Raw genomic sequence first — 55,339 nt, forward strand, 5'->3', positions numbered from 1 at the left:
GTTCATTGCCGAGGAAGATGTTCTCGGCGATGGACAGATACGGGACAAGCGCCAGCTCCTGATGAATGATCACGATGCCGTGCTTCTCGCTGGCACGGATGTCCTTGAAGGCCATCCGCTCGCCCTCGAAGTGGATCTCACCGTCGTAACTGCCGTGCTCGTGAACGCCGCTGAGGACCTTCATCAGCGTCGACTTGCCCGCGCCGTTCTCGCCGCAGATCGCGTGGATCTCCCCGGCGCCCACGGTCAGGTTCACGTCGGAGAGCGCCTTGACGCCGGGGAACGTCTTGGTGATGCCGCGCATCTCCAGTACGGGCGCGCTCACTTGAGCTGTCCAGCCTTGAAGTAACCCTCGTCCACAAGGAGGTGGGTGTTGGACTTGTCGATGCTGACCGGGTCGAGGAGGAAGGACGGCACGGTCTTCTTGCCGTTGTTGTAGTCCTTGGTGTTGTTGACCTTCGGCTTCTTGTCGTTCAGGACCGCGTCGCCCATGGACACCGTCTGCGCCGCCAGCTTGCGGGTGTCCTTGAACACCGTCTGCGTCTGCTCGCCGCGGATGATGGACTTCACCGACGCCAGCTCCGCGTCCTGTCCGGTGATCACCGGCAGGGGCTGGCTCTTGGAGCCGTACCCCGCGCTCTTCAGGGCGGAGATGATGCCGATCGAGATCCCGTCGTACGGCGAAAGAACCGCGTCGACCTTCGCGGAGCCGTAGTTCTTGCTGATCAGGTCGTCCATGCGCTTCTGCGCGGTGCCGCCGTCCCAGCGCAGCGTCGTGGCCTGGTTCATCTCCGTCTGCTTGCTGCGGACGACGAGCTGGCCGCTCTTGAAGTACGGCTGGAGCACCTTCATGGCGCCGTTCCAGAAGTACTTGGTGTTGTTGTCGTCCGGCGAGCCCGCGAACAGCTCGATGTTCTTCGGGTCGCCGCCCTTCTCGGGCTTGCCCAGCTTCAGCTTCTTGACGATGTACTGGGCTTCCAGGCGGCCGACGCGTTCGTTGTCGAACGACGCGTAGTAGTCGACGTGCTCCGTGCCGAGGATGAGACGGTCGTACGAGATCACGGGGATGCCCGCGTCGTTCGCGCGCTGCAGGACCTCGGTGAGCGCGGAGCCGTCGATGGCGGCGACCACCAGGAGGCTGCGCCCCTTGGTGATCATGTTCTCCAGCTGGGCGATCTGGTTCTCGACCTTGTCGTCGCCGTACTGGAGGTCAGTCTTGTACCCGGCCTTCTGGAACTGCTTGGCCATGTTGTTGCCGTCGGCGATCCACCGCTCGGAAGCCTTGGTCGGCATCGCGAGTCCGATCGTGCTGCCCTTGCCCTCGTCCGGCTGGTAGCGGCTGCCGCCCCGGGCCTCCTGGCCGCAGGCGGTCAGCGAGCCCAGGAGCACGGCGGTGGCCACGGCGGCGGTGAGACGCGCTTTTCTGGATATGGATACGCGGGTGCTCATGGATCAGTTCCCTTCCGGGACGGGGAAACGCTGGAGCTCTCCGGGCAGGCGTGAGCCGAGCGGAGACATGCCGCCGTCCGCGCCGTGCCGGGCGAGCAGGTCGAGGGCGAGACGGCCACGACGGACCCGCTCGCGGGCGGTGTCCAGGGTGCGGTCGCGCAGGTGGGCACCGTAGGGGTAGATGCCGGGGGACTTGCTCAGGCCGAACTTGAGGTAGAGCGGTGCGCCGCGCCGGATCAGCTCGGCGGCCTCGTACATCCGGACGTAGCCGCCGAGGTCGTCGGGCGCCTCGACGTACAGGTCCATCGGGGCGCGGCTGGCCCGGCGGATCTCCGTGAAGTGGTCCAGGGTGAGGTCGGAGGGGACGTTGAGGGAGTCGGCGCCGAGCCGCTCGTAGACCGCGTACGAGGCCGGGTTGACCGGGCCGATCAGGGCCGAGACCTTGAACGTCGTGTCAGCGGGGAGCACGCCGGCCACCCGCAGCCGGTGCAGCGTCCACAGCACGCCCTCGTCGGCGACGAGCAGGCAGCGCACCCCCAGCTCCGTCGCCCGCACGGCGTCCTCGACGCACCCGGCCAGCGCGTCGTGGCCGCGCGAGCGAAGCCCCGGGCCGCCGGAGTCGGTACGGGTCGCGGCGCCGATGTCCCAGGTGCCGCGCGGTCCGGTGAACAGGCAGAGCTCGATGTCCCGTCCGGCGCAGGCCTCAACCATCTCGGTGATCTCGTCGTCGGAGAGCATCCAGATGCCGCTGCCCTGGCTGATCCGGTGGATCGGCACATCGAGCCGCGAGCTCTCCTTGAGGACGACGGCCAGCGCCTCGGGCCCCTCCACGGAGGGGATCTCGGTGCGCCAGGTGCCACCGTCGGGGAAGGCGTGCGGGGACGCGTCGGCCGGGTCGATGGCGGGTACGGGGTGCCCGATGCGGGCGAGGGCGTCGACGCCGGGGCGGCGAGGTGCTGACGGGCTGGTCACGGGGCTCCCATAGGCAGTGAATGCTGCTGTGTTCGATATTTCGTACGTCGGTCGGTTCGCTGGGTGTACGGCGGTACGAGGGGGTGTGCGGGGCGCGCGTCACCGCGTACCGCCGTACGTCTCAGGGGGTGCCTCAAGGGCGTCTCAGGGGCGCAGGAGCACCTTCCCGGTCTTCGGGTCGCCGCCGCCGACCAGTGCCACCGCATCGCCGAACTGCTCGAGCGGGAACTCGTGCGTGATGAGCGGCGCCGGGTCGAGCAGGCCGAGCCCGAAGGCGCGGACCGCTTCCGACCAGGCCGAGGACGGCGCGCCGAAGACGCTGCGCACCTCCAGCTGGCTCAGCGAGAGGTGCACCGGATCGATGCCCACGGCGCCGGGCGTGAACATCCCGGTCAGCACCACCCGGCCGCCCCTGCGCGCGAGGAGACAGGACGACGCGGCGGTGCCCGGCGCCCCCGCGGTCTCCACCACCAGGTCGAAGCGGCCGTCGTACGCCTCGGCTTCGGCGGGCGTGAGACTCTCGCTCGCCCCGAAGTCCAACGCCTGGCGGCCGCGCTCGGCCCGCGGGTCGATCACGACGAGCTCGCCGGGCGACGAGGCGGCGAGCAACTGCACCGCCAGCATGCCGAGGGTGCCCGCGCCGACCACCGCGATCCGCTCGCCGGGCCTCGGCCGTCCCGCCCGCACCGCGCCGGCGATCACCGCGGCGGGTTCGAGCAGGGCGGCGGCTGCCAGGTCGGCGTCCGCGTGCAGGAGGTGCAACAGCCGGGCGGGGACGGCCACGTGGTCGGCGAAGGCGCCGGGTTCGGTGAAGCCGGTCTCCGCGTACCCGCCGCCGCACAGGCTCGTCTCGCCCTCGCGGCAGCGCTCGCAGGTGCCGCAGGCCCGGAACCCCTCGGCGACGACCTTCCGCCCGGTGAGCGCCGGGTCGACGCCCTCGCCGGTGGCCTCGACGGTGCCGGACCACTCGTGCCCGGGGATCACGGGATAGCGCACATAGGCGGGGTCCCGGTGACCGTCGAACACCTCGCGGTCGCTCATGCAGATCCCGGCGGCGGCCACCCGGACCAGCACCTCGCCGGGTCCCGGCTCGGGCCGCGCGCCGACCGTGAGCCGGTGCGAGCCCGGCCGGTCGACGACGATCGCGCGCGAGGACGCGGCGGGTGCCGTGCTCACTCCCCGGCCGCCTTGGGGGCGCGCTTCTCCCAGCCCTCGGCCCACAGGTCGAACCGCGCCTGCTGCTGCGGGAACTCGGCCGCCGCGTCCGTGTCGAGCTCGACGCCGAGGCCCGGCTCGTGCGACACCTCGAAGTAGCCGTCGACCACCTGGGGCGCGCCCTTGACCACCTTCTTGATCTCCGCGTCCGCGAAGTCGTTGAAGTGCTCCAGGATCTTGAAGTTGGGCGTACAGGCGGCGACTTGGAGCGATGCCGCCGTCAGGACCGAGCCGCCGACGTTGTGCGGAGCGACCAGCATGTAGTGCGTCTCCGCGGTCGCCGCCAGCTTGCGGGTCTCCAGGATGCCTCCGATGTGGCCGACGTCCGGCTGGATGATGTCGGCGGCCTGCGACTCGAAGAGCTCGCGGAACTCGATCCGGTCATGGATGCGTTCACCGGTGGCGATCGGCATGTCCACCTTGGCGGCGACCTTCTCCAGTGCCTTGAGGTTCTCCGGCGGCACCGGCTCCTCCAGCCAGGCGGGCTTGAACGGCGCGAGGTCCTTGGCGAGGCGCACCGCCGTTGACGGGCTGAAGCGGCCGTGCATCTCCAGCATCAGCTCGGCGTCCGGGCCGATCGCGTCGCGCACCGCCTCGATCAGTGAGACCGCGTAGGACGTGCCCGCCTGGTCCAGCTCGAAGTGCCCGGTCCCGAACGGGTCGATCTTCAGGGCGCGGTAGCCGCGCTCCATCACGGCCCGAGCGGCCTTGTGGTACGCCTCCGGAGTGCGCTCGGTGGTGTACCAGCCGTTCGCGTACGCCTTGACCTTGTCGGTCACCTTCCCGCCGAGGAGCTGCCAGACGGGCACGCCGAGGGCCTTGCCCTTGATGTCCCAGCAGGCCATCTCCACACAGGCGATGCCCGACATGACGATCTCGCCGGCCCGGCCGTAGTCGCCGTACTTCATCCGCCGCACGAGATCCTCGACCGCGAACGGATCGGACCCCACGATGTGGTTGGCCGCCGCCTCGCGGAGGTAGCCGAGCAGCGCGTCGGTGTGGCCGAGCATGCGCGTTTCGCCGACGCCGGTGAGGCCTTCGTCGGTGTGGACCTGGACGTAGGTGAGATTGCGCCACGGCGTTCCCACCACGTGCGTGCTGATTCCCGTAATACGCAAGGCAGTTGCCCCTTGGTTGTTCGGTATTTCGTCACACGTTCGAAATGTTGGCGTGACCGTATTCATGCAGGCGGCAGGGTGTCAATGGGTCGCGCGAAACGGTCTTGGGTCGACAGGTGTCCCTCGGACCGTTGCGCGCCGAACGTCACTGTGCCTAGCCTGTGTTCGTCATATCGATCGTTGACCGAAGTTTCGGACGCTTCTGCAAGCCTGACGTGGACGCGATTTCGGACGCACGGGGTGGGAGGCCAGCCATGGGACGACTCGTTCCCGCGGTGACCAGGGCGCTGGACATACTGGAACTTTTCCTGGAGGGCGACGGGACACTGTCCGCCCCCGAGGTCACCCGCAGACTCCAACTGCCGCGAACCACGGTGCACGAACTGCTCACCACCCTCGCCGCCCGCTCGTACCTTGTCCAGATACCGGATCAGACCGGTCGCTACCGCCTCGGAGTCCGCGCCTACCAGCTCGGCAGTCGGTACGCCGAACAGCTCGACCTCGCCGCCGAGGGACAGCAGGTGGCCCGCGAGGTCGCCGAGACGTGCGACGAGACGGTGCATGTGGCGGTCCTGGAGGACACGGACGTCATCTACATCGCCAAGGTGGACTCGACGCACGCCGTGCGCATGGTCTCCGCGGCGGGCCGCAAACTGCCCGCCCACTGCACGTCGGTCGGCAAGATGCTGCTCGCCTCACTGCCCCCGGCAGAGCTGGAGTCCCGCATCGCGGGGCGGGAGCTGGTGGCGATGACCCAGAACAGCATCACGGAGCCGGACGCGCTGCTCGCCGCGCTCGCCGACATCCGCGAGCGCGGTGTCGCGGCCGAACACCGGGAGTCGAACCCTGACGTCAGCTGCGTGGCCGCCCCGGTCCGCGACAGCGCGGGCCGCGTCGTCGCGGCCCTGTCCATCTCCGTGCCGATGATCCGCTGGAGCGAGCAGCGCGAGCAGGAGCTCGCCGATCTCGCGGCCAAGGGCGCGGGCAACCTCTCGGAGCGCCTGGGTCACCGACGCTAGATCTTCGACTCCAGGTCGAGCAGCCGCCGCTTGGCCTCCAGGCCCCCCGCGTACCCGGTCAGCGAGCCGTCCGCGCCGATGACCCGGTGGCAGGGGCGGACGACGAGCAGCGGGTTGCGCCCGATCGCCGTACCGAGGGCGCGGACCGCGACACGGGAGAGGCCGAGCTGTGCGGCGAGCTTCCCGTACGTGGTGGTCGTGCCGTACGGGAGAGCGTCGAGAGCCTGCCAGACCCGCTGCTGGAAGTCGGTGCCGACCCCGCGCGCGTACTCGATGTCGAAGCGCTGACGCGTCCCGTCGAAGTACGCGCGCAGCTGCCCGGCGATCACGCTGAAGGCCTCGTCGTCGCGCACCCACCCGTCCTGGACGACGACGCCGCCCTTCTGCCCCGGCAGGGAGAGCGAGGCCAGTGCGGTGCCGCCGTTCGCGGTGGCCGACTCCTCGCCGACCAGCAGCAGCTCGCCCAGCGGGCTGCCGACGGTCGTGCAGACGGCCTTGGCCATGACCTTGGTCATCAGATGCTCCCTTTCTCCGCCCCGGCGCGCTCCCCGGTGACGACCACAAGTCTGCGGGGCGCGAGGGCGTGCGGCTGGCGGAATTCGGACGTGGCGCCCGCCACGTCTTTATGCAACTAGTTGCACAAGGGGTCGGTGTCCTCTAGAACTGTCCTGACGACACACCCCGTACGGAGGCCCCGCATGAGCCGCTACCCGAACCTGCTGAACCCACTGGACCTGGGCTTCACCACCCTGCCCAACCGGGTCCTGATGGGGTCCATGCACGTGGGCCTCGAAGAGGCGCCGGACGGCTTCCGGCGGATGGCGGAGTTCTACGCGACCCGTGCGCGCGGCGGTGTCGGCCTCATCGTCACCGGCGGCATCGCTCCGAACGAACTCGGCCGCCCCTGGGACGGCGGTGCCAAGCTGACCACGGAGGCCGAGGCCAAGGAGCACGCGGGCATCACGGCCGCCGTGCATGCCGAGGGCGGCAAGATCGCCATGCAGATCCTGCACTTCGGGCGGTACGCCTACCACGAGGGACTCGTCGCGCCGAGCGCGATCAAGGCGCCGATCAGCCCCTTTGTGCCGCGCGCCCTTGAGGACGACGAGGTCGAGCAGACCATCGAGGACTTCGTGCGCGCCGCCGAGCTCGCCAAGCTCGCGGGCTACGACGGCGTCGAGGTCATGGGCTCCGAGGGCTACCTGATCAACGAGTTCATCGCGGCCCCCACCAACCAGCGCGAGGACCGCTGGGGCGGCGCCTACGAGAACCGCATCCGCTTCCCCGTCGAGATCGTACGGCGCATACGCGAGCGGGTCGGCGCGGACTTCATCATCATCTACCGCCTCTCCATGCTGGACCTCGTCCCCGGCGGCTCGACCCTCGAAGAGGTCGTCCACCTCGCCAAGGAGATCGAGGCCGCGGGCGCCACGATCATCAACACCGGCATCGGCTGGCACGAGGCACGCATCCCCACCATCGCGACCTCCGTACCGCGCGGCGCGTACACCTTCGTCACGAAGAAGGTCATGGGCGAGGTCTCCGTGCCGCTCGTCACCACCAACCGCATCAACACCCCGGAGATCGCCGAGCAGCTGCTCGCAGACGGCGCCGCCGACATGGTGTCCCTGGCCCGCCCGCTCCTCGCCGACCCGGACTTCGTCGCCAAGGCGAAGGCCGAGCGGTCCGACGCCATCAACACCTGCATCGGCTGCAACCAGGCCTGCCTGGACCACACCTTCAACCTGCAGATCACCTCCTGCCTGGTGAACCCGCGCGCCTGCCACGAGACGGAACTCGTCCTCGCGCCGACCCGCCACAAGAAGCGCGTCGCGGTCGTCGGCGCGGGCCCGGCAGGACTCGCCTTCGCGGTGTCGGCCGCCGAGCGCGGCCACGCCGTCACGCTCATCGACGCGGCCTCCGAGATCGGCGGCCAGCTCAACGTCGCCCGCAAGGTCCCCGGCAAGGAGGAGTTCGACGAGACCCTGCGCTACTTCCGCACCCAGCTCGAACTGCACGGCGTCGACGTCCAGTTGAACACCCGCGCCACCGCCGAGAACCTCGCCGAAGCCGCGTACGACGAAGTGGTCGTCGCCACCGGAGTCACCCCTCGCACCCCACAGATCCCCGGCATCGACCACCCCAGCGTGGTCGGTTACCTCGACGTGCTGCGCGACAGCGCGCCCGTGGGCGACCGGGTCGCGATCATCGGCGCGGGCGGCATCGGCTTCGACGTCGCGGAGTACCTCACCGACAGCGGCGACAAGGCGAGCCTGGACCCGGCGACGTACTTCCGTCACTGGGGCGTCGACATGGACTACAAGGACCGCGGCGGCCTGACCGCGCCCGACCGTCCCACCCCGCCGCGCTCCGTCCACCTCCTGCAGCGCAAGACGTCCAAGGTCGGCCAGGGCCTCGGCAAGACCACCGGGTGGATCCACCGCACCGAGCTGCGCCACCGCGGCGTCACGATGGTCGCGGGCGCGAGCTACGACCTCATCGACGACGCGGGCCTGCACATCACGGTCGACGGCGAGTCCACGGTCATCCCCGTCGACACGGTCGTCCTCTGCTCCGGCCAGGACCCGCGCCGTGACCTGTACGAGGAGCTCCTTGCCGGCGGCCACAGCGCGCACCTCATCGGGGGCGCGGACGTGGCGGCCGAGCTGGACGCCAAGCGCGCCATCAAGCAGGGCACGGAGCTGGCCGCGTCGCTGTGACATCGGGCGCCCTGTGACGCCGGGCGTCCGCTCCGGTCGCCGTACCTAGGATGGCCGCCATGTCACTCCCGCACGCGATCCTCACCGCCCTGCTAGAGAAGCCTTCGTCGGGGCTCGAGCTGACCCGCAGGTTCGACAAGTCGATCGGCTACTTCTGGTCGGCCACGCACCAGCAGATCTACCGCGAGCTGGGAAAACTGGAGCGGGACGGGGCCATCCGCGCCCTTGAGCGGCAGCAGGCCACCCGCGGGCAGAAGAAGGAGTACGAGGTCCTGCCCGCGGGCCGCGCCGAGCTGGCCCGCTGGACGGCCGCGAGCCAGGACCCGAAACCGCTGCGGGACACGCTCCTGCTGCGTCTGCGGGCGGCCGCGGTCGTCGGCACGGACGGCATCGAGGCGGACCTGAACCGCCATCTCGCCCTGCATCGGCGGCAGTTGGCCGAGTACGAGGAGATCGAAAGGCGGGACTTCCCGCCGGGGAAGGGCGCGATGGAGGACCGCCTGCGGCATGTGGTGCTGCGGGCCGGGATCGACCTGGAGACGTTCTGGACGCAGTGGCTCGAGCGGACGATCGAGGAGCTCGGGGCGCCTGACGCGTCGCGTGACAGCTGAGCCCGCATGCCCGCATGCCCGCATGCCCGCGTGCCCGCGTGAACGACGGCTGCCGCCGGCCCGACCTGAGTCGGGTCCGGCGGCAGCCTCCTTCTCCTGGCCCGGCTCAGAGCCGGTGCCGCACGCCGCGGCGACGCAGGTACCAGGCGCCGCCGCCCCCCACGGCCAGGACCACGAGAGCCCCGCCCGCGGCGAGGGTGGCCGTGCCGTAGTCCTCGCTGCCGCCACCGAGACCGCCCCGGACGCCGCGCGGGGGCGACGCCGTGGAGGAGGTGGTCGGCGACGGCGATGCCCCGACGGTGACCGCCTGGGACCCGGCCGTCGTGCCGTCCTCGCAGATCACAGCCACCGTATGCATGCCGGTACTGACGTTCTGCCAGGAGGCGCTGCCGCCCGTCAGTTTCATCTGCCTGCCTTGGGCGAAGCTCGCCTGGCCGTTGCTCATCAGCGAGGCGTTGCCTCCGTCGGGGCACGCCGCCGTGGTCACCTTGACCGTCGATCCCGTGGCGGTGACCGTGATTCCGCCGGCGGCGGCGAACGCCGACGGAGCGGTCAGTGCCAGCGGAAGCGCGGCTGCGGCAGCGATGGTCAGGCCGCAGCGGACGGATATCTGAGTAGTGCGCATGAGTCTGCCCTCCGGTGGCACGGGAGGCGGTACATCCCATGCGCCGCCGGAGGTAGGGAAGCGCCCGTGCTACCTGACGACGAGCCAACGTGCCATGCGGCAAGGCCGCATGCCGGCAGCCACCGGGCAGGTGACGGAATCCTTCGTACGGCCGACAGCGGAGGGCCGTCCGTCGGCTGACCCGGTGTCAAGGACGTCGGTCCGTGGTGACCGTCCGTTCGGGGGAGTAGCCGCCCCACGTCCCGTCGGGGAGCTTGGCCCGGAGCTTCACGCGGTGGGTGTCGCCCGCCTTCCTGCCCACGTAGAAGCTGTGCGTGGCCTTGCTCCGGGGCGCCGTGCCGCCGAACACCAGCGAGGTGGCGTTCTTCCCGTCGAGGTGGATCTCATACTCCGCCACCGCGCCGCCGGTGCGCGGCGGGGTCCACGCCAGGTCGATGTAGTACGCCCCGTCGGCGAGACGGGTCTTCGCGCGGAAGCCCGTCGGTGCCGTGCCCCGCCCGTCGTCCTGGCCCGCCGCGGTGGTGAGCCGGACGGCGCGGCTCGCGGGCGACGCGTTGTCGGCCGCGTCCAGCGCCTTGACGGTGAAGCGGTAGTCCGTGCCCGGCCGCAACCCCGTGACCAGGGTCTGCCGCTCGCTCCCGCCCACACTGTGGATCTTCGACGTGCCCTGATAGATCTCGTACGAGGCAACGCCCTGATCGTCCTTCGAGGCCCCCCAGAACAGCGTCACCGCCCGGCTCCCCTCCACCGCGCCCCGCGGTGAGCCGGGGCGGGAGGGCGGCTCGCGGTCAGCGGCGGCCGCGGCGGGTGTCGTCACTGTCAGCTTCTTGCCGGCCGGGCCGACGTTCCCCTCGGCGTCGCGGGCGCGGACGGTGAAGGTGTAGGTGGTGGACGGCTTCAGGCCGACCACGTCCACCATGTGCTTGCCGCCCGGCACACGTTCGACCCTGGTGGCGCCCCGGTAGACGTCGTAGCCGGTGACCTCGGTGTCGTCCGTCGCCTGATTCCACATGACGTGGGCGGTGGTGGCGCTGCCCGCCTGGACGGTGATGCCTCGGGGAGCGGTCGGGGGCCGCACGTCCTTCGCGTCCTGGTCGCCGCCCCACGCGCAGGCGGTGAGGGTGCAGGCGGTGACGGCCAGGAGGGCGGACAGGTGGGGGGTCCGTCGCACGGTCGTGCCTTCCGTTCGGGCGGCATTGGTCCGGACCTATTTGACACAGGTGTCGGGTGCACATCAAGGGGTCCGGCGTGCGCTCTCCGTACCCCGGCGGTGGCCGAGGTGTAGGACTCGGGACAGATTGGGATGTCTGGTCACGTGATCCAGGCCGTCGGCTCCCCTCTCGTCCGACCGGCCGTCAGTTCCTCCCCGCGGAAGGCCCTTTCCCGTGTGTACGAGAACGTCGGCGCTCGCCGTCGCCGCCACCCTGCTCGGCCCCGCCTCCCTGCCCGCCGCGGCACATCCGCAGGAGGGCACACCCAGCCATAAGACCGCGCAGGTCAGCGTGGGCTCAGTCGGCCGAGCGGCCCCTGAGCGGTCCGTGTCCGCTGCCGCACTCCTCGCCAAGGCCGCGACCTGCAACCAGGTCTCGCGCGGCAATTACCGTACGGACGACGGGGCGCGCGCGAGCATTCCCGTCTGCGGAGCACGAGGCGCGGTGTTCTGGAAGGCCGACATGGACATCGACTGCGACGGCCGGCCGAGTCGTGCCTGCAACCGGCGCACGGACCCGCATTTCCTGGACGCCACCGCCTTCCAGGAATCCAGTGGCCGTCCGCTGAGCGCGGAGGGCCTCCCGTACGTCGTCGTGCCGGGCCCGAGCCCCCGCTGGAACCACGCCGAACACGGCATCACGGGTGGCTCGGTGGCCGCGGTGATCCACCAGGGGAAGGTCCTGTACGCCGTCGTCGGCGACACCGGACCCGCCGACCTCATCGGCGAGGCGTCGTACGCGGCGGCGAAGTCGCTCGGCATCGACCCCGACCCCACGTCGGGCGGCACCGGCGCGGGCGTCACCTACATCGTCTTCAACGGCCCCAAGGCGTCCCCCGTCGAGAGCCACCGGGCCGCGGTCACCCGAGGTGACGCGCTGGCCCGGCAGTTCCTCCGCCAGAACTGACCCCTGGCCTCACACCTTCCGATAGGAGTACGCCTCCGCCGCCGCGGCCTCCACCGCCGCGAGGTCGGCGCCCGCCGAAGCGGTCACCACCGCCGCGACCGCGCCCTCCACGAAGGGGGCGTCCACCAGGCGGGCGCCCTCCGGGAGCTCGTCGCCCTCGGCGATCAGCGCCTTCACGGTCAGGACCGCGCTGCCCAGGTCGGTGAGGATCACGATGCCCGCGCCGCCGTCCACCTTCGCGGCCGCCGCGGCGATGAGCTCCGAGCTCGTGCCGAGGCCGCCGTCCTCGGTGCCGCCCGCGGCGGCCACGGGCGCGGTCGATCCGCCGCCCGCGAGCCCCGTGGCCAGGGCGGCGACGGCTTCGGCGACGGGTCCGCTGTGCGAGACGAGGACGATGCCCACCAGCTTGTCGTCACCCACGGCCGGCCTCCGCGGTCCCCGCGAGCGCGTCGAAGAGAAGCGCCGACGAGGTCGCCCCCGGATCCTGGTGCCCGATGCTCCGCTCGCCCAGATAACTGGCCCGCCCCTTGCGTGCCTGCAGCGGGGTCGTGGCCAGGGCACCTTCGTTCGCGGCGGCGCGCGCCGCGCCGAACGACTCCCCCAGCGCGTCCACCGCGGGAACGAGGGCGTCCAGCATGGTCTTGTCGCCGGGCGCCGCGCCACCGAGCGCGCCGACGGCGTCGACACCCGTGCGCAGCGCGTCGGCGAGCTCCCGCTCGCTGACCTCGGCGGCGTCACCGAGAGCCTTGCCGGTACGCCGGAGCAACGTCCCGTAGAGCGGCCCCGAAGCACCTCCCACGGTCGAGATGAGCTGGCGCCCCGCCAGGGTGAGCACGGCACCCGGCGTGGCCGGCGCCTCCTTCTCCAGCGTGGCCACCACGGCGGCGAACCCGCGCTGCAGGTTGCTGCCGTGGTCGGCGTCGCCGATCGGCGAGTCCAGCTCGGTGAGCCGCTCCGCCTCCTGGTCGACGAGTGCGGCGGCCGAGGTCAGCCAGCGACGGAAGAATGCGGCATCGAGCACGGAAACTCCTTGCGCGGTAGAACAGTCGGGATGAGTCGGGTGTGGAACGCCACGTGTCGTACGTGGAGCGGGCCGAGTGATCAGATACCCCAGCGAAGCCCCGCCGTACGCACGGGGGCGTTCCAGAGCCTCAGCAGCTCCTCGTCGACCTGGCACAGGGTGACGGAGGCCCCGGCCATGTCCAGCGAGGTCACGTAGTTGCCGACGAGCGTGTGCGCCACGACGACGCCGCGCTCGGCGAGGACACGCTGAACCTCGGCGTTGAAGCCGTAGAGCTCGAGCAGGGGAGTGGCCCCCATGCCGTTGACGAGCACGAGCACAGGATTGCGGGGCTGAAGATCCTGGAGCACGACGTCCACGGCGTAGTCCGCGATCTCGCTGGACGTCATCATCGGGCGCCGCTCACGTCCCGGCTCACCATGGATGCCGACGCCCAACTCCAGCTCGCCGGCGGGAAGATCGAAGGTGGGGCTGCCCTTGGCGGGCGTGGAGCAGGCGCTCAGGGCGACCCCGAAACTCCGCGCGTTCTCGTTCACCTGTCGAGCGATCGCCTCGACCCGCTCCAGAGGCATGCCCTCATCGGCGGCGGCCCCCGCGATCTTCTCCACGTAGAGCGTCGCACCGGTGCCGCGCCGACCCGCCGTGTACAGGCTGTCGGTGACGGCCACGTCGTCGTTGACGAGCACCTTGGCGACCTGAATGCCCTCGTCCTCGGCGAGCTCCGCGGCCATGTCGAAGTTGAGGACGTCACCCGTGTAGTTCTTCACGACGAACAAGACCCCCGCCCCGCTGTCCACGGCGGCCGCGGCCCGCACCATCTGATCCGGCACGGGCGAGGTGAACACCTCGCCGGGGCAGGCGGCCGACAGCATCCCGGGCCCGACGAACCCGCCGTGCAGCGGCTCATGCCCGGATCCTCCGCCGGAGACGAGGGCCACCTTCCCCTCGACGGGAGCGTCCCTGCGTACGATCACGCGGTTCTCCACGTCGATCGTCAGGTCGGGATGCGCGGCCGCCATGCCTCGCAGCGCGTCCGCTACGACTGTCTCCGCGACGTTGATCAACATCTTCACGGGTACCTCCTGGTGCCATCGGCAAGGCTGGGCGTTGCTGGGACCGACGGTCCCGAGGTCAGTATCCGTCGGAAGAGGCATTGGGGAAGCGGCGGGTTTACGGTGAAACGGTGGGGAACCCGATCACCCTGCACACGTCGACATGCGGGAGGCGAACCGTCCATGGCGATCGCGACCTACACCCTGGTTGCACTGGACTGCCCGGAGCCCGAGCCGTTGGCCCGCTTCTACCAGTCGGTGCTCGGTGGCGAGATCCGGCAGTACGACGAGGACTGGTACGACCTGTATGCCGAGGGCGGTGCCCGGATCGCCTTCCAGCGCGCGACGGACCACCGGCCGCCCAAGTGGCCGCAGGCCGCGTCGGACTCGCAGCAGCTGCACCTGGACTTCACCGTCACCGACATGGAGAAGGCGCACGAGGAGGTGCTCGCCGTCGGGGCGACGCCGCTCGACCTCGACGACGGCGGCGGCGAGCGGGGCTGGCGGGTCTACGCCGACCCGGCGGGGCACCCCTTCTGCCTCTGCCAGGGCTGAACGGCCCGCGCGTCAGGAGGCGTCGCGGACGGCCTGTGAGAGCTTGCGGTCGAGGGCGGCCCGGATGAGCGCGGCGGCGGTCACTCCCGGCTTCTCGTCGCCCGCGAGCCGCAACAGCGCGGACGTGTCCTGGGGCAGACCGAGGCGCTCGGCCCCTTGCAGCACCTTGGCGTCGAAGCGGGGCGCGTACTCGGTCCACACGTCCTGCACCTCGCGCAGGAAGATGTCCGCGCCGGTGGGCCCGAGGCCCGGCACCTGACGCAGCTGCCGTTTCAGGACTCCCGCGTCGCCGTCGGCCCTTTCCCGCATCCGGCGCAGGTCTCCGCCCCACTCGTCGAGCACGAGGCGGGCGCCGTCACCGAGCTGGGTCGCGGTCCGCTCGTCGTAGCGCCGGTAGCCGCCGCGCCCCAGGGCGTCGACCCGCTGCTGCCAGGTGGCGTCGGCCATCTGCCGTGGACCGCGCATTCCCGCCTCGTACAGCGCGCGGGCGCTCGCCACCGCGACGGATGCCCGGATGCGGGCGCTGAGCAGGCACGACAGGACGAGCGTGCGATAGAGCGGCTGGGGAGTGTCGGCCGGCTTGATGCCCGCCTCCGCCGCGTACGTCTGTCCCGACGTCCTGAGAAGTTCCCCCATCACAGCCTTCTGGTCGGCCATGTCGCCCCTTCCTGTTTCAGTGCCGTGAGTGTCGCGGGTCGTCGTGGTCCCGGTGCCGGTGGTGCAAGGCCGAATGGACGGCCAGGGCCAGGAGGGCCAGGATCGCGAAGAGGACCGCAAGGCCCGCCAACGCCCAGGGGCTGGGAGGCTCGCCGTTGTGGGAACGCGTCGCCCACACCCCGAAGAGCACGGCGAGGGCCAAGAAGAGCGGCGTGTACAGGTAGGTGAGCAGGTGGCGCAGGCGATGGGCCCGGTGCGTGTGCGGCGCGGACGCACCGACCCGACGGTGCTCGCGCGGGCCGGGGCTCGGGGGGCCGGAGTCCGAGTGCGGGTGCCCGCGACGGCCGGGATGTTCGCCTTTCATGGCCACCTCCAGCAGCTGAGGGCACAGGCTGCCGTGGGTCCTTGTCGAACTCCAGGATAGTCCTGCCGGACCCCCGTCCCGGCTTCATGCCGGGTGACCGGGGGAGAGGTCGGAGACGTCGCTCAGGCGGAGCAGTTCTTCGCGGGGCCCCAGGGGATCCGCGCCCGCCTCCACCGGGGTGAGATGAAAGCCCACGTGATCGCCCCAATCGGCGTGCCGCTCGATCTTGCCGACCCACCAGGCGGGGCATTTCGTGAGCACGGGAGCCCCGCCCGAGCGCGCCTCCCACCGCACTCGGGCGAACTTGTCGACGCGCTCGCCGCACTCCCCGCCGAACAGCCCCGCCAGGTCGTGCTGATCGCGCCGCAGGAGATGCACGCCGAGGAACGAGGCGTCCCGGGCCACCTGATACGTGTGGTTCGCCCGCGACAGCCACACCACGAAACGAGGCGGTTCCAACGCGCACTGCGAGGCGAAGCCGACCAGACACCCCGCCGGCCCTTCGTCTCCCGCCGCCGTCACCAGATACATCGGGTAGTCGAGCCGGTCGGTGAAACCGTCCACAGCCACCAAGGCGACAACCTCTCCTAGGCCGGGGAATCCGGGGTCTCGCGCGGTTCCAGGGGATGCGTGGCGGGGCCGTGCAGGACCGAGCCGTCCGTCGCGAAGCGCGAGCCGTGGCAGGGGCATTCCCAGACGCGCTCCGCGTCGTTGAACTGCACCAGGCACCCCATGTGGGTGCAGCGGGCGGAGAGAGCGGTGGCGTTCCCGCTCTCGTCGCGGTAGACCGCGCACCGCTTGCCGTGCAGGCGTACGACGGCTCCGCTGCCCGGCGGGATGTCGGTCAGCGAGTCGACGTGGCTGGTGTGCAGCCGGTCTCCGACGAAGTGTTTCGCCGCGGACGCCTGGTAGGAGGCGAGTTGCCCGACGTCGCGCACCGGGGGCAGTCGGCGCGGGTCGTACAGATCGGTCCAGGCCGGTCGCGGTCCGCCCGCGATGTGGGCGGTGAGCAGGCGCCCCGCCATCACGCCGTTGCTCATGCCCCAGCCGCCGAAGCCGGTGGCGACGAAGACGTGCTGGGTGCCGGGGTGGGCATGGCCGACGTAGGGCAGATGGTCGGCGGATTCGTTGTCCTGCGCCGCCCACCGGTAGGCCTCGCCCTTCTCGGCGAAGTGCGGCAGGTGCTCGCGCGCCCAGGTGTCCAGCTTGTCGAACCGCTCGCGCACGCCGCCCGCGCCCGGCTCGAACGACTCCCCGGTGACGATGAGCAGCCGGCGTCCGTCGTCGTAGGGGGCGCTGCGCAGCGAACGGGTCCCGCCCTCCGGCGTGATGTACATGCCGGCGGGCGCCGCGTCCGACGGCACGGGCGCCGCGATCACCAGCTCCCGGTGGGGCTTGATCCGGGTGAAGAGCATGGTGCGGTCGAAGATCGGATAGTGCGTGGCGATGACCGTGTCGCGTGCGTCGACCGTGATCCCGGATTCCGTGGTGAGCCGGCAGCGGGCGCCGTCGTGCAGCGCGGTGACCCGGGCGCGCTCGAAGATGCGTCCCCCGGCGCTGGTGATGTTCTCGGCCAGGCCCAGCAGGAACTTCCGCGGATGGAACTGCAGTTGGCCGTCCACGCGTACCGCCCCGGCGATGTCGAAGGGCAGTTCCGTCTCGGTCACGAAGGACGCGTCGAGTCCGGCCCGCCGTGCCGCGTCGGCCTCCCGCCGCAGCTCGTCGACGCGCGCGGGGTCCTGTGCGTAGGTGAAGGCGGGGGCGGGTTCCAGCTCCGCGTCGATGTCCAGCTCGGCGCAGAGGGCCGCTGTCCGCTCGACCGCTTCCTGCTGCGAGAGCGCGTACAGCCGGGCGTCGTCGGCGCCGTGTTTCGTCTCCAGATCGGCATAGATCAGTCCGTGCGCGGCGCTCAGTTTGGCCGTGGTGTAGCCGCTCACGCCCGCCGCGATCCGGTCGGCCTCGAGGACGACGACGTCGAGTCCGGCGCGGACCAGGTCCCAGGCGGTGCAGAGACCGGCGATGCCGCCGCCGATGACCGCGACGTCCGCCGACAGGTTCGCTTCGGGGGCCGGATACCCGGTACTGGGGGTGGTCGCGATCCAGTACGACTCGTCGACTGTCGGGTGTTGCGTGGTCATGTCTTCTCCTGGGGACCGGTCGGGCGCCACGGCGAGGCCGCGGTACGTGGTCATCACGACGCTGACGAGTACCCCCGCCGAGGAGTCTCAGTGGTCGTGTCTCCGCCTCTCACGTACTGCCGAGGGGCGCACCCAAGTGCTTGGGTGCGCCCCTCGGGGTCTACGCGGTCCGTGCGTCAGACCAGGTCGTCGTCCATGTCCGGTCGACGCTGGGCGCGCTCGTCGCCCTGTTCACGCTCCTGCTGACGGTGCTGGCCCGGCTGCGCGGGGTCCTGGTCGCGGCGGCCCCGCTGCGGGGGCTCCTGCCGGCCGGGGGCCTGACGGGACGGGTCGACGGACCGCTTTTGCTTGCCCATGAGTTCACTCCTGGTGAGGGCGGATTGGTCTTTCTCAGCGTGGCACGAGCCGTAACCCGGCGCATATCGAAAGACTGCGCAGCGTGATGAGCCCTGGTGGGGGGCCGTTTTCCGGTCAGGTCACGTCGGTCACCCGCCAGCGCTGGTTGGCGCCGGAGTTCGGTGTCCACGTCGTGACGGCCGCCCCGTCATGCGTGGCCTGGCCGCCGACCTCCAGAAGCCTGCCTGTGGCGGCGTTGACGAGGGTCCATGTGCCGTCACCGGTCGTGGACATGATCCACTGGGCGGCCCTGCCGCGAGGGCCGGTGTCGGCCTCGACCACCGGGACACCGTCGCGGACGGCGAGCCGCTTTCCTTCGGCGGGGCTGGTGAACACGTACCGCCGCTGGTTGCCGGTGTCGCCGCTGATCTGCCGCAGTCGCCATCGCTGCTCCGCCGTGTCCGCGGCCGACTTGATGACGAGGCCGGTGCCGTTGTCGTCGACCGTGAGCTCCTTGCCGCTCTGGACGCCGGTCAGTTCGTACGTGTGGTTCTTCCGCAGCGGGGAGGCGTCCGCCGCGACTCCGGACACACCCTTGACGAGGAAGGACGTCACCGACTGCGCGGGCACCTCGAAGGTGGCCTTCGCGCCGCGGACGTCGATGGCGCCGTGCCGTTCCAGCTTGCCCTCGGCGCTGGTCACCACGGGCGTGACGGTGGCGTCGGCGCTCACGTGGCCGAACTTGGAGAGGTCGACCGTGACCGAACGTCCGGCGGTCGTGCCGTTGACGTGGACGACCGTCGCCCCGTCGCCCTTGCGGGAGACGGCCGCGGCACTTGAGGTGTCGTCGACCTTGACGAGCCGGTCGCCGGGCCTGATGAAGTGCGTGAAGTTGCGAGCCGTGTCGAACTTGGTGTTCGTGCGGATCGGGCAGGTCTCCAGCGTGTCCTTGGAGGTGCAGCTGAACGGCAGCTGGATGCTGCCCCAGTTGCCGCCCTTGGCGGACTCGCCGCCGGGCTTCATGTTGTCGTGGTCCTCGACCGGCTGCCAGAACACCCAGGCCTTCGGCTCCAGTTCGCGCAGGTCGTCGACCATCCGCTGGGCCAGGCCGAGGCCCGGCCGCATGTCGTCGAAGTCCTGCCCGTCACCCCAGTCGCCCTCGACCTCGCTCATCCACAGCGGCTTGCCCTCGGCCTTGGCCAGGTCGCGCACGCTGGTGCGTCCTTCGGTGCCGTAGGTGTGGACGTTCATCTGACCGACGGCGTCCCTGACCTCCCGCGGGTAGGAGTTCCAGTTCCGCGTGAAGGTGGTCGGGTTGGTCTCGTCCATCGCGGAGATCCGCGCTCCGGTCCGCGACTTGTCGAGCACCGGGCCGAGCGAGCGGATCACCTTCTGCTGGAGCTCGGGACCGATGTGGGCTCCCTCCTGGCGGCCGCCCACCGGCTCGCCGTCCGCTCCCAGGCGGGTCCCCCAGTAGTCGGTGTTGGGTTCGTTGAACGGGTCGAGGGTGTCGACCTTGATGCCGTGCGCCTTCTCAAGACGCTCCGTCGCGCCCACCAGGTAGGAGGCGAAGTCGTCGACCGACTCGGTCTTGAGCTGGTCCTCGCTCGCGTCGAAGCCGCCCGAGACGTATCCGCTCCTGGTCATGAACCAGGGCGGCGAATTGCTGAACGTCTCCCAGTGGTCGACGTCGTTCTTGATCCGGTCGACCCACCAGCGCTGGGTGGCGTCGGCCTTCGGGTTCCAATGGGCCGGGTCCGTGGCGCTCCACCAGTCGGTGTCCTCGCGCGTGGTGCCCGCCGGGGCCTTCCACCAGCCCTCGACCGCGCCGCCGGGGCGCAGATAGTCCTTGACGTCGGGGGCGTTGCCACCGCCGATGTTGTAGCGGGCGATGTTCAGGCCGAGGCCGTCGTCACCGAAGAGAAGGTCGGCCAGCTTCTCGCGTATCTCCTTGGGATAGTCGCCGGTGGCGTTGGCGAACCAGACCAGGCTCGTGCCCCAGCCCTCGAACTTCTCGTGCCGGTAGGAGGGATCGGGCCGGACGGTGACGGCCGTGGAGTCGGCGGCGGCCGGCTGTGCCGGGACGGTGAGCAGGGCCGCCCCGGTGGCCAGGGCGGTGGTGCCGACGACACCGATGAGTCGTTTGGTGCGGCTTCTCGTGCGGCTTCTTGTGCGGGTACGGGGTGCCAACGTGTGCTCCCAACGTAGGTGCGCTTCCAAGGCGCGCCGCCCCGCACCGGGGCAGGACGGCACGCCCCGCGGACGGGGTGGCGCTGAACAGGAGGGGGTGTCAGGGGGTGGGCTGTCGCAGGACGGCGACAGCCCTGGGCGGCAGGACGAGACCGCCGTCGGCGGCATCCGGGATCGCGCCGACGAGGACCTCGCCGGCCAGCCCGGGCAGCGGCACGGTCTCGTCGGTCCGGTTGACCAGGAACAGATAGCGGCTGTCGGTGCCACGGCGCACGGCCAGCTCGACGCGCCCGCGTGCGACGGCGGGCAGTTCGCTGTCGACACCGGCCGCGGCGAGGAGCCCCGGCAGCAAGGCGGCGAGGCCGTCCGCGCCGAGCCGGGTGGAGACGTACGCCGCCGAACCGCGCCCCACGGCGCGGCGGGTGACGGCGGGACGCTCCGCGTAGGTACCGCTGCGGTACCGGGCGAGCACCTCCACCGCCGGGTCCGTGACGGTGATCCGGTCGGTCCACACCGTGCCCGTGGTGGCGTTGTCCAGCGTGACGGTGTCGTCGGCGAGCAGCGGACCGAACTCCTCGACGCGGATGCCGAGCAGTTCGCGCAGCGCCCCTGGATAACCGCCGAGCCAGATGTGGTCGTTCTCGTCGACGATGCCGGAGAAGTAGGTCGTGACCAGATGGCCGCCGCCCTCGACGTAACGCGTCAGGTCCTTGGCGAGCGCCTCGGGGACCACGTGCAGCACGGGCGCGATCAGGACGTCGTACGAGGTGACATCGGTGCGCGTGGTGACGACGTCGGCGCGGACGCCGAGCGCGAGGAGCGCCGAGTACCAGTCGAGGGCCTCCTGGTGGTAGTCGAGAAGAGAGGTCGGGTGGGAGTCCTGCTCGCTCGCCCACCACGAGTCCCAGTCGAAGAGGACGGCCACGCGCGCCGGTTCGCGGCCGGCACCCGCGACGGGCGCGAGCGCCCCCAGGGTCCGGCCCAGACCGGTCACCGCGCGGAACACCTCACTGTCGGCTCCGGCGTGCGGCACCATCGCCGAGTGGTACTTCTCGGCTCCGGCCGCGGACTGGCGCCACTGGAAGAAGCACACGGCGTCGGCGCCGTGCGCGACGTGCAGCAGGGAGTCACGGGCGAGGTCGCCCTCGCGCTTGGCCAGGTTGACGGGCTGCCAGTTGACGGCACTGGTGGAGTGCTCCATGAGGAACCACGGGCGGTGGCCCGCGACGGAACTGGTGAGGTTGGCGGAGAACGACAGCTCGTCACGGGCCTGCGGTCCCGGCACCACGTAGTGGTCGTTCGAGACGAAGTCGAGCTCGCCCGCCCAGTCGGCGTAGTCCATGCCCTTGGTGCCGCCCATCACCATGAAGTTCGTGGTGACGGGAATCTCAGGGGTGAGCTCGCGCAGGACGTCACGCTCCGCGCGCAGGTACTCCTTGAGCGCGTTCGAGGAGAACCGCTTGAAGTCCAGTTGCTGGGTGGGATTGGGATGCGATGCCGCCAGCCGTGGCGGCAGGATCTGCTCCCAGTCGCTGTAGCGCTGCGCCCAGAACGCGGTGCCCCAGGCGTGGTTGAGGCCGTCGAGCGTGGTGTAGCGGGCGCGCAGCCAGTCGCGGAAGGTACGGGCCGCGTCGTCGGAGTAGTCGTAGACGTTGTGGCAGCCCAGCTCGTTGGAGACGTGCCAGGCCACGAGGGCCGGGTGGTCGGCGTAGCGCCCCGCCATCTCGCGCACCAGACGCAGCGCGTGCTCCCGGAAGACGGCCGACGTCGGCCGCCAGTGCTGCCGCGCCCCCGGCCACACCGTCTCGCCGGACGCCGTCACCGGAAGGATCTCCGGGTGCGCCGCGGTGAGCCAGGGCGGCGGGGACGCGGTGGCGGTGGCCAGGTCGACCCCGATGCCGCCCGCGTGAAGGAGGTCCATCACCTCGTCGAGCCACCCGAAGTCCCAGGTGTCCGCGGCGGGCTGGAGGCGGGCCCAGGAGAAGATCCCCACGGAGACGATGTTGACGCCGGCCTCCCGCATCAGCCGGACGTCCTCCTCCCAGACCGCGCGCGGCCACTGCTCGGGGTTGTAGTCGGCGCCGTACGCGAGCCGGGGGGTGGTGTCACCGTCCGGTCCGCGCAGCAGCCGGGACGGGAGGGTGGGGGGCATGGTGGTGGTCCTTCCGGTGTACTGCTCGGGATGGGCGGGGGTGGTCCTCGGGCCGCGGTCGGGCGGCATCACTTCTGGATGCTGAAGCCCTGCTCGGAGCCGTACTTGACCGAGGCGTCCTGCCAGGACTTCAGGCCCTTGGACAGGGGGGTGCCGGATACGTAGGCCTTGCCCGCGGTGTCGTTGAAGACCGAGTTGGCGTACACCTGGTAGGGCAGGTAGGTCCAGTCGTCGGCGACGTTCGCCGCGGACTCGGCGAAGACCTTGTTGGCCTTCTGGCCGCCGAAGTAGGGGAACTCGGTGTTCTGGAACGCCTTGGACTCGAGATCCTTGGTGGTCGCGGGGAAGGCGCCTTCCTTGAGGCGGGTCTGCACGCCCTTGCCGGAGTTGGCGTACTCGACGAAGGCGTAGGCGAGTTCCTTGTTCTTGCCGAGCTCCGGCAGGGCGAGGGAACTGCCGCCGTTCTCGGCGCTCGCCTTGTCGCCCGCGGTCCACTGCGGCAGGGGAGCCGCGCGCCAGTCACCGGAGGCCTCCTTCACGCCGGAGGCGAAGTTGGCGGGCATCCAGGCGCCGCTGGGCAGGGTCGCGATGGTGCCGTCTCCGAAGGCCTTGTACCACTCGTCGGTCCACGGGTTGATCGGTGCGACCAGCTTCTCGTCGATGAGCTTCTGCCAGGTCTCGGTGTAGGCGCGGGCGCCCTTGTCGGAGAAGTCGATGCCGACCTTGGTGCCGTCGACCTTGTAAGGGCGTGAACCGGCCTGCCACAGAAGGCTGGTGGTGAGGCCGGCCTCTCCCGTGTCGCTGGTGATGTACGCCTTCGGGTCGGCCTTGTGCAGCTTGCGGGCCGCCTGGAGGTACTCGTCCCAGGTCGTCGGCACCTTGATCTTGTGCTTGTCGAAGACCTTCTTGTTGTAGAACAGGGCCATGGGGCCGGAGTCCATCGGCAGGGCGTAGACACCGTCACCGGACTTCACCGCGTTCCACGGGCCCGGTGAGTAGGACTTGGCGAGCTTGTCCGCGCCGAAGGGGGTCAGGTCGGTGATGGACTTGGTCAAGGCGTACTGGCTGAGCGCGTAGTACTCGACCTGTGCGACGTCGGGGACGCCCTTCTTCGCCGAGATGGCGTTCTGCAGGGCCGTGTACTGGTCCTTGTTGGTTCCGGCGTTCACCAACTCGACGTCGACGGCGGGGTGTTCCTTCTCGAAGTCGGCGACGACCGTCTTGAGGGTGGGCTCCCACGCCCAGACCTTGACCTTGCCGCCCTTCTTCAGGGCCGCCTCGATGTCCGCGGACGACACCTGCTTCTGGCCGGAGTCGTCGTCGGAGCCGCCGCAGGCGGTCGCCCCCAGGGCGAGGGCGCAGAGGAGACCTATGCCGCGCAGCAGGCGGCGGGTGTTCTGGGGCATGGCGATGCTTCCACTTCTTCGTGGTCCTACAGGGGGTGGAACAGAGATCGACGGGGGTGCGGCTGTCACTCCTTGACGCTTCCGGCGGCCAGGCCCGACTGCCAGTACTTCTGGAGCAGCAGGAACGCGGCGATCAGCGGCACAACGGTGATCAGCGAACCCGTGATCACCAGGTGGAAGACGGGTTCGCCGCCCGCGGTCGCGGCCTGGGCGTTCCAGCTGTCGAGGCCCAGGGTCAGCGGGTACCAGTCCGGGTCCTTGAGCATGATCAGCGGCAGGAAGTAGTTGTTCCAGGTCGCGACCATCGTGAAGAGCAGGACGGTCACGGTGCCGGGCGCGAGCAGCGGAAGGGCGACCCGGAAGAAGGTGCGCAGCTCGCTCGCCCCGTCGATGCGGGCTGCCTCCATCAGCTCGGTGGGGATGGCCTCGGTGGCGAACACCCACATCAGATAGAGACCGAAGGGCGAGATGAGCGAGGGGATCAGGACGGCCCAGGGAGTGTCGGTCAGGCCCATCTTGCTGAACATCAGGAAGGTCGGCACCGCCAGAGCCGTACCGGGCACGGCGACGGCGCCGATGACGACGGCGAAGACGGCGCGCTTGCCGGGGAAGTCGAACTTCGCGAGGGCGTAGCCGCCGAGGACCGCGAGGAAGGTGGCGCCCCCGGCGCCGATCACGACGTACAGCAGGGTGTTCAGGAACCAGCGGGTGAAGACGCCGTCGTCGTACGTGAAGGTCGCGCTGATGTTGTCCCACAGGGCGAAGTCCCCGTCGAACCACAGGCCGAACGAACCGGCGAGCCCCTCCTGGGTCTTGGTGGCGCTGATGACCAGCCACAGCAGCGGTATCAGGCTGTAGAGCAGGACGAGGCCGGTGAGCACGGTGAGCAGGACGCTGCGCCGGGGGCGGCCCGCGCTGTGCTGACGGGAGGTGTGGACGCGAGGGGTCCGCAGGCGCGGTGGGGTGCCCGGGGCGCGGGCGGGGGCGGTCGGGGGAGCGGTGGTGACGGGGCTGCTCGGTCCGGTCATCGGGTCACGCTCCCTTGCGCATGCCGCGCAGCTGGACGACGTAGGCGATGACCATGGTGATCAGGCCCATGACGATGGCGACCGTCGCGGAGTAGTTCTGCTGCTGTCCCGAGAAGGACAGTGAGTACGTGTAGAGGTTCGGGGTGTAGTCGGTGGTGATGGCGTTGGGCGCGAGGTTCTGCAGGATGCTCGGCTCGTTGAACAGCTGGAAACTGCCGATGATCGAGAAGATCGTGGCGATGACCAGCGCACCGCGGATCGCGGGGAGTTTGATGGCGGTGATGACGCGGAGCTGACCGGCGCCGTCGATCTCCGCGGCCTCGTACAGGGAGTGCGGGACGACCCGCAGCGCGGAGTAGAAGATCAGCATGTTGTAGCCCACGAACTCCCAGGTGACGATGTTGCCGATCGACGCGAGGACCAGGTCGGGCGAGAGCGGGTCGGGCAGCGAGATGCCCAGGGCGTCGTTGATGTCGCCCACGAGCCCGAAGCGGGTGCCGTACATGAAGCCCCACATCAGCGACGCCACCACGGCGGGCACGGCATAGGGCAGGAAGACCGAGATCCGGAAGAAGTCCTTGCCGTAGAGACGGCCGCTGTCCAGGGCGAGGGCCACGAGCAGGGCGATGCCCAGCATGATCGGGACCTGGACCGCGAGAAACAGCGAGACCCGGCCCAAGGAGGCCCAGAACCGGGCGTCGGTCAGGGCCTGTTGGTAGTTGTCGAGGCCCACGAACGTGGTCCCGCCGATGAGCTGGTCGCGGAAGAGGCTCAGATAGACCGAGTAGGCCAGCGGAGCGAGGAAGACCAGGGCGAACACCGCCACGAAGGGGCCGAGGAACCCCCAGCCCGTCCAGGACCGGCGGTTCCTCGGTGCCGGCGGCCGGGCGGGAAGCCGCTCCGCGGCCCCCGGCAGGTGAAGCGTCGTCATGTCGTTCCTCGCTCGTCCATTCACTCGTCCGTCTCGGAGCAGGCGTCACGCGGCCGGATGTTTGCGTAAACATCGCCGTGCGACTAGGGCAGGAGCCGAGCAGCGCGGGGTGTTATGTTTGCGTAAACATTTCGGTGGCGGAATGTCTACACTGCCCCGATGGCGACGGTCAAGGGTCGTCGGGAAGACCGGGACACACGCGGCGAGGGAGACAGTGGAAGCGACAGAGAACACTCCGGCGAACGGCACCTCGGGCGGACGGGAACGCGCCGCGCGCCGCGGGCAGAGCGCGTCCATGGCCGACGTGGCCCGTCTCGCCGGCGTCTCCTCGCAGACCGTCTCCCGAGTCTCCAACGGGTACTCGGGCGTCACCGAAGAGACCCGGCAGCAAGTGCTCGCCGCCATGAAGGAGCTCGGTTACCGGCCCAACAGCGCGGCCCGTGCCCTCAAACGCGGCGAGTTCCGCACCATCGGCCTGATCACCTTCACCCTCTCCACCACCGGCAACGTACGCACCATCGACGCGATCGCCACCTCCGCGGCACAGGAGGGGTACGCCGTCACCCTGCTCCCCGTCGCCGTTCCCACCCAGGACGAGGTGCGGGGAGCCTTCTCGCGGCTCGGGGAACTCGCCGTCGACGCCGTCATCGTCATCATGGAAGTCCATCTGCTCGACGCCGCGGCCCTCTCCCTGCCGCCCCATGTCCAGGTCGTCGTGGCCGATTCGGACGCGGGGGACCGCTACACCGTGGTGGACACCGACCAGGCGGGCGGCACCCGCGACGCCGTCCGGCACCTGCTCGACCTCGGCCACCGCACCGTCTGGCACCTCGCCGGGCCCGAGGACTCCTACGCCGCGCAGCGCCGCGCCGACGCCTGGCGGGCGACGCTCGAAGCGGCCGGATGCGTTGTGCCGCCCCTCGTGCGCGGCGACTGGTCGGCGGAGTCGGGATACCGGGCAGGCCTGGGGATCGCCGACCAGGGGCACTGCACGGCGGTGTTCGCGGCCAACGACCAGATGGCACTCGGCCTGCTGCGCGCCCTGCACGAGCGCGGCCGCAGGGTGCCGGAGGACGTCAGCGTGATCGGCTTCGACGACATCCCCGAGTCCGGCTCCTTCCAGCCTCCCCTGACCACCGTCCACCAGGACTTCGCCGAGGTCGGGCGCCGCTGCGTGGAGGGAGTCCTGCGCCAGATGCAGCAGAGCGCCCCGGAGCGCGGCACCACGCTGGTGCCCACGCGGCTCGTCCTGCGGCAGAGCACCGCACGCCCTCCCGCCACCTCCCGCCGACCGCGCTGATCGCGCGCCACGGGCCACGACCGGGGGAGAGTGGAGGCCAGAACACCGTTCGAGGCCGGAGGCTCCCATGGACAGCGGCGAAGGCGCGCAGGGGCTGCGCTGCCTGGTGACCGGAGCGACCGGATACATCGGGGGGCGGCTCGTTCCCGAACTGCTCGACGCGGGACACCGGGTGCGGTGTATGGCCCGCTCTCCGGAGAGGCTGCGGGACTACCCCTGGGCCGGGCGGGCCGAGGTGGTGCGGGGCGACGCCTCCGACGCCGGGTCGGTCGGCGAGGCCATGCGGGACATCGACGTCGCGTACTACCTCATCCACGCGCTCGGCACCGGATCCGGCTTCGAGGAGACGGACCGGAAGGCTGCCCGGATCTTCGCCGAGCAGGCCCGCGCGGCGGGCGTACGGCGCATCGTGTACCTGGGCGGTCTCACTCCCGAGGGCATCCCGGAAGCCGACCTGTCCCCGCATCTGCGGTCACGGGCCGAAGTGGGCCGCATCCTCCTGGAGTCCGGCGTGCCGACCACCGTGCTCCGCGCCGCCGTGATCATCGGCTCCGGCTCCGCGTCCTTCGAGATGCTGCGCTACCTCACCGAGCGCCTGCCGGTCATGGTCACCCCGAGCTGGGTGCGCACCCGGATCCAGCCCATCGCCGTGCGCGACGTCCTGCGCTACCTCGTCGGCAGCGCCACCATGCCCGACGACGTCAGCCGCACCTTCGACATCGGCGGCCCCGACGTCGTCACCTACCGCGACATGATGGGACGGTACGCGGCCGTGGCGAAGCTGCCCCACCGCCTCATCCTGCCGGTGCCCATGCTGACCCCGGGCCTCTCCAGCCACTGGGTCGGTCTGATCACCCCCGTCCCGGCCTCGATCGCCCGGCCGCTCGCGGAATCCCTGCGCCATGAAGTGATCTGCCGCGAACACGACATCGCCTGCCACGTGCCTGACGCACCCGGCGTCCCGATCAGCTTCGACAGAGCGCTCTCACTGGCCCTCGAACGCGTGAAGGACGCCCAGGTCAGCACCCGTTGGTCGTCCGCCTCGGTGCCCGGCGCCCCCAGCGACCCGCTGCCCACCGACCCCGACTGGGCGGGCGGCAGCCTCTACACCGACCGCCGGGAACGGACCGTGAACGCCTCGCCCCAGGCGCTGTGGCGCGTCATCGAAGGCGTGGGGGGCGACAACGGCTGGTACTCGTTCCCGCTCGCCTGGGCGGTGCGCGGCCGGCTCGACCGGCTCGTCGGCGGGGTCGGCCTCAGACGGGGACGCCGCGACGCCCAGCGGCTGAGGGCGGGGGAATCGCTGGACTTCTGGCGCGTCGAGGAGATCGAACCAGGACGGTTGCTCCGGCTGCGGGCCGAGATGCGGCTGCCCGGCCTCGCCTGGCTGGAGATGTACGCGGACCAGGACGACAGGGGCCGCACCCGCTACCGGCAACGGGCGCTCTTCCACCCGCACGGGCTCCTTGGCCACGCGTACTGGTGGAGCGTCTCGCCGTTCCACGCGTTCGTCTTCGGCGGCATGGCGCGCAACATCACACGGACGGCCGAACAGCACACCGCGAAACCCGGCCGAAAATCGTGACCCACGGGCAATCCGGCGGCGCACCGGCTCCGAATCACCTCTGAAGGCGGCCAGCGTCCAGGAGGATCACCGGGTGAACGAAGCAGTGCACATCAGCGGGGCACCCTCCGCGGGCCCCGACTTGGCCGAGCTGCTCGGCCAAGTGGCCCGCGGCGACCAACAGGCCTTCGCGTCGCTGTACGACGCGGTCTCCTCGCCCGTCCTGGGGCTGGTGCGCACCGTGCTGCGCGACCCCGCCCAGTCCGAGGAGGTCGCCCAGGAGGTCCTGGTGGAGTTGTGGCGGACGGCCGCGCGCTACCGGCCGGAGCGGGGGAGCGTCATGAACTGGGTCCTCACGATGGCGCACCGCAGGGCGGTGGACCGCGTACGGTCCGTCCAGGCCTCGGCGGAGCGCGACCACAAGGCGGCGCTGCTCGCACGTACTCCGGACTTCGACGAGGTGAGCGAGCAGGTGGAGAACCGCCTGGAGCGCGAGCAGGTACGGCGCTGTCTGCGCGCCCTGACCGAACTGCAGCGCCAGTCGGTGACCCTGGCCTACTACCGGGGGCTGACGTATCGGGAGGTCGGCGAGCTCCTCTCCGTGCCTCTGGGGACGATCAAGACCCGGCTGCGCGACGGCCTGATCCGACTGCGCGACTGCCTGGGGGTGAGCGCATGAGCGCCGCCGACCTGCACACGCTGACGGGCGCGTACGTCCTGCACGCCCTCATCGACGAGGAACGCACGGAGTTCGAGCGGCACCTGGAGGCGTGCGAGGCCTGCGCCCAGGAGGTGCGCGAACTGGCCGCCACGGCGGGGCGGCTGGCCCGTGCCGTCTCGGTCGCCCCGCCCGCGGACATGAGGGCCGAGGTGCTGCGGCGCGTCGCCACGGTCCGCCAGCAGCCGCCGCACATCCCCACGGCGGGAAAGACCACCGGCGGCACGGGCTCGGGACGGCGCCTGTCGCGCTTCGCCCTCGCCGCGTGTCTGGCGGCGGCCGCGGGGTTCGGTGGTATCGCCGTATGGCAGCACGAGCGGGCCGACGAGGCGGGCGAACGCGCTCAGGAGGCCACGCGCCGGAGCGAGCGGCTGGCCCAGGTGCTCGCGGCTCCGGACGCCAAGGCCGCGACCGGAAAGCTCGCGGGCGGCGCGACCGGCACGGTCGTGGTGGCCAAGAGCCGTAACCAGGCCGCCTTCGTGGCGGCCGAGATGCCCGAGCCGCCGTCGGGCAAGGTCTACCAACTCTGGTTCGACGACGACGGCTCGATGCGTTCGGCCGGTCTGATGGATCCGGGCCGAAGCACCGAAGCGGTGCTCCTGGACGGCCCGGTGGACCAGGCGTCCGGCATCGGGATCACCGTGGAGCCGGCGGGCGGCTCCGAGGAGCCGACGTCCGACCCGGTGGCCGTGATGGACTTCCCCAAGGCATGAGGAGCCGCAGAAAGTGACTGTTTCGATCGTCCTGTTCACCTCCGACCTGCGCCTGCACGACCATCCGCCGCTGCGGGCGGCGCTGAACGACGCGGACCGGATCGTCCCGCTGTTCGTGTACGACGAGGGGGTGCGGGCCACGGGCTTCGCCGTACCGAACCGGCGTGCCTTCCTCGCCGACTGTCTGGAGGAGCTCGACTCGGGGCTCCGCGAGCGCGGCGGCCGGCTCGTGGTCCGCAGCGGTGACGTCGTCGACCAGATCCGCCGGGTGGTGAAGGAGACCGGGGCCGCGCGAGTACACGTCTCGGCAGGGGTGAGCCGTTACGCCACGCGGCGCGAGGAACGGCTGCGGGCCGCGCTGGGCGGCGCCGGCTGCGAACTGGTCGTGCACGACGCGGTCATCACGGCCGTCGCGCCGGGGGAGGTGCTTCCGGCGGGCAAGGATCACTACGCGGTGTTCACCCCGTACTTCCGGCGCTGGACGTCGCAAGGCGTACGGGACGTCCTGGCGGCCCCGCGCGAGGTGCGGGTCGCCGACGTGGATTCGGAGCCGGTGCTGCCGCGTGCGGAGATCACCGGCGTCTCACCGGGACTCGGCGACGGCGGCGAGAGCGCGGGGCGGCGGCTGCTGCGGTCCTGGCTGGCCGGTGGCATCGACGGGTACGCGGACGGCCAGGACGACATCGCCCGCGATGCCACGTCACGCCTCTCGCCCCACCTGCACTTCGGCACCCTGTCGGCGGCCGAAGTCATCCACGGGGCGAACCGCGAGGGCTCGCCGGGGGCGCAGGCGTTCGTCCGGCAGCTGGCCTGGCGGGACTTCCATTACCAGGTCCTCGCGGCCCGCCCGGAAGCCGCCGCCCGGGACTATCGCCCGCACGGCGACCGGTGGCGCACGAACGAGAAGGAGATCAACGCCTGGACCGACGGGCGCACCGGCTACCCCTTCGTCGACGCGGCGATGCGACAGCTGCGCCACGAGGGCTGGATGCACAACCGGGGCCGCATGGTGGTGGCGAGCTTCCTCACCAAGACCCTCTACGTCGACTGGCGGGTGGGCGCCCGGCACTTCCTGAGCCTCCTGGTGGACGGCGACGTCGCCAACAACCAGATGAACTGGCAGTGGGCGGCGGGCACCGGCACCGACACCCGCCCCAACCGGGTCCTCAACCCGGTGATCCAGGGCAAGCGCTTTGACCGGAGCGGAAGTTACGTGCGCCGCTGGGTGCCCGAACTCGCGGAGGTCTCGGACCGGTACCTCCACGAGCCGTGGAAGCTCCCGGACCGCGACCGGGCGAACCTCGACTACCCCGAACCGGTCGTCGAGCTCGCGGAGGCCCGCGCCCGCTTCGAGCAGGCCCGCGACGCCTGAACGCCCAAGGGGTGCCCGGGTGTGCGAGGGGTGGGCGTGCCCGATCGGGTGAAGGCGGATCCGTGACCAATCCGCGGCCCGGTCCGTGACGGATTCCCTGTGTGAGCGAGGAACGGAAGACGTGGGGGCGGCGCGCCGGGGCGGTGGCCCCCGTCCCCTGATGCCGCCCGCTCACGGCCGCCCCATGCATGCAACGACGCAAGGAGAAGACCATGTCCATGTACTCCACCCGAATCCGCCGTGCCGCGGTCGCCGTCGCCGCCGCCGCGGTGCTGCCGATCGCCCTGACGGCCTGCTCGGACAGCGGCGACAAGGACACCGAGGCAGCGGACTCGACGCCCAGCGCGAAAGAGAGCGCCCGGGACGACGCCAGGACCGCTGACGAGCCGTTCGGGCCGGCCTGTTCGTCGGTTCCCCAGAGCGGCGCGGGCTCCTTCGACGGGATGGCGAAGGAGCCGGTCGCCACCGCGGCGTCGAACAACCCGGAGCTGTCCACTCTGGTCACCGCGGTCAAGAAGGCCGGGCTCGTCGACACCCTGAACAACGCGAAGGACATCACGGTGTTCGCGCCGACCAACGACGCCTTCGCCAAGATTCCCAAGGCCGACCTGGACAAGGTCCTCAATGACAAGGCCCAGCTGACCAAGATCCTCACTTACCACGTCGTGGGCGAGAAGCTGACGCCGCAGCAGCTGGAGAACGGCTCCTTCGAGACGCTGGAGAAGAGCGAGCTCACGACCGCGGGCTCCGGCACGGAGTACAAGGTCGACGACGCGTCGAGCGTCGTCTGCGGCAACGTCCCGACGGCCAACGCCACGGTCTACATCGTCGACACGGTCCTGATGCCGAAGAGCTGACGGAGACCGCCGCCCCGGTCGCCTCCGCCGTCCCTGCCCCGGGACGGCGGAGGCTTTCGCCGCCCCGGAACAGGGACGGCGCAGGCTTTTCGCCGCTCAGGCCAGGGAGAGGAACAGCTTCTCCAGGCGGGCCCGCATCTCGTCGCGGTCGCCGGGGGACTGCTCACCCTCGGCCATACAGTGCTGCAGTCCCGTGGCGATGATCGCGAACCCGGCCCGGTCCAGCGCGCGGGAGACCGCGGCCAGCTGCGTGATCACGTCCTCGCAGTCCCTGCCGTCCTCGATCATCTTGATGATGCCGGCGATCTGCCCCTGCGCCCGGCGCAGCCGGTTCAGCACGGACCTCAGCTCGTCGGCTGCCAACTCCAGCTGCACGCCGCCACCTCCGTCAAGGCCTCGTTAATACCCCTGGGGGTATTGTAGCCTGCGAGGGTGAGAGCCTTGGCTCAACGAAAGGACAGCCCCACATGACTCCCCCCACCGATCTGGCGCCCGCCCAGGCGGCCGCCCGTCTGGACCACTACACCGTCATCGACGTCCGCACCCCCGGCGAGTACGCCTCCGGTCACCTTCCGGGTGCCCACAACATCCCCGTCGATCACCTGCACATGGCGCTGCCCGAGCTCAAGGCCGCCGCTGCCCGTGGCGAGCTCCTGATGGTCTGCGCCTCCGGGAACCGCTCCGCCTCCGCGTGCGATCAGCTGGCCGCCGCCGACATCCCCGCCGCCACCCTCGCGGGCGGCACCACGGCCTGGGCCGCGGAGGGCCACCCCCTGCACCCCTCGGAGGGCGCACCGACGGTCTGGCCGATGGAGCGCCAGGTGCGGCTCGCCGCCGGGTCCCTGGTGGTCCTCGGCCTCGCCGCGGGCACTCGCTTCCGGCCCGCGCGCTGGCTGGCCGCGGGTATCGGCGCCGGCCTGGTCTTCTCCGCCGTCACCGACACCTGTGGCATGGCCGCCGTCCTCGCCAGGCTCCCTCACAACCGCCCTCGCGCCGCCGACCTCCGCACCACGCTGGAAGCCCTGTAGCCCGGTAGTTCCCTGCAGTCCTGTAGCCCTGGCTTCCCGGTTCGCGGAGGGGTGCGCGCAAAGGTCCGTTCAGTGCGTGCGGCGCGCTCGGCGGGCCCGGGTCGTGAGGCGCACGTCCGCCTCCAGGACGCGGGGTGCCGCCGCCGCCCGTGCCTCGGCGATGGTGCCCTCGGCGAGCTCGCGCAGCACCGCCTCCGGTGAGCCGCCGGGCTCCAGGACCAGCGTGATGCGGGCGCGCAGCCGCCGGGGGCGCCCCAGCAGCCGTACATGGGCGCGGGCCACGCCGTCGACCGCGCGGGCGCGGTCGGCCATGACGGAGGCCAGCGCCTTGGCCGAGAGGGTCACGCCCGGCTGCCCGAGCGGTAGTTCGCGCGGCCGGCCGGTGCGGATCTGGGCGCCGGCCCAGCAGAGGAACAGGACGGTGCCGACCGCCAGCGCGGCGATCACGACCGGCGGCCACCAGCCGTGATCACGCCACCGGCCGAGCACCTCGTCGTCCAGCCACACCCGGTCGGCGCCGACACGGGGCAGGGCCGACGGCAGCCGTTCGCGGACGGGAGCGGCCGCCGAGGCCAGTACCGCTGCCGCGCCCAGAAGAACCACCGCCGCGCAGAACAGAGTTGAGCGGTTCGTACCGCTGCGGACGCGGCCCATCAGGGGGCGCTCCTCTCCGCCTCGTCCGGCCCGCTCCCGGACCGCGCCCCGGGACCGGAACCCTTCGGGGCGCGCCAGGAGGGTTCCGTGCTCAGCCGCACGCGCAGCCGCAGCGGTCCGGCGAGTCCCAACCCGGCGGCCGCCGCCTCGGCGGCCTCGGCCACCGCCCGCCGCGCACCCTGGAGTTCGCCGAAGCCGAGCCCGGCACGCACCCGTGCCGTACGGCGGCCGACCCTGACCCGGACCCGGCCGACGCCCGGTACGTCGGTCACGGCATCCCGCAGGAGGACCGCGACCGCCCGGCGGTCCAGGACCGCGCGCATCCCCCTCACAGGCGGCCGCATCGGCAGGACGCTGCGCCGGCCCGGCGTGACGGCGAGGACCAGCAGCCACACACCGAGCGCGAACACACCGATCGCCGCGAGCACACCCGTGGTGGTGGCGCCGGCCGGGCCGTGCGCGGAGAGCCACTCCATCGCGTCGACCCGCCACCGCGCGGGAGCGTTCCCGGCGGCGTGCACCGACACCACGTCGTACAGCAGCACCCCGCAGACCGCGGCGGCGAGCAGGGCCGACACCGCGACGGGCAGGCGGCGCTCGGACCACGGCCGGTGTGCGCCTACCTCGGCGTTCTGGACCCCCGGTGTGAGCCGCCCCGCGGACAACTCGTGGCGTGACAAACCCCTGACGCGGATCCGCGCCGAGGGCACGGTGAGGCCGGTGAGCCGGGCGGTGCGCTCGGCGACGTGCGACCGTACGCGCTCGCCCGACTCGTCGAGCACCGCGGGGTAGGGCAGGGTCACGGTGACGCCGACCCGGGCCCGGCGGCCGCGTACGGTCGCCGATCCTCCGCCGACCTCGACCGTGCCGGGTGCCAGTGCCTCTGTCGCGGCGCGTTCCGCGATGCGGCGCACCGCGCGGTCCGCGACGGTCGTCGTACCGCGCTGCGCCGCGGGCGTGGTCATCGCCGCTCCCGGCCGCGCCCGCCGAGGAAGGCGCGTACGTCCGTGCCGTCGTCGACGAGACGCCCCAGGACGAAGCCGACCGCGCCGAGCGCGGCGACCAGGAGGAACGCGCCGAAGCCGCCGAACCACCCGGCGAATCCCAGGGCCATGCCCGCCATCAGACCGACCAGAGCTGTGCTCACCACTCACCTCACACCACAGAAGGGGACGTCACGTCTTGGCCCGTGTGGGGCCATGCGCTACTCGACGCGTGTCTCGCCGCCGGATTCCGCGGCGTCGTCCTCGGGCAGATGGACGTCGTTGACGGCGACGTTCACCTCGACCACCTCGAGGCCGGTGATGCGCTCGACCGCCGCGATGACGTTCTCGCGCACGTCGTGGGCGACGTCCGTGATGGGAACGCCGTACTCGACGACGATGTCGAGGTCGATCGCCGTCTGCCGCTCGCCGACCTCGACCTTCACCCCGCGGCCGACGTTGGGGCGCCCGCCGGGGACGCGGTCGCGCACGGCGCCGATGGTGCGGGAGAGGCCGCCGCCCATGTCGAAGACGCCCGGGATCTCACGGGCCGCCATGCCGGCGATCTTCACCACCACGACATCGGCGATGGACGTCTTGCCCCGGGTCGCCGCCGGCTCGGCGGCGCCGGTGGCTCCGCTGACGGTGGTCGCTCCCGGCACGCTCCTGCGAGCCTCGCCGCCGAGTTCCTTCTCGCTGCCGCCGGGTGCGGCCGTTTTCGAAGTGAGGTCCTGCGTCGTCATGGTGGCGTCTCCTCGTCATCGGGGGTCGTCGGGGGTCATCGGGTGCATCGGGGTCATCTGGATCGTCGGGCTCTTCTCCTGCTCCGACCCGAGTACCCCGCGTCTGTTACGCGCCTCGCGGGAATTTCCTCGCCCGGGATGTAGCGTTCCTGGGCCGCGTAACGCGGCGGGCCCTTGGTGTGTCGTACGAGCACGACCGAAGTGAGAGGAGCCGCGTGTGCCGGGCGACCGGGGCGCAGCAGCCGACGAGGCGGACGCGTGCGCGAGACGGGACGACGGACTGCTCGCGGTGCGGGCGGCGGAAGGCGACGAGCAGGCCTTCGAGGCTCTCGTGCACCGCCACGCGCCCATGGCGCTGCGCCTGGCCACGCGCCTGCTCGGCAGCCGCCCGGAGGCGGAGGACGCCGTGCAGGAGTCCTTCGTCAGCGCCTGGCGCAAGCTGCCGGAGTTCCGCAGGGACGCGCAGTTCGGCACGTGGATCTACCGCATCGTCACCAACCGCTGTCTGAACGTGCTGCGGTCGCGGCGACCGGTCGTGGCGCTCGACGGCCTGCCCGAGCCGGCCGCTCCGGAGCACGAGGTCTCGCCCGCACGGGTGGCCGAGGGGCACGCCGCCGTGGCGGATCTGGCGCGGGCGATGGAGGGCCTCTCGGCGGAGCAGCGGGTGTGCTGGGTGCTGCGGGAGCTGGACGGCGCGTCCTACGAGTCCATCGCCGAGACAGTCGGAATCAGTACGGAGGCGGTCCGCGGCCGTGTTTTCCGGGCGCGGCGCTATCTGACGGAGGCGATGGCCGCATGGCGATGAACGAGGACGAACTACTGCCCTGCGGGCGCGAGTTGAGTGACGTATGGGAACAGCGGGAGGCGGGCGTGCCCGACCCTCACGCCGACGCCTGCCCGCACTGCGCGCAGGCGTTGGACGCGCTGCGGCACCTGGAGGGGATCGTCACCGAGGCGCGAGACACGACACCGCGGGAGCCGGACGCCTCCGCGCTCACCGGCCGTGTCATGGACGTGGTGCGTCTGGAACTGCGGCCGGGCCGGACGCTGCCGCTCGGTGACGAGGACGAGGACGCGTGGATCGTGGAGGCCGCCGCGGCCAGGACGGTCCGGGCCGCGGCCGAGTCGCTGCCGGGGGTGCGCGCGGGAAGCTGCCGCATCGGCCCGCTGGACGAGCCCGCGTCCCCCGCGCCCCCCGCGTCCGCGGGCCGCCTCGCGCGCGGCCCGGTCAGGATCCGCGTCGAGGTGCAGGCCCCGCTCACGTGGAACCTGCCGGAGGTCGCGGATCGGGTGCGTAGCCGGATCCTGCGAGCGGTGGACGACGAGCTGGGCATGCGGACCGCGGTCGTCGACGTGACGATCAGCGATCTCATCGACGACGAGAGCGACGAGAGCGACGACAGCGTGGAAGGGCGGCAGCGGTGAGTGATCGAGACGTTTCGCGCGTCCTGGCGGATGCCGTCATAGAGGCGGTCCTCGACACCCCGGGGGTGGCCTTCCTGCGGCCGGGACTCGTGGATCTCCTGAGGTCGTCGGCCGTGCTGAGGCGAGGGCTTCCGAGCACCCCGGCGGGCTCCGCCGGCGTGCAGGTGCGGCGGGAGAAGAGTGGTCGGGGCTGGAGTGTGGAGGTGTACGTCGTGCTTCACCGGGGGCGGCGGACCCTGGACGTGACACGAGAGGTGCGCTCGGCAGCGGCGAAGGCCGTGGAGCGGGTGACCGGGGAGCCGGCCGCGACCGGGATCAGCGTCACGGTCACCGGGCTCGTGTGAGCCCGGTATCACGCCTCTCAGGGGCTGACATTCAAGCTACTGGTGAGTAAGGTCGCGGGTCGAGGAACGGAGTTGTCATGACCCGCACGTTCACAGTGGCACGAAGCATCCTGGTCGAGGCGTCACCGCAGGTGGTGTACGGGCAGGTCAGCCAACCCGCTCTGATGGGGCGCTGGAGCCCCGAGAACCTCGGGGCGACCGTGCCCGGAGGCGAAGTGCCCGCCGCCGTCGGCCTGGTCTTCGAGGGGCACAACAAGCGCGGCCCGTTCCGTTGGACCACCCGCTGCACGGTGACCAAGGCGGAGCCGGGGCGGCGCTTCGCCTTCCGCGTGCACGCGATCGGACTGAAGCGCCCCCGCCTGCGTGCCCCCATCGCCACCTGGGAGTACCGCTTCGAGGACCGCGGCGGCGACACCCTGGTGACCGAGACCTGGACGGACGACAGGCGTTCCTGGCCCGCCTTCGTGACCAACGTCTTCGACCGTCTCGCCACGGGCGGGCGCACCTTCGCGGTCTTCCAGGTCGGCAACATCGACAGGACGCTGAAGAACCTCAAGCGGGAGCTAGAGAGCGCTCGTTGACCGCGAAGCGGGCTCCTCGAAGGCGGCGCCCGGCGGCCCGGTGATCGGGGCGACGGGCGTGTCGGCCGCGCGCACCCAGCGCGGGCCATCGGGCCCGTACACCCCGCGTGGCTCCGGGAACGCCGCGAGCAGGGCGAGGTAGACGATCGCCGCCACAGCCGCGCCCAGCGGGAGGCTGATGTCGGCGCCGTTCGCGAGGTCGCCAAGAGGCCCGACGAACTGTCCGGGGATGTTGGTGAACAGCACGCCGGTCACCGCGCCGGTCCACCAGCCCGTCATGCCACGCCAGTTCCAGCCGCGCGCGAACCAGTAGCGGCCGCCGTGCTGCCGGCGCGTGAAGACCTGCAGCGCCTCGGGGTCGTACCAGCCGCGCCGGGTGACATAGCCGAGCATCATGACGATCATCCACGGCACGGTGCAGGTGATGATCATCGTGGCGAAGGTGGAGATCGCCTGGACCAGGTTGAAGCCGAACCGGCCCACGAAGATGAACGTGATGGACAGGACGCCGATCAGGACGGTGGCCTGGACACGGCCGAGCCGCGGGAAGACCGAGGAGAAGTCCAGACCGGTGCCGTACAGCGCGGTGGTCCCGGTCGACATGCCGCCGATCAGCGCGATCAGGCAGACCGGCAGGAAGTACCAGCCGGGCGCGATCGCGAGGAGACCGCCGACGAAGTTGGGGGCGGCCGGGTCCATGTACTCGGGCGCCTGCTCGGCGATGATCGCCGCGGTCGCCAGGCCGAAGCCGAACGGCAGCACCGTGGCCACCTGCGAGAGGAAGGCCGCTCCCATCACCTTGCGGCGAGGCGTGGCGGCCGGGATGTAGCGCGCCCAGTCGCCCAGGAAGGCGCCGAAGGAGACCGGGTTGGAGAGCACGATCAGCGCGGCGCCGATGAAGGACGGCCAGAACAGGTCCTGGGTCGCCTGGTCGGCGTCCGGCGTGAAGATCCCGGCGTACGACGGGTCGAAGTCCCCGGCGAAGGCGACGAGGCCGAGGACGAACAGCAGGGTCGCCGCCACGACCGCGACCTTGTTGACGAGCAGCATGAAGCGGAAGCCGTAGACGCACACGGCGAGGACGAGAGCGGCGAAGACGGCGTACGCACAGCCGTAGGCCACGTCGCTCTCCGGCACCCCGAGCAGCCGGTGCGCCCCGCCGATGAGGGCGTCGCCCGAGCTCCACACCGACAGGGAGAAGAACGCGACGGCGGTCAGCAGGGAGAGGAAGGAACCGACGATCCTGCCGTGCACGCCCAGATGCGCCGACGACGAGACGGCGTTGTTGGTGCCGTTGCGTGGCCCGAACACCGCCATCGGGGCCAGCAGCAGCGCACCGATGAGCAGCCCGATGAGCATCGCCGCGAGCCCCTGCCAGAAGGAGAGCCCGAACAGGATCGGGAACGCCCCGAGCACGCAGGTGGCGAAGGTGTTGGCGCCGCCGAACGCGAGCCGGAACAGATCGAGCGGCCCCGCCGTGCGGTCCGCGTCCGGGATGCGTTCGACTCCGTGCGTCTCGACCTCGGTGACGGACGGAGATGGCTCCTTGGGCACAGAAGGCTCCCTGGGTGACGACACCACGACGTACGAGGTGCTGGGGCGGAAATGCAGGGACCGTATGCGCCATGAACCTCACCGCACCAGTGCCTGATTCGCACCGCGCGCGCCGGTGTGGTGGATGAATCGCACACCCACCCGCGCGAACGCCCCTACAGGGCGTCGAGTTCGCGGACCACCGTCATGTCGTCGAAGGGGATGAGGTGTTCGCCGACGATCTGGTGCGGCTCACTGCCCTTGCCCGCGACGAGCACGATGTCGCCCCGCCGTGAGGCGGACAGCGCGCGCGAGATCGCGGCGCGGCGGTCGGCCACCCGGTGAAAGGGCGTCCCGGTGGACTTCAGGCCGGGAACGATCTGGTCCAGGATGGCCTCGGGGTCTTCGCCGCGCGGGTTGTCCGAGGTGAGGACGCACAGGTCGGAGTGGTGGCCCGCGATCTGGCCCATCAGGGGCCGCTTGGTGACGTCACGGTCGCCGCCGCAGCCGAAGACGGTGGTCACCGCCCCGGTCGCGAAGCCGCGGATCGTGGCGAGGACCTTCTCCAGCGAGTCCGGCGAGTGCGCGTAGTCGACGATCACGCAGACGCCTCGCGCGGTGGTGAAGCGCTCGAGCCGGCCCGGAGTGGGCGGCATCCGGTCCAACGCCTCGACCAGAGCGGGCAGTTCGTGCCCCAGCAAGTGGCACGTGGCGAGGGTGGCCAGCGCGTTGGACACTGAGAAGCGGCCCGGTATCGGGATCGCGGCAGGGTACTTGCGGCCGTCGTGGTGGAGCGTGAAGCGTGTGCCCACCGCGTCCACCACCAGGTCGCTCGCCCGGTAGTCGGCCTTCGGCGAGTCCACTCCGTACGTGGTCACCGCGCCCGGCATCAGGTTCATGATCTCGGCGCTGACGGGGTCGTCGGCGTTGACCACCGCACGCTCGCACAGCCCCGCGAAGAGGCCGAGCTTGGCGTTCTTGTAGTGCTCCATGGTCCCGTGGTCGTCCAGGTGGTCCTGGGTGAGATTGGTGAAGACGCCGATGTCGACCGGCACGTGGTCCAGGCGCCGCTGCAGCAGCCCCATGGACGTGGCCTCGAGCACCACGCTGCTCGTGTCCCGGTCGCGCATGCGGCCGAGGAGGTAGTGCAGGTCCGGTGACTCGGGGGTGCTCAGGACCGACCGCGGCATGGGGATCCGCTCCGTGCCGATCCGGCTGCCCGAGGTGCCGATCACGCCGACCTTCGCGCCCACGGCCAGCCGGAGCGCCGACTCGACCATGTACGAGACGGAGGTCTTGCCGTTCGTCCCCGTGACGGCCACGACGTCCATCGCGCGGCCGGGATCGCCGTAGTACCGGGAGGCGACGAGCGAGGCGGCCGCCCGTGCGTCGGCCACCCGCACCACGCACACCTCGCCGAGGTCGGCCCCGCTGCCCGGCAGCGCACCGTCCTCGGTGAGAACCGCCACCGCCCCTCGTTCCAGAGCCCGGCTGATGCCCCCGGGCCCGCCCTCCTCATGGCCGGGTACGGCGACGTACAGCGATCCGAACGTCACCTGTCCGGCGTCGAAGGTGATTGTGGCGGTGACCGGGACGTCCGGGTCACCGTGCAGGACGTGGTGGTCGTGGCCGTCGAGCAGTGCGCTGAGCTTCACAAAAGTCCCCTCGAAGGGCGGCTCACGGCGCACCGCGTACGCCCGGCCTGAGGGGCGAGGGCGACGGCGAGCCGGAATCCGCGGTGATGCGCGTAAGGCGAGCGGGGCCCCACAGGGGGATATCTGCGTGCGGGCCGAAGGGCCAGGACGGCCGAGGAACGCTACCTGTGCGCCGCACGACCGGTCGCTGAGGACCGGATCCGGGTCGTGGAGGGCTGAACACAGATGGTCGGGCGGAGCAGGGACCAGCCCGACACTGCTTCAGTGTACGTCGGCGCAGGCTCGCGGCGGACGTACCGGAACGCGCCCGGTGATCTCCGCTCTCGCCCGCGGGCCTACTGTGGCGGCGCCCATGGGTATTGACGTGGACGTGTCACTCGATATGGTCTAGTCCAACGGCGGGGGCGATTCCGGATAGCTGCAGCTCCCGGTGCGCCGGTGCGATCGCCGGTGGATCCTGTCGTGCTTCTCCGTGTCCGCCAGCGTCTGTCTGTCGTCTCTCCGCGTCTTTTCGCGCCTCTCGCCCCTCACGGCGCTCAAGAGGCGGGCCCACCCCCATCCCTCCCCCCACCACGTGACGGGCGGCCGTCCACGCGCATGCGCCGGCCCGCCAAGGAGTGATTCCCCCATGCGTCCTCGTCTCCTCGCCGCACTGACCGCGACCGCGTCCGCCGCCGCTCTCGCCCTGCTGACCCTCGCACCCAACGCCTCCGCCGAGAAGACGGGGCCGGGGGAGCGGGCGGCGGCTGGATTCCCCGTCAGCGAAGCCCAGTTCAACCAGATGTTCCCGAACCGGAACTCCTTCTACACCTACAGCGGGCTCACCCAGGCGCTCAGCGCCTATCCCGAATTCACCGGGACCGGCAGCGACACCGTACGCAAGCAGGAGGCCGCCGCCTTCCTGGCGAACGTCAGTCACGAGACGGGCGGCCTGGTCCACGTCGTCGAGCAGAACACCGCGAACTACCCGCACTACTGCGACCGTTCGCAGCCCTACGGCTGCCCGGCGGGCAACGACAAGTACTACGGCCGCGGCCCGATCCAGCTCAGCTGGAACTTCAACTACAAGGCGGCGGGCGACGCCCTGAAGATCGACCTCCTGAACAACCCCGACCTCGTGCAGAACGATCCGGCCGTGGCGTGGAAGAGCGGCCTCTGGTACTGGAACACGCAGAACGGCCCGGGCGCCATGACGCCGCACAACGCCATGATCAACAGCGCGGGCTTCGGCGAGACGATCCGCAGCATCAACGGCAGCCTGGAGTGCGACGGGAAGAACCCCGGGCAAGTGCAGAGCCGGATCGACAACTACACGCGGTTCACCGGCATCCTCGGTGTCACCCCGGGCGACAAGCTCAGCTGCTGACGGTCCCGGCGACCCCGTCCGAGCTCCCCTCGCCCGTCGGTTTCCATCCGGAGGGCGAGGGGCGATTTTCGGCCAACATTAGTGTACTGCTCAACGATCGACTGGGAGGGGCTGGTTGGCTCCGTAGGTGATCAATAGCCTGGTGCGCGTCGCCTTTTCTGACCTAGGAGTCATATGTCCACCGCGCAGCAGGTCCCCGACATCCTCTCGCCCGAGTTCGCCGAGAACCCGTACCCGGCCTACCGAGTGATGCGGGAGAGCGCGCCGCTGTTCTGGCACGAGGCGACGCAGAGCTGGATCATCTCGCGGTACGCGGACGTCGAGCGCGTGTTCAAGGACAAGGCCTCGCAGTTCACCACCGACAACTACGACTGGCAGATCGAGCCCGTCCACGGCAAGACGATCCTCCAGCTCAGCGGCCGGGAACACGCCGTGCGGCGCGCGCTCGTCGCACCGGCGTTCCGCGGCAGCGACCTGCAGCAGAAATTCCTGCCCGTCATAGAACGCAACTCCCGCGAACTCATCGACACCTTCCGGCACACCGGCAGCGTCGACCTGGTCAAGGGCTACGCCACCCGCTTCCCCGTCAACGTGATCGCCGACATGCTCGGCCTGGACAAGTCCGACCACGCGCGTTTCCACGGCTGGTACACCACCGTCATCGCCTTCCTCGGCAACCTGGCGGGCGACCCCGAGGTCGCGGCGGCCGGTGAACGCACCCGGGTGGAGTTCGCCGAGTACATGATCCCGATCATCCGGGAGCGCCGCGACAACCTCGGCGACGACCTGCTCTCCACGCTGTGCGCCGCCGAGGTGGACGGCGTACGCATGAGCGACGAGGACATCAAGGCCTTCTGCAGTCTGCTGCTCGCGGCGGGCGGCGAGACCACCGACAAGGCCATCGCCAGCATCTTCGCCAACCTCCTGGCCCACCCCGAGCAGCTCGAAGCCGTCCGGCAGGACCGCACGCTGATCGCCCGCGCCTTCGCCGAGACCCTGCGCCACACGCCGCCCGTCCACATGATCATGCGGCAGTCGGCGACCGACGTGGAGGTCACCGGGGGAATCATCCCCGCCGGCGCCACCGTCACCTGCCTGATCGGCTCGGCCAACCGTGACGAGCAGCGCTACCGCGAGCCGGACCGTTTCGACATCTTCCGTGACGACCTCACCGCGACGACCGCGTTCTCCGCCGCCGCCGACCACCTCTCCTTCGCCCTCGGCCGGCACTTCTGCGTGGGCGCACTCCTTGCCAAGGCCGAGGTGGAGATCGGCGTCGACCAACTCCTGGACGCGATGCCGGACATGCGGCTCGCCGAAGGCTTCGACCCCGTCGAGCAGGGGGTGTTCACCCGCGGGCCGCAGTCGCTCCCGGTGGTCTTCACGCCCGTCACCGCCTGACCCGGCCGGGGCGCCCCCGACGGCGGCGCCCCGGCACCGAGTCAGTGCGCCACAGGCGTGAACTGCACCGGAAGCGACGTCAGACCGCGCATCCAGATGGACGGCCGCCAGGTCAGCTCGTGCGGCTCCACCGCGAGGACGAGGTCGGGCAGCCGCTCCAGGAGCGTCTCGACCGCGGTCCTCGCGATGACGTCGGCGAGCAGCGGTGCGGGGTAGGGGCAGCGGTGCTCGCCGTGGCTGAAGGACAGATGCGCGGAGTTCTCCGGGCCGACATGCGACTCGGGCCAGATCTGCGGGTCGGTGTTGGCCGCGGCGAGGCCGAGCACCAGACAGTCGCCCGCCCGGATCTGCCGCCCGCCGAGCTGGGTGTCGCGCACCGCCCAGCGGCCGATGAAGTTCTGGGTCGGCGTGTCCAGCCACAACACCTCGTTGAGCGCCTCGCCCACGCTGAGGCGACCGCCGGACACGTTCAGGGCGAACCGCTCGTCGGTCAGCATCAACCGCAGCGTGTTGCAGATCCAGTTGGCCGTCGGCTGCTGCGCCGCCGCGATGATGGAGATCAGGTCCTGGACGATCTCCTCGTCGGTGAGGCCCGCCGCATGCTGCAGCATCCGCGACGTGACGTCCGCGCCGGGCTTCTCCCGCTTCTCCTTGACCAGGAGCTGGATGCGCTCCGCGACGCGGGTGTAGGCCGCCACGGGGTCGTCGCCCTCGTGCGCGTCGAGCGAGATCCGCAGGTCGTCCACGAGCTGCTGCGTGTCCGTGCTCGCGTCCGGCATGCCGCACATCTGCACCGCGGCGATCATGGGCAGCGCGTGCGCGTACGCGTCCATCAGCTCGGCCTGGCCGCTGCCGGCGAACTCGGCGATGAGGCGGTCGGCGATCCGGGCGCTGTCCCGGGCCAGTTCGAACTGGTCGACCCCTTCGAGGGCCTCCGTGATGACCCCGGCCCGCCGCCGGTGCTCCTCGCCCTCGGTGAACAGGACCGAGGGCTGGTAGCCGACGAACGGCAGCAGTGGCCAGTCGGCGGGGATGTGCTCCCACTGGTTCCAGCGCCGTGAGTCGCGGGCGAACAGCTCGTCGTGGCCGGTCACATAACTGACCTCGGAGTAGCCGAGCACCAGCCACGCGGGCACGTCACCGTCGAGGAGCACCGGCGCCACCGCCCCGTGCTCCCTGCGCAGGGCGCGGTAGAGCTGCGAAGGCGTCTGCTGGTACTCCAGACCGCCCAGGCGCACCGCGCCCGTCCCCGCGTGGGCCGGGCACCCGGGCGGCGGGCTCTGCTCGTAAGGGGATCCGGTCGGCTCGGTCACGGTGTCATCTCCTGGGCCATGGCCAGTGCGTAGAGGTGGTCCACGAGGGTGATCAGGACGTCCTTGCCCGACGACCTCACCCGTGCGTCGCAGTCGATCAGCGGCACATGGTCCGGCAGCGCGAGGGCCTGGCGGATCTCCTCCAGCGAATGGGTGGAGGTGTCGTCGTCGAACCGGTTGACGGCCACCACGAACGGCGTCTTGTGGTGTTCGAGACGGTCGATGGCGTACCAGGACTCGTCCATCCGCCGCGTGTCGACCAGGACGACCGCGCCGAGCGTGCCGGAGAAGAGCCGGTCCCACAGGAACCAGAAGCGCTCCTGCCCGGGGGCTCCGAACAGATAGAGCACCACACGCTCGTTGAGGCTGATCCGGCCGAAGTCGAACGCCACCGTCGTCGTGGTCTTGGCGGCCACGTCGGCCGTCTCGTCGACGCCGACACCGGCCTGCGTCATCACTTCCTCGGTGTTCAGCGGACGGATCTCGCTGACCGACCGGACCAGCGTGGTCTTGCCGACCCCGAAGCCGCCCACGACGACGATCTTCAGGCCGGTTTCGGCCGTGTCGGACAGGGGCGTACGGGAGGGCAGCTCAGATGTTGCGGAGCCCATGGAGCACCTCCTTGAGAAGGGCGGAATCGGGGATCGAAGCGGCCGAGCCGGCCGCGCGGGGATGGCGGGCGGTGATCCTGCCCATCGCGAGCAGGTCACCGAGCAGGATCCGCACCACCGTGATCGGCAGTTTCATCTCCGCGGCGATCTCCACCACGGCCGTCGGATGCCGGCACAGTTCGAGGATGCGTACGTGCTCCGACTGCATCCCGGCAGTGGGCTCGCACTCGCTCACCACCAGTGTGACCAGGTCGAACGAGTCGTCGTCGGCGCGGCTGCGACCGCCGGTGACCGTGTAGAGCCGGTCCGGATCACCGATGTCCACGGGCCTGCGCGGCGTCACGAGGAGCCGCTGCCTTCGGTCTGGGCGCGCGGCTCGGCGCGCAGGTGCTCACCGATCTGCTCGACCAGTTCGGTCATCTGATGGCCCACCACTCCCGGATCGGCGTTCTCCTCCGCCACGACCGCCAGATGCGCTCCCTGGCCCGCTTCGACGATGAAGAGCAGTCCGCCGTGGAACTCGGTCATGGAGTGCCGGACGCCGCCGGTCCCGTCGCCGAACTCCATGGAGGCGCCCTGGGCGAGCGCCTGGATTCCGGAGCAGATCGCCGCCAGCTGGTCAGCCTGGTCGAGCGTCAGATGCTCGCTCCAGCACAGCTTCAGGCCGTCCCGGGAGAGCACCAGGGCGTGCCGTGTTCCGGGGGTGCGCTTCAGGAGGCTCTGCAGGAGCCAGGTCAGGCTGTTGTCAGTGGTCTGCATGGTAGGCGGGGCGAGATGCGCGGGTCGTCCGGTCACCTGCCCGTCCCTCCAATCTCACGATTTCGAGCGGGGAAGGGGGGCGCCAGAGCCCGGGCGCCGTGCGGGTGGCTTCGGTCTACTCGGCGGGCGGCGGCCCGGAACCCTCGGGGGATTCGGGTGCCGCGGGGGAGCCGGGCACGTCGCCCGCCGCCTGCCGCCCGCGGTGGAAGGCACCGAAACGGGAACCGGCGTCACGCGGCGGCAGCCCCGCGTCACCGGAGAGCGGCCCGGCGCCGGTCGCGGCGTCGGACGCCGCCCTGCGCTGCTCGCGCTCACGCTCCGCCTCGGCCATGGTGCGCCCGGGGGCGCGCACGGGCAGTCCGTTGGTCGTGGCGGCCGCGGGACGGGCGTGCTGCGGCCGGGGCTGTGCCTCCGCGCCACCCGCGGGCTGCGCGGGGGCGGCGGGGATCTCCGCGGCGGCCGGTGCGGGAGCTGCCGGGAGCTGCGCGGAGGTCGGTTCGGGAGCGCGGGGGGCGATCTGCTGGGGAGCGGGGTCGCGCTGCTGGGCCAGGAGCTGCGGGGGCAGGAGCACCACGACGCCCGTGCCGCCGCGGGAGGACGGACGGAAGTTGACGCTCATGCCGTACTTGGCGGCCAGACGCCCGACCACCGCGAGACCGAGGCGGGTGCCCTGCAGCGAGGCCAGGTCCGTGACGTGGCCGGAGACCGACTCCTCCGCACGGCGCATCGCCGCGTCGGCCATCTTCAGGCCGCTGTCCTCGATCGTCACGACGATCCCGGCGCTGCGCTCCTCCACGTAGACGTGCACCTCGTCGATGGGCGGGGAGAAGTTCGCCGCGTTGTCCATGAGTTCGGCCAGGACGTGCATGACGCCCTCCGCGGCGAACCCGGCGATGGCCACGGTCGTCGAGCAGTGCAGCCGCACCCGCTGGTACGCGGAGATCCGGCCCACCGCACCCCGCAGGATGCTCTCCATCACGATCGGCTTGTTCCACGCGCGGCTGGAGCGGCCGCCCATCAGCAGGGCGAGACGGTCCGTCATGAGCCCGAGCTGGGAAGTGCTGTGGTCCAGGCGCAGCAGATCACCGAAGACCTCGACGCCGTGCCGCTCCTGCATGTCCCGCAGGTCGGCGAGCATGCTCACGGACTTGGCCTGCACCCGGCTCAGCGCCTTGGCGGAGGCGGCCTGCGCGGCCGCGGCGCGCCGCTCGCTGTAGGCGAGCTCACGGACGAACGATTCGGCGGGAACACGCAGCAGGGGGTTGCGTGGCCAGTCGAGGCCGGCGAGGACCGTGTCGGCGGAGGCGCCCTCGCGCAGCCGCTCGATCGCGGTGGGCAGCGTCACCGCCGTCAGCTCGTCCAACTCCGCCGCTGCCTCGGCGAGTTGCCCCTGGGCCTGCTCACACCGCGAGTCGACCTCGGCCGCGTGCCGCACGGTCTCCTCCACCACGGAAGCGAACTCGTGGACGATCTGGCGAAGTTGCGGGTCCGACGGCGGGGCCGTCTGCGCCAGGGTCTCGCTCGCGCTCGTCCCGTCGCGCAGCCGCTTCGTGACGGTCGGCAGCGTGACGGTCAGCAGGTGAGCGGAGTCGGCGCCTTGGCGGGCGAACTGTGCCTTGAGGGACGCGGCCTCGGCGTGGTCCGCGGCGGCGGCCTCGCGGACCCGCTTGACGTGCAGGGACGTCGTCACGAGCGCGATCGCAAGACACAGCCAGCAGGCCAGGACCGAAGCCACCGTCCAGACCCGGGCGGTGTCCGGTGCCAGGACGCCCGCCACGGCACCGGCCACGGCGGTCACCACCAGCACGACCACGGGCAGGGTCGACGCGGGCCGACGCGCCTTCGCTATTCGGTGCGGGCTGGGGGGAGCAGGCACGGGCATTCAGCGGTCCCTCGGTCCTTGATTGCAGGTAAGCAACGAGCCGACCGATGTACGCATCGGTCGCGGGCCCGGCGGGAACGCCAAAGAGGACGGCGATCTTCCGGACCACACATCGCGCCATGCTAGTCACCCCGCGGGGCGCGCATGACAGGGAGTCGCAACAGTCCGCCCCGGAGGAGCTTTCGTCGTGATCTCGCCCCTCGAACATGACACCGTGGTAGAGGAGTTCGACTCTCAGTCGAAGATCATCCAGCCGCTCAGTCGACGGCCGACGTCTCGGTGATCTCGTACGCCTCGAGGCCCGGCGCCGCGAGGAGGGCCGCGACGCAGGCCGCCGAACCGCCGACGTACGTGCTCACCAGATCGACGTCACCGGCCACGCACCAGGCACGGTCCTCGGGCCACCAAAGGTCGGGGAGCTCGGGCACCCCCTCGTCGGGGTCGCCCGCGGGTGACGCGACGGAGTCGGCGTCGTGCAGCGGCCCGGAGAGCAGGATCTCGTCGCGGCCCGGCGTGCGGAACACCGGATAGCCGTCCCAGTTGTACTGGCCGTACCCCTCCCACAGTCCGTACCAGCAACGGTCAGGGGTGCGGGTGTGGCGGGTCAGTACGGAGATCAGGGCGCGGGCGACGACGGCGGGGGTCGGGCCCTCGTCGGGGTGCTCGTCCCAGACGCCGGGGACGGCGGGGGTGTCGTCGTTGCGGTAGAGGAGGCGGTCCCCGAGGCCGATCAGCTCGTGCCAGCGCGTCCCCGCCGACACCGTCCGGCCGTACGAGGCGGCCACTTGGTCCCACCGCACCGGTTTTGTGCCGAGCCAGGCCGGGTGGAGGACGCGCGCGTACGCGTCGAAGCCGGGCGCGCAGACACCGGCGACCGTGCCGAATCCGTCGTCGTGGGGCGGGCGTTGCTCCAGCCAGCGGGCGGGCGAGAGGTCGCGCCGCTCGATGCGGAGGCGGCCGTAGAGGGACGGGGGCTGGCACTGGTCGACGAGGCGCATGCCCACAGTGTCGCCTGCGCCGTGACGCCCCGAGCACGGGAACGCACGCCGATTGAGGCGGGCGGGGCGGGGCACTCGGACAGCCGTGGCGTGGCCGGCTGAGCGGTCGCCCGCCGCTGTGCCGAACCATGCCGACGCCGTGCCGACCGAAGAGGGACCCCATGGGTGTGAAGAAGACCGCCGTCATCGTCCTGGACTGCGCGAAACCCGAGGAGCTCGCGGAGTTCTACGCGGGGCTGCTCGGAGGTACGGCCGCCATGGGCACCGACCCCGACTACGTCGAGGTGTCCGACGGGCAGGGCGTCTGCATGGCGATCCACCGTGACTACGGCTACGCGCCGCCGAGCTGGCCCCGGCCGGAGGACTCCCAGCAGTCGCACCTCAGGATTCTGGTGGGCCGCGGCGACATCGACGAGGCGGAGCGGGAGGCGATCGGCCTGGGCGCCCGCCCCGTGGACACCAAGGACAACTCCGGCCCCCGGGACACCCGGACCTACAGCGACCCGGCAGGACACTCGTTCACCCTTGCGGTGTCCGCCGAGCCGAGGACGACCCGCTGAACGGTCCGCCGAGCCGAGGACGACCCGCTGAACGCGACGACTCCTGCCCGGCTGCGGGCCACCGCCGCTCAGCCGGAGGGCTCGTCCGGCACCGGCTGATCCGGGCGCACGCCACCCGAGTGCGGCGCACCGCGCCGGCCGGTGCCCGCCTCGTCCGTGTCCGGCACGTCGTCGGCGTCCGGGGCGTTGCCCGTGGTGGCCGACTCGTCGTCCAGATCCCAGTGGTCCTCCTCGTCCGACGCCTGCTGATCGGGCAGATCCCTCGGTACGGGTGTCTCGTCCTCGCCCCGGGTCTCGGGCAGCTCATCGCTCACGGCGTTCCCTCCAGTCCTCGTCACTTCGTTCCGCGCGGTCTCACGGCGGCTTCCGCTGCGAAGGCGCGGCTACCCGCCGTGGTCGCGGCGACACCTCGTACTGGTTCACGGTGGACCGCAGACGCCGTGTCGGCCACACGAGCGGGGCCGGTTGCCCGGGCGCGCGCGGGACGAGACGGCCAGGGCGACGGCGGTCAGCACCGAGAGGAGCCCCCAGACCGGTACGAAGCTGCCGGTGAGGTCCTTGAGCAGGCCGAGGACCGGTGGCATCACCACGATGGCGATCTGGTTGACGGACATGGCGAGGCCGAGGGCGAAACCCGTCCGCTCCGGTGGCGCCGATTCGGTCACGTAGGCGACCCAGGGGCCGTACCAGCCGAAACCGAAGAAGCCGAGCCAGACGAGCGCGCCGCAGGCGACCGCGGGGGAGCGCCCCAGCGGTGTCATCAGCACGGCCATCGCCGCGAGCACGGCGGCCATGCACAGGACGAGCGCGCCGTACCGTCCGGCCCTGCCGCGGTCGCTCCAGGCCGCCAGGGCGATACGGCCGACGACGCCCGCACCCTGGACGGCCACCAGGACAAGAGCCGCGGTGCCCGCCGCGACGGACGCCGTCTCGTGCAGATACAGCACCGTCAGGACGCCCGCGCCGTACTGCACCGAGATGAGGCTCGACCCGCAGAGCACGATCCGCACCATGGACGGTTCGCGGAGCATCCGCAGCCGTGCGCCGAGCCGCGACCTGAGCGAGGCACGTGGCCCGCGGCCCCGGGGAGCGGCGGCCACGGGCGGGCTGCGGTAGAAGCCCACGAAAACGCCTGCCCCGAGGAGCGCGACGAGCCCACCGGCCACGAGCGTCGCCCGCCAGCCGAAGGCCTCGGCGATGACGGGCAGCGCGGCCGAGGCCAGCGCGGCGCCCAGCGGCAGCCCCGCCTGACGGATGCCCATGGCCAGGCCCCGCTGGGACGTGTCGAACCACGACGCCACCGATTTGCTGCCGCCGGGCTGCACGGTGCTGTACCCCGCGCCGACGAGCAGCAGCACCAGGAGCAGGGAAACGTAGCCCGGCGCCGTGCTTCCCACGAGCAGGCCCGCGGCGACCACACCGGCGCCGGCCCCGACCACCCAGCGTTCGTCGTAGCGGTCGAGCAACTCCCCGGCCACCAGCAGCCCGACCAGCGGAACCAACTGGGCCGCCGAGACCAGCAGACCCAACTGGACCGTGTTCAGGTGCAGGTCGCGTTGCAGATGGACGCCCATCGCCCCGATGCCCTGCACGAAGAAACCGGCGGCGGCCTGGGTGAAGGTGGCGATCCCGAGGACGACCCACCGGTATCGCCACGCACTGGGCGCCACCCCGGCGAGGGACGTCATGGGCGCCAGTACAGCGCCGGATCCGGGTGGTTGACGAAGCCGAGGTCCCGGTAGAGCGGCTCGCCTTCGTGGGAGGCGTACAGGTCGACGCGGGCCACCTCACGTTCCCGGAACCAGTCGAGCAGGCCCGCCATGAGCGAGCGGCTGTGACCGCGCCGCCGGTGTGCCGGGTCGGTGACGACGCCGATCACCAGCCCTACGCGGCCATTGCGCAGGTGCGGGCCCGGCAGCCGCTGCTCGACGGAGCCGATGGCGCAGGCGGCCAGGCTGCCCCTGCCGCCGTCCACGGCGAGGATCCGCACGTCCTCCGTGGCCAACCGATCCTTCAGGACCACGGCCAGGGTGTCCTGCCAACTGGCGTCTTGCGATGGCGGGTCGAAGTAGTCGCCGCCGAGGTTCTCGAACAGCAGCGCCCGCAGGCGTACGAGCTCCGCGATGTCGTCCTGCGTCGCCGGGCGTATGCCGGTGCGGTCTCGGGTGCGTTGTGACATGTCGATCAGCCTGCTGTAATGGTCTTATGCACCTCAACCCTTACGGCGAGCAGGTCGTGAATCTGGCCGCCGACCTCGCCAACCGGCGCCCGGAGACCGCCGGTGAACTCGCGGACCGCTGCCGCGCCGCAGGGCTCGTCCTCGAGCGTCCCGTCGGACCGGAGGACCTCGACCGGGCGCGGGACGCGCTGGACGCGTGGGAGAAGGTCGTCGACGCCGCCGACGAGGACGAGCGCGCCGGACTCCTCAACGGGATGCTGGCGGCGTCCGCCGCCCACCCGCGGCTGACCGACCACGCGGGCTCGGGCTGGCATCTGCACTACCGCGAGGACCGGCAGCCGCTCGGCGCCCTGCTGTTCCAGCTCATCTCCGTCGGCACGGCGCTGCACCTGGCCGGGCGCGGCATGCACCGGCTGCGGCGGTGCGCCGTCACCGAGTGCGTCACGGTCTTCGCCGACACCTCACGCACCGGGCGCCAGCGCTACTGCTCCCAGCGGTGCGCCAACCGCGACGCGGTCCGCCGCCACCGGGCGCGCCGCGGCGACTGATTCCACCGGCCGATGCGACAGAACGCGGGCTCCAAATGCCGTGCGGGGCCCTGTTTTCCGGCCGGACTTCTGGTATTCACTCCTGGGATCGATCGCCGTCCGCGCGCTCGCGTTCGCTGCGGTGTACCAACGCGACCTAGGAGTTTCCGTGGCCCTCGCACGCCGTCCGTTCAGAGCCGCCGCGAAGGTGTCGGTGGTCGCCGTCGCCGCGGTGGGGCTCCTCGCCCCCGGTGTCGTCGTCGACCGGTACGGGGAAACTGCTGCCGCCACCGCTCCAACTGCCGTTGTTCCCGGGCCGATCGCCGACTGGCAGCACGAACGCCTCGCCGCCGGGGTCGACCTGTACCAGGGGAGCATCGCGGGCCGTCCCGGCGCCGACCACTGGACGGTGACGGTGCGCGTGAACGGAGCCCACCTCGCCGCCGAGCGGGAGGCGCAGGCGCTGGCGGAGCGGGTGCGCGGCGCCGGGTTCGACCCGCGCGTCGAGCAGGTCGCGTGGCCGCGGGGTTCCGACCGGCACGGGGTGGTCGGCGAGCGGGTCCGGGTGGGGGAGTACGAGGCACGGACCGAGGCGGACACGCGGCGCAAGGCCCTCGCCGCCGCCGGGTTCGACGCGGTGAGCGAGTGGACCGGCGCCGACGGTGTGCCCGGTACCGGGGTCGCCCGGGTCAAAGTGGCGATCGTCGACCCGAAGCGCTACGGCGGCGCGATGAAGGGCACGTACGGCAAGGGGGTGGCCGGCCGCGAGACGGTGCCCGACATGGCCGCGGGCGACGGCACCCTGCTCGGTGTCAACGCGGGCTTCTTCGTCATGGAGGGCAAGGACGGCGTGCCGGGCGCGGCGGCCGGCATCGCCGCGTACGACGGGGAGTTGCAGAGCGCGGCGACCAACGGCCGGATCGCGGCGGTGCTGCGCGGCGACGGCCTGCGCCCGGAGTTCAAGAAGCTCAGCACGGAACTCCGGGTCCGCGCGGGGGCGGCCTCCGCGGTGGTGGACGGCATCAACCGCGTGCCGGGTCTGATCCGCAACTGCGGCGGTGTCGGCGGCGATTCACCGACCGAGCGCCCGCAGCACGACGTGACCTGCACCGATCCCGACGAGATCGTGAAGTTCACCGACGAGCTCGGCGCGGACACCCCGGCGGGCGAAGGGGTGGAGGCGGTGCTCGACACGAGCGGGCGCGTACGGGAGGTGCGGGCGCGCGGCGGCGCCGTGCCGGAAGGCGGCAGTGTCCTGGCGGGCATCGGCTCCGGCGCCAGCTGGCTGCGTACGCACGCGAAGCCGGGCAGCGCGGTGAAGGTGCGGCAGCGGATCGTGGACGAGCGGGGCCGGGAGCTGAAGCTCGGCCCGCAGGACGACATCGTCAACGGCGGCCCCGAACTGGTGCGTGACGGCAAGGTCGCGGTGAACTACGCCGCCGACGGCATCGAGCGCACCGGCGACCGTTCCTTCGCGTACACCTGGGGCATCAAGCGCAACCCGCGCATGCTCATCGGCGTCGACCGGCAGGGACGCATGCTCCTGGTCGGCGCGGACGGCCGGCAGCCCGGCCACAGCGACGGGTTCGGCCTGGGCGAAGGAGCGGAACTGATGAAGTCGCTGGGCGCGGTGCGGGCCATGGCCCTGGACGGCGGCGGTTCCGTCACGATGACGGTGAACGGCAAGGTGATCAACTCGCCGTCGGACGGCGTGGAGCGCGCGGTGGGCGACGCGTTGCTGCTCACGCGCTGACGGCCCGGCCCTCGGCTCCCACCCCGTCGACCCTCAGGCCGCGCGTGAGCCACGTGGTCTGAGCGTTGGAAAGGTCGGGCCGGGGCGGCGATCGGGTGATGGCGCGGTTGGTGCTGCGGGCGTTGGGTGGCGCGCTGTTGTTCACCTGCTGGTGGCCGGACGGGGGAGCGGTGCCGGGGACGTGGCCCCCGGGCAGCGTCGGGTGGAGGTGCGGTGGGGTCGTGCGTTGCTGCTCAGTTGCCGACCGTCGTCCGGATGGGCAGGGGCGGCGTGGTGACGGGGACACAGCACGGGCCGCGGACCAAGAGGCCCGGCCTGTACGGGAGTTGGGCTGGATCGGCCGTCAGGCGAAGGCCGGGGAAGGCCGCCAGGAGACGGGGGAGCGCGATCGTCGCCTCCAGGCGGGCGAGCCGTGAGCCGAGGCAGAAGTGCGGTCCGTGGCCGAAGGCCGCGTGGGGCGCCGTGCGCCTATCGCCGGACTGCGCCAGATAGCGGCTGGGACGGAAGGCGTCCGGGTCCGGGAAGTGGCGCGGGTCGCGGTTGGCGGCGGCGAGAACCGTGAGGACGGAGGCGCCCGTGGGTATGACCACGCCCTCGCCGAGGTCCACCTCCTCGGACGTGTGGCGCCACGTGGTGCCCTCCAGCGGGCTGGCGTGGCGCAGCGTCTCCTCCACGACGGCGGGCCAGCGCGCGGGATCGCGGTGGGCCGCCGCCTGCTCCTCGGGATGGGTGAGCAGCAGCAGCGACGCCGACGCAAGGAGGTTCATCGTGGTCTCGTAACCCGCGAACAGGAGAAGGAACGCCATGGCGAGCAGCTCCGCGTCGTCGAGCCCGCCGTCCGTCG

59 protein-coding genes (2 of these 59 only partly in view) are annotated in these 55,339 nt (G+C 71.2%); 21 read left to right on the forward strand and 38 right to left on the reverse strand.

The genetic code is table 11. The features are described 5' to 3' along the window. The 5 genes from mmsA to AB0I94_RS06820 all read right to left on the reverse strand — a co-directional run. Positions 1 to 304: the beginning of a multiple monosaccharide ABC transporter ATP-binding protein gene (gene mmsA / locus AB0I94_RS06800; RefSeq protein WP_363308709.1), read on the reverse strand. 1,235 nt of this gene lie to the left of the window's left edge; only the first 304 of its 1,539 coding nucleotides appear in the window; its start codon is at positions 302 to 304; its stop codon lies off the left edge, out of view. Positions 305 to 321: 17 nt separating this feature from the next. After that, complete coding sequence (gene chvE / locus AB0I94_RS06805; protein WP_363308366.1) at positions 322 to 1,449, reverse strand: multiple monosaccharide ABC transporter substrate-binding protein; 1,128 nt, start codon at positions 1,447 to 1,449, stop codon at positions 322 to 324. A 3-nt stretch (positions 1,450 to 1,452) separates the two neighbouring features. After that, complete coding sequence (locus tag AB0I94_RS06810) at positions 1,453 to 2,421, reverse strand: hypothetical protein (RefSeq protein ID WP_363308367.1); 969 nt, start codon at positions 2,419 to 2,421, stop codon at positions 1,453 to 1,455. 144 nt (positions 2,422 to 2,565) lie between these two features. Next, complete coding sequence (locus AB0I94_RS06815) at positions 2,566 to 3,597, reverse strand: alcohol dehydrogenase catalytic domain-containing protein (RefSeq protein ID WP_363308368.1); 1,032 nt, start codon at positions 3,595 to 3,597, stop codon at positions 2,566 to 2,568. After that, positions 3,594 to 4,754: a mandelate racemase/muconate lactonizing enzyme family protein gene (locus AB0I94_RS06820; protein WP_363308369.1), complete on the reverse strand. Its 1,161-nt coding sequence runs from the start codon at positions 4,752 to 4,754 to the stop codon at positions 3,594 to 3,596. Before AB0I94_RS06820 ends, AB0I94_RS06815 begins: the two co-directional genes overlap by 4 nt. Before the next feature lie 254 nt (positions 4,755 to 5,008). On the opposite strand from AB0I94_RS06820, the gene AB0I94_RS06825 reads away from it, so the two are divergent. After that, complete coding sequence (locus AB0I94_RS06825; RefSeq protein ID WP_363308370.1) at positions 5,009 to 5,773, forward strand: IclR family transcriptional regulator; 765 nt, start codon at positions 5,009 to 5,011, stop codon at positions 5,771 to 5,773. On the opposite strand, the gene AB0I94_RS06830 is transcribed toward AB0I94_RS06825, so the two are convergent. Beyond that, entirely contained in the window at positions 5,770 to 6,288 is a 519-nt protein-coding gene (locus tag AB0I94_RS06830; RefSeq protein WP_363308371.1) for a methylated-DNA--[protein]-cysteine S-methyltransferase, read from the reverse strand. The genes AB0I94_RS06825 and AB0I94_RS06830 overlap by 4 nt on opposite strands. A gap of 183 nt (positions 6,289 to 6,471) precedes the next feature. Between AB0I94_RS06830 and AB0I94_RS06835 the strand changes: the two genes are divergently transcribed. Continuing rightward, a complete protein-coding gene (locus AB0I94_RS06835) occupies positions 6,472 to 8,493 on the forward strand; it encodes an NADPH-dependent 2,4-dienoyl-CoA reductase (protein ID WP_363308372.1) in 2,022 nt (673 codons plus the stop codon). Between the two features lie 59 nt (positions 8,494 to 8,552). Then, positions 8,553 to 9,104, forward strand: coding sequence for a PadR family transcriptional regulator (locus tag AB0I94_RS06840; protein WP_363308373.1), 552 nt, complete (start codon positions 8,553 to 8,555; stop codon positions 9,102 to 9,104). Between the two features lie 106 nt (positions 9,105 to 9,210). Here the strand turns inward: AB0I94_RS06840 and AB0I94_RS06845 are convergent, their stop codons facing one another. Together AB0I94_RS06845 and AB0I94_RS06850 are read right to left on the reverse strand one after the other, a co-directional pair. Continuing rightward, complete coding sequence (locus tag AB0I94_RS06845) at positions 9,211 to 9,729, reverse strand: hypothetical protein (protein WP_363308374.1); 519 nt, start codon at positions 9,727 to 9,729, stop codon at positions 9,211 to 9,213. Positions 9,730 to 9,916: 187 nt separating this feature from the next. After that, the gene (locus tag AB0I94_RS06850; protein WP_363308375.1) at positions 9,917 to 10,900 is read right to left on the reverse strand and encodes a fibronectin type III domain-containing protein; all 984 of its coding nucleotides are present in this window, start codon (positions 10,898 to 10,900) and stop codon (positions 9,917 to 9,919) included. Positions 10,901 to 11,114: 214 nt separating this feature from the next. Here AB0I94_RS06850 and AB0I94_RS06855 point away from each other — a divergent pair, with 214 nt between their 5' ends. Further along, the gene (locus AB0I94_RS06855; protein WP_363308376.1) at positions 11,115 to 11,846 is read left to right on the forward strand and encodes a glycoside hydrolase family 75 protein; all 732 of its coding nucleotides are present in this window, start codon (positions 11,115 to 11,117) and stop codon (positions 11,844 to 11,846) included. A 9-nt stretch (positions 11,847 to 11,855) separates the two neighbouring features. On the opposite strand, the gene AB0I94_RS06860 is transcribed toward AB0I94_RS06855, so the two are convergent. The 3 genes from AB0I94_RS06860 to dhaK all read right to left on the reverse strand — a co-directional run bounded on the left by AB0I94_RS06860 (position 11,856) and on the right by dhaK (position 13,940). Continuing rightward, positions 11,856 to 12,266, reverse strand: coding sequence for a PTS fructose transporter subunit IIA (locus AB0I94_RS06860; protein WP_363308377.1), 411 nt, complete (start codon positions 12,264 to 12,266; stop codon positions 11,856 to 11,858). After that, entirely contained in the window at positions 12,259 to 12,867 is a 609-nt protein-coding gene (dhaL, locus tag AB0I94_RS06865) for a dihydroxyacetone kinase subunit DhaL (RefSeq protein WP_363308378.1), read from the reverse strand. The genes AB0I94_RS06860 and dhaL overlap by 8 nt, the downstream gene beginning before the upstream one ends. Positions 12,868 to 12,947: 80 nt before the next feature. Then, positions 12,948 to 13,940 carry a dihydroxyacetone kinase subunit DhaK gene (gene dhaK, locus AB0I94_RS06870; protein WP_363308379.1) on the reverse strand — a complete coding sequence of 331 codons (993 nt, stop codon included), beginning with the start codon at positions 13,938 to 13,940 and terminating at the stop codon, positions 12,948 to 12,950. A gap of 162 nt (positions 13,941 to 14,102) precedes the next feature. Between dhaK and AB0I94_RS06875 the strand changes: the two genes are divergently transcribed. Beyond that, positions 14,103 to 14,474 (forward strand): VOC family protein, encoded by a 372-nt coding sequence (locus tag AB0I94_RS06875; RefSeq protein WP_363308380.1) that lies wholly within the window; start codon positions 14,103 to 14,105, stop codon positions 14,472 to 14,474. A gap of 12 nt (positions 14,475 to 14,486) precedes the next feature. On the opposite strand, the gene AB0I94_RS06880 is transcribed toward AB0I94_RS06875, so the two are convergent. The 10 genes from AB0I94_RS06880 to AB0I94_RS06925 form a co-directional block, all read right to left on the reverse strand. After that, on the reverse strand, positions 14,487 to 15,131 hold the full coding sequence (locus AB0I94_RS06880; protein ID WP_363308381.1) for an endonuclease: 645 nt from the start codon (positions 15,129 to 15,131) through the stop codon (positions 14,487 to 14,489). 16 nt (positions 15,132 to 15,147) lie between these two features. Further along, a complete protein-coding gene (locus AB0I94_RS06885; RefSeq protein WP_363308382.1) occupies positions 15,148 to 15,495 on the reverse strand; it encodes a hypothetical protein in 348 nt (115 codons plus the stop codon). Positions 15,496 to 15,579: 84 nt separating this feature from the next. Beyond that, the gene (locus tag AB0I94_RS06890; RefSeq protein ID WP_363308383.1) at positions 15,580 to 16,068 is read right to left on the reverse strand and encodes a flavin reductase family protein; all 489 of its coding nucleotides are present in this window, start codon (positions 16,066 to 16,068) and stop codon (positions 15,580 to 15,582) included. A gap of 14 nt (positions 16,069 to 16,082) precedes the next feature. Continuing rightward, positions 16,083 to 17,633, reverse strand: coding sequence for an FAD-dependent oxidoreductase (locus AB0I94_RS06895; protein ID WP_363308384.1), 1,551 nt, complete (start codon positions 17,631 to 17,633; stop codon positions 16,083 to 16,085). A gap of 176 nt (positions 17,634 to 17,809) precedes the next feature. Next, the gene (locus tag AB0I94_RS06900; protein WP_363308385.1) at positions 17,810 to 17,989 is read right to left on the reverse strand and encodes a hypothetical protein; all 180 of its coding nucleotides are present in this window, start codon (positions 17,987 to 17,989) and stop codon (positions 17,810 to 17,812) included. Between the two features lie 115 nt (positions 17,990 to 18,104). Next, complete coding sequence (locus tag AB0I94_RS06905; protein WP_363308386.1) at positions 18,105 to 20,159, reverse strand: RICIN domain-containing protein; 2,055 nt, start codon at positions 20,157 to 20,159, stop codon at positions 18,105 to 18,107. A 100-nt stretch (positions 20,160 to 20,259) separates the two neighbouring features. Next, positions 20,260 to 22,311: a beta-galactosidase gene (locus AB0I94_RS06910; protein WP_363308387.1), complete on the reverse strand. Its 2,052-nt coding sequence runs from the start codon at positions 22,309 to 22,311 to the stop codon at positions 20,260 to 20,262. 68 nt (positions 22,312 to 22,379) lie between these two features. After that, complete coding sequence (locus AB0I94_RS06915) at positions 22,380 to 23,717, reverse strand: sugar ABC transporter substrate-binding protein (protein WP_363308388.1); 1,338 nt, start codon at positions 23,715 to 23,717, stop codon at positions 22,380 to 22,382. A gap of 65 nt (positions 23,718 to 23,782) precedes the next feature. After that, positions 23,783 to 24,745 carry a carbohydrate ABC transporter permease gene (locus tag AB0I94_RS06920; RefSeq protein WP_363308389.1) on the reverse strand — a complete coding sequence of 321 codons (963 nt, stop codon included), beginning with the start codon at positions 24,743 to 24,745 and terminating at the stop codon, positions 23,783 to 23,785. Positions 24,746 to 24,749: 4 nt separating this feature from the next. Then, positions 24,750 to 25,676: a sugar ABC transporter permease gene (locus AB0I94_RS06925; protein WP_363308390.1), complete on the reverse strand. Its 927-nt coding sequence runs from the start codon at positions 25,674 to 25,676 to the stop codon at positions 24,750 to 24,752. Positions 25,677 to 25,971: 295 nt separating this feature from the next. Between AB0I94_RS06925 and AB0I94_RS06930 the strand changes: the two genes are divergently transcribed. The 6 genes from AB0I94_RS06930 to AB0I94_RS06955 all read left to right on the forward strand — a co-directional run bounded on the left by AB0I94_RS06930 (position 25,972) and on the right by AB0I94_RS06955 (position 32,200). Next, on the forward strand, positions 25,972 to 26,976 hold the full coding sequence (locus AB0I94_RS06930; protein ID WP_363308710.1) for a LacI family DNA-binding transcriptional regulator: 1,005 nt from the start codon (positions 25,972 to 25,974) through the stop codon (positions 26,974 to 26,976). A 67-nt stretch (positions 26,977 to 27,043) separates the two neighbouring features. Beyond that, entirely contained in the window at positions 27,044 to 28,561 is a 1,518-nt protein-coding gene (locus tag AB0I94_RS06935) for an SDR family oxidoreductase (protein ID WP_363308391.1), read from the forward strand. Between the two features lie 73 nt (positions 28,562 to 28,634). Then, entirely contained in the window at positions 28,635 to 29,219 is a 585-nt protein-coding gene (locus AB0I94_RS06940; protein WP_363308392.1) for a sigma-70 family RNA polymerase sigma factor, read from the forward strand. After that, complete coding sequence (locus AB0I94_RS06945; RefSeq protein ID WP_363308393.1) at positions 29,216 to 29,971, forward strand: anti-sigma factor; 756 nt, start codon at positions 29,216 to 29,218, stop codon at positions 29,969 to 29,971. The genes AB0I94_RS06940 and AB0I94_RS06945 overlap by 4 nt, the downstream gene beginning before the upstream one ends. Positions 29,972 to 29,984: 13 nt before the next feature. After that, complete coding sequence (locus AB0I94_RS06950; RefSeq protein ID WP_363308394.1) at positions 29,985 to 31,343, forward strand: deoxyribodipyrimidine photo-lyase; 1,359 nt, start codon at positions 29,985 to 29,987, stop codon at positions 31,341 to 31,343. 218 nt (positions 31,344 to 31,561) lie between these two features. After that, positions 31,562 to 32,200, forward strand: coding sequence for a fasciclin domain-containing protein (locus AB0I94_RS06955; protein WP_363308711.1), 639 nt, complete (start codon positions 31,562 to 31,564; stop codon positions 32,198 to 32,200). 96 nt (positions 32,201 to 32,296) lie between these two features. Here the strand turns inward: AB0I94_RS06955 and AB0I94_RS06960 are convergent, their stop codons facing one another. Then, positions 32,297 to 32,575, reverse strand: a complete 279-nt coding sequence (locus AB0I94_RS06960) for a metal-sensitive transcriptional regulator (RefSeq protein WP_363308395.1) — start codon at positions 32,573 to 32,575, stop codon at positions 32,297 to 32,299. Between the two features lie 92 nt (positions 32,576 to 32,667). Here AB0I94_RS06960 and AB0I94_RS06965 point away from each other — a divergent pair, with 92 nt between their 5' ends. Continuing rightward, positions 32,668 to 33,228: a rhodanese-like domain-containing protein gene (locus tag AB0I94_RS06965; RefSeq protein WP_363308396.1), complete on the forward strand. Its 561-nt coding sequence runs from the start codon at positions 32,668 to 32,670 to the stop codon at positions 33,226 to 33,228. Positions 33,229 to 33,297: 69 nt separating this feature from the next. Here AB0I94_RS06965 and AB0I94_RS06970 read toward each other — a convergent pair whose 3' ends face one another. From AB0I94_RS06970 to AB0I94_RS06985, 4 genes are read right to left on the reverse strand one after another with little or no spacing between them, the layout of a single operon-like run. Continuing rightward, entirely contained in the window at positions 33,298 to 33,882 is a 585-nt protein-coding gene (locus AB0I94_RS06970; RefSeq protein ID WP_363308397.1) for a hypothetical protein, read from the reverse strand. Beyond that, positions 33,882 to 34,847: a DUF6286 domain-containing protein gene (locus AB0I94_RS06975; protein WP_363308398.1), complete on the reverse strand. Its 966-nt coding sequence runs from the start codon at positions 34,845 to 34,847 to the stop codon at positions 33,882 to 33,884. Before AB0I94_RS06975 ends, AB0I94_RS06970 begins: the two co-directional genes overlap by 1 nt. Next, complete coding sequence (locus AB0I94_RS06980; protein ID WP_363308399.1) at positions 34,844 to 35,029, reverse strand: hypothetical protein; 186 nt, start codon at positions 35,027 to 35,029, stop codon at positions 34,844 to 34,846. Before AB0I94_RS06980 ends, AB0I94_RS06975 begins: the two co-directional genes overlap by 4 nt. A 57-nt stretch (positions 35,030 to 35,086) precedes the next feature. Further along, positions 35,087 to 35,608: an Asp23/Gls24 family envelope stress response protein gene (locus tag AB0I94_RS06985; RefSeq protein WP_363308400.1), complete on the reverse strand. Its 522-nt coding sequence runs from the start codon at positions 35,606 to 35,608 to the stop codon at positions 35,087 to 35,089. 217 nt (positions 35,609 to 35,825) lie between these two features. Here AB0I94_RS06985 and AB0I94_RS06990 point away from each other — a divergent pair, with 217 nt between their 5' ends. The 4 genes from AB0I94_RS06990 (at position 35,826) to AB0I94_RS07005 (ending at position 37,958) form a co-directional block, all read left to right on the forward strand. Next, positions 35,826 to 36,413 (forward strand): sigma-70 family RNA polymerase sigma factor, encoded by a 588-nt coding sequence (locus AB0I94_RS06990; RefSeq protein ID WP_363308401.1) that lies wholly within the window; start codon positions 35,826 to 35,828, stop codon positions 36,411 to 36,413. Then, positions 36,404 to 37,033 (forward strand): Asp23/Gls24 family envelope stress response protein, encoded by a 630-nt coding sequence (locus tag AB0I94_RS06995; RefSeq protein ID WP_363308402.1) that lies wholly within the window; start codon positions 36,404 to 36,406, stop codon positions 37,031 to 37,033. Before AB0I94_RS06990 ends, AB0I94_RS06995 begins: the two co-directional genes overlap by 10 nt. Continuing rightward, positions 37,030 to 37,377, forward strand: coding sequence for an Asp23/Gls24 family envelope stress response protein (locus tag AB0I94_RS07000; protein WP_363308403.1), 348 nt, complete (start codon positions 37,030 to 37,032; stop codon positions 37,375 to 37,377). The genes AB0I94_RS06995 and AB0I94_RS07000 overlap by 4 nt, the downstream gene beginning before the upstream one ends. Before the next feature lie 77 nt (positions 37,378 to 37,454). After that, complete coding sequence (locus AB0I94_RS07005; protein WP_363308404.1) at positions 37,455 to 37,958, forward strand: SRPBCC family protein; 504 nt, start codon at positions 37,455 to 37,457, stop codon at positions 37,956 to 37,958. Here AB0I94_RS07005 and AB0I94_RS07010 read toward each other — a convergent pair. Continuing rightward, positions 37,941 to 39,512, reverse strand: a complete 1,572-nt coding sequence (locus tag AB0I94_RS07010) for a cytosine permease (RefSeq protein ID WP_363308405.1) — start codon at positions 39,510 to 39,512, stop codon at positions 37,941 to 37,943. The genes AB0I94_RS07005 and AB0I94_RS07010 overlap by 18 nt on opposite strands. Positions 39,513 to 39,667: 155 nt before the next feature. Continuing rightward, complete coding sequence (locus tag AB0I94_RS07015) at positions 39,668 to 41,146, reverse strand: UDP-N-acetylmuramoyl-L-alanyl-D-glutamate--2,6-diaminopimelate ligase (RefSeq protein ID WP_363308406.1); 1,479 nt, start codon at positions 41,144 to 41,146, stop codon at positions 39,668 to 39,670. Positions 41,147 to 41,774: 628 nt separating this feature from the next. On the opposite strand from AB0I94_RS07015, the gene AB0I94_RS07020 reads away from it, so the two are divergent. Both AB0I94_RS07020 and AB0I94_RS07025 read left to right on the forward strand, forming a co-directional pair. Next, the gene (locus AB0I94_RS07020; RefSeq protein ID WP_363308407.1) at positions 41,775 to 42,512 is read left to right on the forward strand and encodes a chitinase; all 738 of its coding nucleotides are present in this window, start codon (positions 41,775 to 41,777) and stop codon (positions 42,510 to 42,512) included. Between the two features lie 174 nt (positions 42,513 to 42,686). After that, complete coding sequence (locus AB0I94_RS07025) at positions 42,687 to 43,913, forward strand: cytochrome P450 (protein ID WP_363308408.1); 1,227 nt, start codon at positions 42,687 to 42,689, stop codon at positions 43,911 to 43,913. Between the two features lie 41 nt (positions 43,914 to 43,954). Here the strand turns inward: AB0I94_RS07025 and AB0I94_RS07030 are convergent, their stop codons facing one another. From AB0I94_RS07030 to AB0I94_RS07055, 6 genes are all read right to left on the reverse strand, one after another. After that, positions 43,955 to 45,226, reverse strand: coding sequence for a cytochrome P450 (locus tag AB0I94_RS07030; protein WP_363308409.1), 1,272 nt, complete (start codon positions 45,224 to 45,226; stop codon positions 43,955 to 43,957). Beyond that, on the reverse strand, positions 45,223 to 45,837 hold the full coding sequence (locus AB0I94_RS07035; RefSeq protein WP_363308410.1) for an ATP/GTP-binding protein: 615 nt from the start codon (positions 45,835 to 45,837) through the stop codon (positions 45,223 to 45,225). The genes AB0I94_RS07030 and AB0I94_RS07035 overlap by 4 nt, the downstream gene beginning before the upstream one ends. After that, a complete protein-coding gene (locus AB0I94_RS07040) occupies positions 45,818 to 46,180 on the reverse strand; it encodes a DUF742 domain-containing protein (RefSeq protein ID WP_361840052.1) in 363 nt (120 codons plus the stop codon). The genes AB0I94_RS07035 and AB0I94_RS07040 overlap by 20 nt, the downstream gene beginning before the upstream one ends. Further along, on the reverse strand, positions 46,177 to 46,596 hold the full coding sequence (locus AB0I94_RS07045; protein ID WP_363206274.1) for a roadblock/LC7 domain-containing protein: 420 nt from the start codon (positions 46,594 to 46,596) through the stop codon (positions 46,177 to 46,179). Before AB0I94_RS07045 ends, AB0I94_RS07040 begins: the two co-directional genes overlap by 4 nt. Positions 46,597 to 46,711: 115 nt before the next feature. Beyond that, positions 46,712 to 48,478 (reverse strand): ATP-binding protein, encoded by a 1,767-nt coding sequence (locus AB0I94_RS07050; RefSeq protein ID WP_363308411.1) that lies wholly within the window; start codon positions 48,476 to 48,478, stop codon positions 46,712 to 46,714. A 257-nt stretch (positions 48,479 to 48,735) separates the two neighbouring features. Next, positions 48,736 to 49,476: a hypothetical protein gene (locus tag AB0I94_RS07055; RefSeq protein WP_363308412.1), complete on the reverse strand. Its 741-nt coding sequence runs from the start codon at positions 49,474 to 49,476 to the stop codon at positions 48,736 to 48,738. Between the two features lie 161 nt (positions 49,477 to 49,637). Between AB0I94_RS07055 and AB0I94_RS07060 the strand changes: the two genes are divergently transcribed. Beyond that, complete coding sequence (locus tag AB0I94_RS07060; protein WP_363308413.1) at positions 49,638 to 50,036, forward strand: VOC family protein; 399 nt, start codon at positions 49,638 to 49,640, stop codon at positions 50,034 to 50,036. A gap of 68 nt (positions 50,037 to 50,104) precedes the next feature. Here the strand turns inward: AB0I94_RS07060 and AB0I94_RS07065 are convergent, their stop codons facing one another. From AB0I94_RS07065 to AB0I94_RS07075, 3 genes are all read right to left on the reverse strand, one after another. After that, positions 50,105 to 50,350, reverse strand: coding sequence for a hypothetical protein (locus tag AB0I94_RS07065; protein WP_363308414.1), 246 nt, complete (start codon positions 50,348 to 50,350; stop codon positions 50,105 to 50,107). A 105-nt stretch (positions 50,351 to 50,455) separates the two neighbouring features. Beyond that, positions 50,456 to 51,724 (reverse strand): MFS transporter, encoded by a 1,269-nt coding sequence (locus AB0I94_RS07070; protein ID WP_363308415.1) that lies wholly within the window; start codon positions 51,722 to 51,724, stop codon positions 50,456 to 50,458. After that, positions 51,721 to 52,215, reverse strand: coding sequence for a GNAT family N-acetyltransferase (locus AB0I94_RS07075; protein ID WP_363308416.1), 495 nt, complete (start codon positions 52,213 to 52,215; stop codon positions 51,721 to 51,723). Before AB0I94_RS07075 ends, AB0I94_RS07070 begins: the two co-directional genes overlap by 4 nt. Before the next feature lie 26 nt (positions 52,216 to 52,241). Between AB0I94_RS07075 and AB0I94_RS07080 the strand changes: the two genes are divergently transcribed. Both AB0I94_RS07080 and AB0I94_RS07085 read left to right on the forward strand, forming a co-directional pair. After that, positions 52,242 to 52,763, forward strand: coding sequence for a CGNR zinc finger domain-containing protein (locus AB0I94_RS07080; protein WP_363308417.1), 522 nt, complete (start codon positions 52,242 to 52,244; stop codon positions 52,761 to 52,763). A 148-nt stretch (positions 52,764 to 52,911) separates the two neighbouring features. Continuing rightward, on the forward strand, positions 52,912 to 54,495 hold the full coding sequence (locus tag AB0I94_RS07085; RefSeq protein ID WP_363308418.1) for a phosphodiester glycosidase family protein: 1,584 nt from the start codon (positions 52,912 to 52,914) through the stop codon (positions 54,493 to 54,495). Between the two features lie 233 nt (positions 54,496 to 54,728). On the opposite strand, the gene AB0I94_RS07090 is transcribed toward AB0I94_RS07085, so the two are convergent. Next, a protein-coding gene (locus AB0I94_RS07090) for a cytochrome P450 (RefSeq protein WP_363308419.1) crosses the window boundary here: on the reverse strand, positions 54,729 to 55,339 show its 3' portion. Its footprint extends 658 nt past the window's final position; the window shows 611 of its 1,269 coding nt (coding positions 659-1,269); its start codon lies beyond the right edge, outside the window; the stop codon is at positions 54,729 to 54,731.

Origin of the sequence: Streptomyces sp. NPDC050147, assembly GCF_040660195.1 — a bacterium.
Classification (GTDB): domain Bacteria; phylum Actinomycetota; class Actinomycetes; order Streptomycetales; family Streptomycetaceae; genus Streptomyces.

Coding starts and splice junctions, on each gene's coding strand:
- chvE (WP_363308366.1), bottom strand. CDS start 1,449: ATGAGCACCCGCGTATCCATATCCAGAAAAGCGCGTCTCACCGCCGCC.
- AB0I94_RS06825 (WP_363308370.1), top strand. CDS start 5,009: ATGGGACGACTCGTTCCCGCGGTGACCAGGGCGCTGGACATACTGGAA.
- AB0I94_RS06830 (WP_363308371.1), bottom strand. CDS start 6,288: ATGACCAAGGTCATGGCCAAGGCCGTCTGCACGACCGTCGGCAGCCCG.
- AB0I94_RS06835 (WP_363308372.1), top strand. CDS start 6,472: ATGAGCCGCTACCCGAACCTGCTGAACCCACTGGACCTGGGCTTCACC.
- AB0I94_RS06840 (WP_363308373.1), top strand. CDS start 8,553: ATGTCACTCCCGCACGCGATCCTCACCGCCCTGCTAGAGAAGCCTTCG.
- AB0I94_RS06845 (WP_363308374.1), bottom strand. CDS start 9,729: ATGCGCACTACTCAGATATCCGTCCGCTGCGGCCTGACCATCGCTGCC.
- AB0I94_RS06875 (WP_363308380.1), top strand. CDS start 14,103: ATGGCGATCGCGACCTACACCCTGGTTGCACTGGACTGCCCGGAGCCC.
- AB0I94_RS06880 (WP_363308381.1), bottom strand. CDS start 15,131: ATGGCCGACCAGAAGGCTGTGATGGGGGAACTTCTCAGGACGTCGGGA.
- AB0I94_RS06885 (WP_363308382.1), bottom strand. CDS start 15,495: ATGAAAGGCGAACATCCCGGCCGTCGCGGGCACCCGCACTCGGACTCC.
- AB0I94_RS06895 (WP_363308384.1), bottom strand. CDS start 17,633: ATGACCACGCAACACCCGACAGTCGACGAGTCGTACTGGATCGCGACC.
- AB0I94_RS06900 (WP_363308385.1), bottom strand. CDS start 17,989: ATGGGCAAGCAAAAGCGGTCCGTCGACCCGTCCCGTCAGGCCCCCGGC.
- AB0I94_RS06910 (WP_363308387.1), bottom strand. CDS start 22,311: ATGCCCCCCACCCTCCCGTCCCGGCTGCTGCGCGGACCGGACGGTGAC.
- AB0I94_RS06915 (WP_363308388.1), bottom strand. CDS start 23,717: ATGCCCCAGAACACCCGCCGCCTGCTGCGCGGCATAGGTCTCCTCTGC.
- AB0I94_RS06920 (WP_363308389.1), bottom strand. CDS start 24,745: ATGACCGGACCGAGCAGCCCCGTCACCACCGCTCCCCCGACCGCCCCC.
- AB0I94_RS06925 (WP_363308390.1), bottom strand. CDS start 25,676: ATGACGACGCTTCACCTGCCGGGGGCCGCGGAGCGGCTTCCCGCCCGG.
- AB0I94_RS06930 (WP_363308710.1), top strand. CDS start 25,972: ATGGCCGACGTGGCCCGTCTCGCCGGCGTCTCCTCGCAGACCGTCTCC.
- AB0I94_RS06935 (WP_363308391.1), top strand. CDS start 27,044: ATGGACAGCGGCGAAGGCGCGCAGGGGCTGCGCTGCCTGGTGACCGGA.
- AB0I94_RS06945 (WP_363308393.1), top strand. CDS start 29,216: ATGAGCGCCGCCGACCTGCACACGCTGACGGGCGCGTACGTCCTGCAC.
- AB0I94_RS06955 (WP_363308711.1), top strand. CDS start 31,562: ATGTACTCCACCCGAATCCGCCGTGCCGCGGTCGCCGTCGCCGCCGCC.
- AB0I94_RS06965 (WP_363308396.1), top strand. CDS start 32,668: ATGACTCCCCCCACCGATCTGGCGCCCGCCCAGGCGGCCGCCCGTCTG.
- AB0I94_RS06970 (WP_363308397.1), bottom strand. CDS start 33,882: ATGGGCCGCGTCCGCAGCGGTACGAACCGCTCAACTCTGTTCTGCGCG.
- AB0I94_RS06975 (WP_363308398.1), bottom strand. CDS start 34,847: ATGACCACGCCCGCGGCGCAGCGCGGTACGACGACCGTCGCGGACCGC.
- AB0I94_RS06985 (WP_363308400.1), bottom strand. CDS start 35,608: ATGACGACGCAGGACCTCACTTCGAAAACGGCCGCACCCGGCGGCAGC.
- AB0I94_RS06995 (WP_363308402.1), top strand. CDS start 36,404: ATGGCGATGAACGAGGACGAACTACTGCCCTGCGGGCGCGAGTTGAGT.
- AB0I94_RS07005 (WP_363308404.1), top strand. CDS start 37,455: ATGACCCGCACGTTCACAGTGGCACGAAGCATCCTGGTCGAGGCGTCA.
- AB0I94_RS07020 (WP_363308407.1), top strand. CDS start 41,775: ATGCGTCCTCGTCTCCTCGCCGCACTGACCGCGACCGCGTCCGCCGCC.
- AB0I94_RS07025 (WP_363308408.1), top strand. CDS start 42,687: ATGTCCACCGCGCAGCAGGTCCCCGACATCCTCTCGCCCGAGTTCGCC.
- AB0I94_RS07035 (WP_363308410.1), bottom strand. CDS start 45,837: ATGGGCTCCGCAACATCTGAGCTGCCCTCCCGTACGCCCCTGTCCGAC.
- AB0I94_RS07045 (WP_363206274.1), bottom strand. CDS start 46,596: ATGCAGACCACTGACAACAGCCTGACCTGGCTCCTGCAGAGCCTCCTG.
- AB0I94_RS07050 (WP_363308411.1), bottom strand. CDS start 48,478: ATGCCCGTGCCTGCTCCCCCCAGCCCGCACCGAATAGCGAAGGCGCGT.
- AB0I94_RS07055 (WP_363308412.1), bottom strand. CDS start 49,476: ATGCGCCTCGTCGACCAGTGCCAGCCCCCGTCCCTCTACGGCCGCCTC.
- AB0I94_RS07060 (WP_363308413.1), top strand. CDS start 49,638: ATGGGTGTGAAGAAGACCGCCGTCATCGTCCTGGACTGCGCGAAACCC.
- AB0I94_RS07070 (WP_363308415.1), bottom strand. CDS start 51,724: ATGACGTCCCTCGCCGGGGTGGCGCCCAGTGCGTGGCGATACCGGTGG.
- AB0I94_RS07075 (WP_363308416.1), bottom strand. CDS start 52,215: ATGTCACAACGCACCCGAGACCGCACCGGCATACGCCCGGCGACGCAG.
- AB0I94_RS07080 (WP_363308417.1), top strand. CDS start 52,242: ATGCACCTCAACCCTTACGGCGAGCAGGTCGTGAATCTGGCCGCCGAC.